The following is a 57,671-nucleotide window of genomic DNA, read 5'->3' as shown; positions in this document are numbered from 1 at the left end:
ATGTGGATGAATTCCGCAGGCGTCTAAATGAACAGGCAGAACTGACAGAAGCGGATTTCATACGGAAAGTCTGGATTGACGTGCCGATGCCATTAGAATACATAAATGAACCTTTGATTGAAGAACTGGATATTTTAGAACCCTTTGGCCAGGGCAATGAAAAGCCTCTGTTTGCTCAAAAAGGCCTTTATATCCGGAGTGTGCGGGTTCTGGGCAAAAACAGGAACGCCGTGAAATTTTCTCTGGCTACGGAACGGGGGCTGCCAATGGATGCATTGCTGTTTGCTGACGGGGACTCCTTTCTGGAGGAACTGGGAGAAAACCGGATTCTGGATGTTATCTATTATCCCGCCGTGAATGAATATAATGGAAATAAGACATTGCAGATTGTGATAAAGAATTATAAGATTCCGGAAGGGAACTGACGGGAGCAAAAATGTGAAAGGACAAGGTGGAGGAAGAGAAAACCTTGACATTCTGAGGAAGAATGTTTTATAATCAACCACAACGGAAAAGTGGAAATATTCAAAAGGAAAAGTGAGGGAATGGACATGGTAAATGAAGTAATGAAGTTTATCACCGGCTATGACAGGGAAGTAGGAGATGCCATTGAGAAGGAGTGCGCACGCCAGAGGAGGAATCTGGAGCTGATCGCATCAGAGAATATTGTTTCCGAACCGGTTATGATGGCGATGGGAACCGTGCTTACCAATAAGTATGCGGAGGGGTATCCGGGAAAGCGCTATTATGGCGGCTGTGAGGATGTGGACATTGTTGAGACAATTGCCATAGAACGGGCGAAAAAAATATTTGGCTGCGATTATGCCAATGTTCAGCCCCACTCCGGAGCTCAGGCCAATATGGCAGTCTTTCTTGCCATGCTGCAGCCGGGCGATACGGTTATGGGGATGAACTTAAATCATGGCGGTCATTTGACCCATGGAAGTCCTGTGAACTTTTCCGGTTTGTATTTTAATATTATTCCTTATGGCGTCAATGATGAAGGATTCCTTGACTATGATGAGATGGAAAGGCTTGCTGTCCGGCATAAGCCGAAATTGATCGTTGCCGGTGCCAGTGCATATGGAAGGACCATTGATTTTAAGAGATTCCGTGAGGCAGCGGATAAGGCGGGTGCCTATCTCATGGTGGATATGGCCCACATTGCCGGTCTTGTTGCGGCAGGACTTCATCAAAGCCCGATCCCTTATGCGGATGTAGTGACCACAACTACCCACAAGACCCTGCGCGGGCCAAGAGGCGGGATGATTTTAGCCAATCAGGAAGCGGCGGACAAGTTCAATTTCAATAAAGCCATTTTCCCGGGAACACAGGGTGGTCCTCTGGAACATGTGATCGCAGGGAAAGCCGTCTGCTTTGGGGAGGCTTTAAAGCCTGAGTTTAAGATCTATCAGGAGCAGGTAGTGAAAAACGCAAAGGCTCTGGCTGCTGCCCTTGTGAAACAGGGATTTCATATCCTGACAGGCGGTACGGATAACCATCTCATGCTGATCGATTTAAGGGGCATGGAGGTAACCGGTAAGGAGCTGCAGAACCGCTGCGATGAGGTTTATATCACCTTAAATAAGAATGCGGTGCCAAATGACCCCAGAAGCCCGTTTGTTACCTCCGGTGTCCGTATCGGAACTCCGGCCGTTACCTCAAGAGGCTTAAAGGAAGAGGATATGGAAAAGATTGCGGAGTGCATCTGGCTGGCGGCTACGGACTTTGAGAATAAAGCCGATTATATCAGGAGCGAAGTGACAAAGATCTGCGATAAATACCCGCTTTACGAATAAAAAAGATAAGCTGCTGTATGGATTATCCTGCAGCGGCTTTTTATAAAAATACTGCGCGGCATCGGTCCGCGCAGTATTTTTGGAGGAAATTACAGTGGCTGGCTGTTTATGCTTCGTTTTCAAAGGATTCGCAGTCGGTACACTCTTTCGTAGTTGGATTGCTTTCGTGAGTTCCAACCTTAATTTTATCCAGGGTGCAGTAGTCCTCGACCTTGGCATGGAAAACGCAGTTATCGATGGAACATTCAATGCTTTCGTTTTTGTCGCTTTCTGACATAAAAACCCTCCTTCATTAATTATTACATCTATTATTTTGGACGAAAACGATTAAATTATAATGCCAATTTTTTCTTTAAAAATGAGCGTGTAATATACTGAAAAAAAGGAGTGAAAAAGATGAAGCAAAAAATAATGATCACCGGGGCGGACGGCTTTCTTGGGGCGAGAATTGCCGCATATTATGAAAAGCAATATGATGTGATCCGGGCCGGCCACAGCTCTTTGGATATAACGGATGAAGGGGCTGCGGCAGAATTCCTGAAGGGCATCAATCCTTTTGCAGTGATTCATTGTGCCGCCATATCCAATACCGGCATATGTGAGGAAAATCCGGGTCTTTCAGAGGCTGTGAATTTGAAGGGATCTGTAAATCTGGCCAAAGCGTGCAGAGAAAATGGCAGCAGGTTCCTTTTTATGAGCTCTGACCAGATTTATGCCGGCAGGAAACAAAACAGGCCCAATAAGGAAACAGATCCGGTACCGCTCATCCATGTTTACGGGATGCACAAAAAACAGGCGGAGGATGAGATCTTAGAGATTTTACCGGATGGGATATGCCTGCGCCTCCCCTGGATGTATGATTTTCCGGTGAGGGGTTTAAAGAGCAACAGCAATCTCCTGGTCAGCCTGTTAAATGCCATGATCCGGAACCGTCCTTATAAGCTTCCTGTTTATGATTACCGGGGGATAACCTGGGTCCAGGAGGTGGTGAAAAATATAGAGCCTGCCATGGAGCTGCCCGGCGGAATTTATAATTTTGGCAGCGAAAGTGCTTTATCTTCTTATGAAATCGGAAGGCATGTCCTTAGGCTGCTGGATAAAAACGGGGATAGGGGGGAACTTGTGATTCCGGATGAGGCCAGATTCGCGGACAGCCCCAGAAATCTGACAATGGATATCGGAAAGCTGAAAGCGCAGGGACTGGATTTTCCGGAAACAGCAGCAGGATTTGAGAAATGCCTCAAAGACAGTCCGGAGTATGTCAATGCTCTGATTGGATAAACGGTTGTAGAATTTTGTCGAATTTGAGAAAAAAACACATAGAATCATTGTCAAAACCGGTGGGAGTATGGTATACTCTTTCCGGTTTTTAATATATATGGCTTTATTTATAAGAATAACTAATCAAAAGAAGCTGTTTTACTGATAGATACGGCCGAAAACCGGTTAAAAACAATGAGGGAAAGCTTGGGAGTCAGGAGGACGGTTCCAGTGGTTCGATTTAAAAATTATGTAAAAGCGGAAAGTCTGAAAGAGGCCTTTGAACTGAATCAGAAAAAGAGCAGTATCATAGGTGGAGGTATGATGTGGTTAAAGGTGCAGAACCGGGTGAGGATGACACTTGTGGATTTATCCGGTCTGGGTCTTGATGAAATTGAGGAAACAGAAGAAGCGTTTTCCATAGGTGCCATGTGTACCCTTCGCCAGCTGGAAAAGCATGAGGGGCTGAACGCATATTTTAACGGCATTTTTAAGGAATGCACCCGTTCCATTGTGGGAGTCCAGTTCCGCAACGGAGCTACGGTAGGAGGAAGCGTATTCGGCCGGTTTGGATTTTCCGATATTCTTACCTGCCTTCTGGCGCTGGACACCTGTGTGGAGCTGTACCGGGGAGGTATGGTTTCCCTGGAGGAATTCTGCCGGATGAAGTGTGACAGGGATATTCTGGTGCGGATCCGGATCAAAAAGGATGGAAGGCGGGCGGCTTATGCCTCCCAGCGCATGTCTAAGACGGACTTCCCTGTGATCGCCTGCTGCGTGGCGAAAAAAGAGGGACATATTTATGTTTCAGTGGGGGCGAGACCTGGGAAAGCAGAGCTCGTTGTCCTGGAAGATAGAAAAGACCGTTTAAACGAAGCGTTTGCCCAATCGGCCTCAGAACATTTCCGCTATGGCACCAATATGAGGGGGAGTGCGGATTACCGGAAGCATTTGGCAGAAATATATATCAGAAGGCTCTTAAAAATACTGGATAAGGAGGGACGTTAAATGGAAATTGAATTCACACTGAACGGGAAATTGACCTATGCAAAAATCGCTGATGATACCACCTTATTCCAGCTTCTCCGAATGAAGGGCTGTTACAGCGTAAAGTGCGGCTGTGAAACGGAAAACTGCGGGCTTTGTACGGTTCTGGTCGATGGGAAGGCAAGACTTTCCTGTTCCCTTTTGGCAGCCAGGGTGAATGACTGTGAGGTGATCACTCTGGAAGGTGCGGAAAAGAAAGCGGAGGAGTTTGGAATGTATCTGGCCGGAGAAGGCGCGGAGCAGTGCGGTTTCTGCAGTCCCGGACTTATCATGAATGTACTGGCTATGGAAAAGGAAGAAAAGAACCTTGATGATGAAGAGATAAAGGAGTATCTGGCCGGGAATCTGTGCCGCTGCAGCGGTTACATGGGCCAGATGCGTGCGGTAAGAAAATATTTAAGCAGAGGAGCAGCACAGGAATGAACGATAAAATGCGTAACGTCAATACCTCTGTGAAAAAAAAGGATGCCAGGGCCCTGGTAACCGGAAAGCCTGTATATACCGATGATCTGGCCCCCAGGGACTGTCTGATCGTAAAAGTGCTCAGAAGCCCTCATGCCCACGCATGGATCAGGGAGATACATACCGAAAAAGCAGAAAAAGTGGATGGGATCGCCTGTATCCTGACCTATAAAGATGTGCCGGATAAGCGTTTTACCATGGCAGGCCAGTCTTACCCGGAGCCCAGTCCCTATGACAGGCTGATCCTGGATCAGAGAATGCGGTTTATGGGAGATGCGGCAGCCATTGTAGCCGGAGAAACGGAGGAGGCGGTGGATCGTGCCATGCGTCTCATTCAAGTGGAATATGAGGTTCTTGAGCCGGTACTGGATTTTAAACAGGCAAAGGACAATCCGGTGCTGATTCATCCGGAAGAAAACTGGAAGAGCCTCTGTCCGGTCGGAGCGGACAATAAACGGAATTTGTGCGCTTCCGGCGGGGAAGTACATGGAGATGTGGATTCTGTCTTAAAGCAGTGTGATTATGTGGTGGAACAGGTTTACCATACAAAAGCGAACCAGCAGGCCATGATGGAAACGTTCCGTGCCTATTCTTATCTGGATACCTATGGACGTTTGAATATGGTGGCTTCCACTCAGGTAACCTTTCACGTGAGAAGGATCCTGGCTCATGCCCTGGACATACCCAAATCCATGATCCGTGTTATAAAGCCCAGGATCGGCGGCGGCTTTGGAGCAAAGCAGACGGTGGTTGCCGAAGTGTATCCGGCGGTCGTGACAATGAAAACCGGAAGGCCGGCCAAAATGATTTTCAGCCGGTATGAATCCCAGATCGCTTCTTCCCCCCGCCATGAGATGGAAGTCCATGTCCGGGTCGGAGCAAATAAGGATGGAATCCTGCAGGCGATCGATGTATATACCTTATCAAATACAGGTGCCTATGGGGAACACGGACCTACGACGGTAGGGCTGTCCGGGCACAAATCCATTCCTCTTTACCGGACGCCGAAGGCCTTCCGTTTTGCCTATGATGTGGTTTATACCAACCGGATGTCTTCCGGAGCCTACCGTGGATACGGGGCAACCCAGGGAATCTTTGCGGTGGAATCTGCGGTGAATGAACTGGCGGAAAAAATGGGAATGGATTCCGTGAAAATTCGGGAATTAAACATGGTAAAAGAAGGGGACGTTATGCCTGCTTACTATGGGGAGACGTTAAAGAGCTGTGCACTGGACCGGTGTATGGCCCGTGCCGGGGAGATGATCCGATGGGATGAGAAATATCCGAGAGTGGATATGGGAAATGGAAAGGTCCGGGGTGTGGGTGTTGCCATGGCCATGCAGGGATCTGCCATCTCCGGCGTAGATGTGGCATCTGTGGAGCTTCGTCTCAACGATGACGGTTTCTATACCCTTTTGATCGGCGCTTCTGACATGGGAACGGGCTGTGACACCACGCTGGCCCAGGTGGCGGCTGACTGTCTGGAATGTGATATGGATCAGATCGTGGTCCATGGTACGGATACGGACGTATCTCCCTATGATTCCGGTTCCTATGCCTCCAGCACCATGTATCTGACCGGGATGGCCGTGGTGAAGGCCTGCAAGGAGATGCGGGAAAAGATCCTGAATAAAGGGGCCCAGTATCTTTCCTGTGAAAAAGAGTCCCTGGAATTTGACGGGAAAAGGGTTTACCAGCGGTCAGGAGAGCTGGAAATGTCCTTAAAGGATATAGGGAACAGGGTTATGTGCTTTAACGAAGAAATGCTGTCCGCAGGTGCCTCTCATACCTCTCCCGTTTCTCCGCCGCCGTTTATGGTCGGTATGGCTGAGGTGGAAGTCGATAAGGAAACCGGTGAGGTGGAACTTTTGGATTATGTGGCAGTTGTGGACTGCGGAACCACCATTAATCCCAACCTTGCAAGGATCCAGACGGAGGGCGGCATTGCCCAGGGAATCGGCATGGCGATGTATGAGGAAATCACCTATTCCCGGAAGGGGCAGATGCTGCAGAATTCATTTATGCAGTACAAGCTGCCTACCAGACTGGATGTAGGGGATATCCGGGTGGAATTTGAAAGCAGCTATGAACCGACCGGGCCCTTTGGAGCAAAATCTATTGGTGAGATCGTGATCAATACGCCCTCGCCGGCCATTGCAGATGCGGTGGCAAATGCGGTGGGAGCAAGGATAAGGGAACTTCCGGTCACAGCAGAAAAGGTGTACCGGGGGATGAAGCGGTAACGCGCCCGTTACTGTGAAAAAAGGGGCGGCAGCATGGTATGACCAGTGCTGCCGTCCCTTTCATATGATTTAATTTGTGAATATGGTTTTGTTTTATGGTTTTTTATTTATATGGTTTTATTTGATTTTTTCATATCCGGAATCTTCGATGGTTCCGTCGCTGTTGGTTCTGTAGTATTTATCATCTCCATCTTTAACGTTTGATTTGTTTTTTGCAAGTTTTCCGGATGTGCCGACTAAGTATTCTTTGCCGTTATATTCGACTACCTTGTATTTCTCATCCCTGTCAGCCTTTAACATTCTGCCCTGTACATAGATGCTGCTATCATAGATGCCATTGTAGCCGGCTCCCTTGCTGCTGCCGGACTTGCGGAAGTTGAAGGTATATTTTTCCCCGTCGATATCAATGGTGGTTTTGCCGGTTGCCATGGCACCTTCTTTTGGAGAGTTTCCGAAGCAGTAAACCTGGCAGGCTTCATCTGCTTCCGGGAAATCGTCTTCTGTTTTGATCTTTTTATAGGATTCCAGCTTTTTGTTGTCGTCGAAGGTCATCTTATAAATGCCATGGAGCATTTCGCCCTTGTCGTTGAACGCATATCTTAGACCGTTAATGGATTTGATCTGGCTGGTAACCACTTTCCCGTTTCCGGTGGCATAGAACCAGTATTCCTTGTCATCCTCGTAAGCATCCTGGTCGATATCCTCACTTGGAACGGTTTTAAACCAGCCTTTTGCCAGCCAGCACTGGGTTGGAAGATTGTAGTATTTCGCCTGGCTTGCCGATGAAGTCGAGGAAACAGTATCCGATTCGTACCATTCGTATTCAGCCGCACCGTTTTCATTGAAGTGGTACTTCCCCCCGTTGATGGTCTTATTGGCATCCTTGATCTTCTTGCCGTTGGAGCCGAAGTAGAACCAGTAGGTTCCGTCAAAGTTGTACTCATCATTTTCATCATCTTCTACATCGATACGCCGCCATTCGTTATTCGCCCGGGCACCGTCAGCGGAATTGCCGCAGTAGTAGATTCCGTCTTTCCATGCTTCCTCGCCGGTCACACGTTCTGAATCCTCATTCACCCAGCCGGACAGCAGCCTTCCTTCCGAGTCAAAGGCATAGTTGTGATAATCACCGTTGGCTACCCGGATGGACTTAAAGGATGTCTTGCCGGAAGAAGGAGCCTTGTATGCTTTGCCGTTGCTTCCAAAATAATACCAGTAAGTGTCCGGTGAATCCTCATCTTCATAATCCGAAGGGATTTCCCTCCATTCGTTGGTTACCATGGCGCCAACAGAATTAACATAATAATAACTGCCGTCTGATTCGATTACTCTGCTGGCTGCCGTATGCCCGTCGGAATCGAGGTAAAACCAGCTATCGCCGGATTTACGCCAGGCATCTGTCGCAAAATAGCCGTTGGAATCGTAGTAAACCCAGGTGTTATTTTCCTGGACCCACCCCTGTGCTGCAAAGGATGTCATGGAAGCACCTATTGTAAAAAGCGCAGCAGCGCAGGGAATCAGCCATTTCTTTTTCCTTAGTCTCATAATTCCTCTCCTTTCAAATGGTTGCTCTATCAGCGTTCTGCTGATGCCTTGACTTTAAACTATGGAGTGGGTCCAGGGTCAAGGAAAGTTAAGAAGGCGTAAGAATGCGTAAGAAATGAAGGCTGATTTAATAAAATCGTAATATTTCTTTAATTTCCTGATGGATGAACAATACCATCTTCATCCATGGAGATACCCGGAGACAAGTCCTCCATAAAACGGATGGCTTTTATTTTTTCCGCAGGAGAAGTTACCAGGTTTGTGCGGCAGTCCTTCTGAAGGGCAGGAATGAACTGCAGCTTTTCCAGACCGTTTACGGAGATGGTGGCTTCCATCAGGCCGGTAGCCAGAGTCCTGCTGTTGAACCAGAAATTTCCCAGGCTGTATACAATGGGGACGTTATGGTAATACTCAATTCCCTGAAGGACATGAGGATGACAGCCGATGACCAGTCCGGCTCCGTGGTCTATAAACCGGCGGGCCAGTTTCCGTTGGTCTTCCTCAAAGTAATTGGTACCTTCGGTTCCCCAATGTACGAATACCACCACGAAATCGCTGTTTGCTTTTGCGGTATCAATGGCAGCCAGGTAGACGTCCGGGTCATCGGTCCTTAAAACCCCGGGGCTTGTATCGGTGGCACCCTTTGTATAAACGGTGGCCCGTTCGATCTGCGTGGCGGAAACATAGGCGATTTTCATTCCTCCTGCAATAAAGTAGACGGCAGCCTTTGCTTCGTTTAAATCCCGGCCTGCGCCCACATAGGGCATATCTGCGCCGGACAAGGTGTCCAGGGTATCTGAGAATGCTTCGGGACCGTAGTCGTAAACATGGTTATTGGCGGCAGAAACGATATCCACGGAAAGTTCCTTTAGATTTTCCACCATAGAGGGGTCTGCCCGGAAAGCAAAAGGTTTCCCTGGCAGGGGAGCACCGCGCCTGCTGTAGGAAAATTCATTGTTGATCATCATGATGTCTGCGGCTGCCATGCGCTCTCTTATCTCCGGCATAATGCACTGGTTTAAGCCGCCCCGGGAATCATAGGCCGCCATATTGGCATAACCGTCTGCAAAGCTTATGTCCCCTGCAAAGGAAAGGCTGACCCGGCCCGGATCCGCGGATTCTTTGAAGTAAATGTGATGGGCTTTTGCGGTTTCAGGGGAATCCAGAAGGCCGGAGAACCGGTCTTTTAATACGGATAGGGAGTTGCCGGTTAAATCATACCAGAGCGTGTCCTCATAGGAACCGGATTGCAGGGCAGCATTCAGACCGTCAGTTAAATCTCTGCCATATTGGGATCCGGCCCAGATTAAAAAGTCCTCTTTTATGTCTGCCGGCAGCTTGTCCGCAATAGGGCCCGTATTATTATTTAAGACTTCATCTGCTGCGGAAGGAGTTGCCTTTGATTCTGCCGCAGCGGAAAAAGACGGGGGCTGGGAGACTGCCGTCCTGGAGCAGCCCATGAGAAGTGGGATGATAAGGGCCAGAATGAGGTTTGTTTTGTGGTTCATATGTTCCTCCTGATTTTATCTGTATGATTCCATCTTACCAGAACAGAGGGCAGAATGAAATAGAAAAAAGAGATGGGAAGCCCGATCTCTTATGCAAATATAATACCATAAAAACGACTTTTTTTCAAGGCTTGTAATTTCATCATTTCAGGCGTAAACTTGGTATTTATCAAAAGAAAGGAAGGTTTATGATGGAGGATGGGAAGTGGCTTGAAGCTGCAAACGACAGCCGGCAGCTCGCAAATGTAAGGGAAGCCAATGGCTATACGGAGAAGTTTGGTCTGACACTTACGGATGTAGAGGCAGCACTGCTCTTAAAGGAAAGAAAGGAAGTCTTAAAGAATCAGGAACGGGTGGAATTCGGAGAAGGCATTCTGCCGAAACTGATTTATGCATTCTGTGATTCTCCGTATATTTATCAGGATAATTATGTGGAGACGTTAGGAAGGCTTCAGGATATTTTTTATTTTTATAAAAATGAATCGTTGGATGAAATTACGGACGATGAGCTCATTGATTTTATGAAAGACCAGTTTGACGGACCATGCCAGGGGTCCCTGGATTATCTGGAAGATACCGGTTTGGAAACGTTTGCAAGAAGGGCGCGCTTCGGGTTGGGCCTGTATGAGGAAGAGGATGAGGATGAAGGATAGGGCAGAAGAGCTTCTGCCGATTGTTGCAGAATTGGCGGATAAATATACAGGGAAGGAGAGCACTTCCATAACTTATGAAAAAGCAAGACAGCTTATGGAGGCCGTTCTGTATTGCATCCATGAGTACGAAGAATATCTGGCTGAAGGGCAGGAGCTTCTTTCCCCGGATGGCCATCCGGATGCGAAAGCGGTCTATGGTCTGGGATATGAAATCGTACTTAGAAAAGTGAAAGAAACCCAGATCCTGTATAATAAAATAATACCGGATTTTAAATATTATGAAAACCGGTGTTATTACGAAACGTTTGTTAAGGGCATTCCTTCTTTTTTTCTGTATTATGATCCGCGTTTTCAACCACAGAATCACATTCTTACGCTGGATTACCCGGTTCTGTATCCAATTGATCCATTATGCGGAATTGATGCCGTCGGCGCCTTCGTTAAGTGTATCAGCCTGGAACAGGTTTTCCTTGGAAAATTGCCGGATGAGTATGTCCGGCATGTGCTTCGGGCCTATTCACCGGATTATGATGAGCTGTTTATAAATCTTGCCGCAGTTGTGCTGCGGAATATTCTGGGCTGCCGGATGGCTGGAAAGGGGGTCCGTACACAGGGATATACATGTAAGGAGCTGGAACAGTTGGCAGATTATGTAAGCCGGAAATCCGCAGCCTCATTGGAACAAAATATGAGGGGATTGGTTGATGAGCTTGTAATATCCGGATATGGTGGGGAGGAAGAATTGAGTGAGTATTTAAAGGCCGATCTGCATAATTACAGCTTTGAGCTGAAAAATGCAGTTGAAAACCAGCGCCTGGATTCCATTCTCGCCATATAGAATGATAAGCGGGGAGGGAATGTCTCCCTCCCCGTCAGTAAAACGTCTTTTCTTTTTAGAAATTGAATTCCTCTTCCCACTTAAAATCAGCGGATTCTTCCAGGCTTTTTGGCCAATGGCTGCACCATGCAGGAACGCGAGGATTTGAAACCCGGTCAAGGCTCGGAGTGTATGGTTTCAGATCAAGGACCGGGCTGTTGTCATCTGCATCAATATAGGCAAGGGTGACCGTTCCCTCTTCCCGGTTGATCCTGATCACCTCTGAAACCGATAAGGCAATGGGATTTGGCCTTTCCGGAGAGCGGGTGGCAAACGTTCCCATAACAGCGGGAGCGTGTTTATAGGGGGATCGTTCCTCCAGTGAGCTGCGGGAGGATTCGTTGTCACAGCCGTCGAACCACCAGAATACGTCAAGATGGCTGAAGCCTTCCAAAGACTGCAGTGCCGGAATATAGGTTTTATCAAGTTTTATTGTTTTCAGGCCATCGCAGGTAATAACTTTGCCAATGGGTCTTAATGATAATTCTTTCATGAAAATTGCTCCTTTTATTTTTTATTCCGGTACCGTTATCTCCATTGTAGCAGGTGTTTTTTATACTTCAATCCCTTTTTTAAAATTTTTCAAGATGGATATTTATACAATTTATCTGTATGAATATTCTGATTCTGCTGTCTCTGGTTCCGGAATTCACTTGGCTGGATTCCGGTATAGCTTTTAAAAACCCGGCTGAAATAAAATCCGTCCTTATATCCCACCAGTTCTCCGACCATCTGGATTTCCATGTCCGGGCTGTTTAAAAGAAGCCGTTTCGCCTCATTCATCCGTAATTTCGCCAGATACTTTGAAGGTGTTTCCCCGGCATATTTTTTAAATATTTTTCCCAGATACTCCGGCGTAAAGCCAAACTTTTCTCCAAGCTCCTGAAAGGAAATCTCCTGCTGGAAGTTTTCCTGGAGATAGGTCTCCAGCAGTTCGCAGATGGACCTCTGGTCCAGCCTGCTGTTACTGGAGCGGTATGAGTCCAGATCGTCAGATTCTGATTCCATGGTAATCAGAGTTTTATGTAAGGTTTCGGAGAGAGACTTTAAAGTCACCGGCTTCAGCAGATAATCCATAACCCCGTACCGCAGGGCTGACTGCGCATAAGAAAAATCGCTGTAACCGCTTAAAATAATGGTTCTGGTGCCGGGATGGTTTTTCTGAAGATACCGGGCGAGCTCCAGGCCGTCGCACTGGGGCATGCGGATGTCCGTAATAACCAGATCAGGGAAGTGTTCTTCGACCACAAGGATGGCATCCTTCCCGTTAGAAGCCTCACCGGCCAATGACAAAGGCAGGTTCAATGAGGTGATCTTCTTTATCAGATTCCGCCGGATCAGGCTTTCATCTTCCACCGCGATATATTTATAATTTGGGATGCTGCTCATAATATTCCTCCCTTGAACGGTATATAGGACCGCCTACCGTAAAAATTGTTTTCTGAGGCTGGGAATTATCAATCCGGAACACGGCCTGATCTCCGTATAGAAGCTTAAGCCGCAGATAGACATTTTTCAGCCCCAGGCCGCCGATCTGCATCAATTTTAATTCTTCATTTATATCCAGATTCCGGTACAGGCTTAAAAGTTCTTCTTTCTTTTCATCACTTAAAGCTCCTCCGTTATCTTCAATTCTGATTATCCAGGCTGCCCCTTCTATGGAAGATGAGATGTGAAGCTTCCAGGGAGGCGGTATCTGAAAGGCATATTTAAATGCATTTTCCACAATCGGCTGTGTTACAAGTTTGGGAATGTAACACTGTTTCGTTTCCTCGGCTATTTCCAGGGTATATTCCAGCTCGTCACTGAAACGAAGCTGCATGCACTCTAAGTATCTTTGGGAGTAAAAAATTTCTTCTTCCATAGGAACATACATTTCCCCGGAAGCGGATATATAGCGGAAGTAGTCACAAAGGGCATGGCACATATGGCTGATGTCTTCGTTCATCTTTTCTTCCGCCATTACGCTCATATTTGTCAGGCAGTTATAGAGAAAATGCGGATTGATCAGAGATTGTGTGGCCTGCAGTTTTGCACGGGTCTCTTCGGTCCGGGAGAGCAGGGCCTCCTGGGTGGTGGAACGCAGTTTTTCATACATGGTGCGGATGGATTCGCAGAGCAGGGAAAGCTCTTTGATATTGCTGTCCGCGGATGTTAAATTCACCTTTGTTTCATCCAGGACCCGGTTAATGGTGATTTTGCCGGTAGCCGCCGTCAGCTTCTGCAGGGGTATGGTCAGCCTTCTGGATATGTAAAAGCAGATGAGCAGGGTAAACAGGATGGACAGGCTCCCTGTGAGAAAAAAAATCAGCCGGAAGCTTTGGAGCTGCCCGTAGACAGCTATCCTTGGTTTTGCCAGTATAACAGTCCAGTCATAGGCGGGGATGGTTTGCCGGACAATTAAATATTGTTCCCCGTCACCGGCTTTTAACATTCTGGCTGTCTGCTCCGGAAGTCCGGCACTCATGACTGCGGAAGAAAAATCAGTATTCGCTGCCGGCCTGTTATAAGGATAAACCAGTTCCTGTCTGGAATTATAGATATAAACGGCGCTGTCCGGATTCTGGCTCTCCAGCTGGGAGGCCAGAGAAAAGATTTTCCCACAGTCGAAAACGACCTCTGCGATGCCTTCCGGTTGGCCGGAGGAATCTAAAAAAAGGCGGACGAGAGAGATGAATTTCCGGGACCGCTGGTTATCTCCTTTGGCAGGGAGGTCTTTGTTAACAAACGGAACGGTGATATATTTATGACCGTTTAAGGCCATGGTTTCTTCATACCACTCCTTTTCCTCCAAATTTACCTTAGTGGTCCGCTGGGCGTAGCCGGATTCCACACAGGAACCGTCCAGGGTATACAGATTGATGGCAGCCGCGCTTTGATAGGCTCCGATGATGGCCGTGATGATGTCGTGTATGGCTTCTATATGATCGCGGGAGGCCACCAGCTCCCCGGCTGTGATGTCTCTTTTCCGGTATATATCAGAAAACTCCTTAAAATTGGTCTTGACGGCATTGGAATAAACCAGATTCATGGAAATGGTAGAGATATTATCCAGTTGGATTTCTACAGAGTTTTTTACAGAAGCACACATATTTTCCAAATCCTTTGCGGCCTCCTCCAAGGTATTTTTCTGATAATGACGGTAGGTGAAAAAAAAGAAAATGCCCAGAAGACATAGGATAAAAAAACCGTAAATTACGAAAAGGTACATGTGTTGGGAATAACGTTTTGCCATTTTTTTCATGAATTGAACGCCTCCTTTGCAGTGATATTATATAAAATAGTTCAAAAAAATGCAATTGTAAGTTCTAAATTGTCTATTTTTTACGGGAGACAGTTGTGATATTATGTGATTATAACAAAGGAAACATATTTTATCGATAAAATAGAAGCAGTTTGAATGAAACAATGAGCCAAAAAGGAGAAAAAGCCATGAAAAAGAATATAAAAAAGATAATCGGCCTGACCCTGGCAGCAGCTATGGCTGTGGGGATGACAGCAGGCTGCAGCACTGATAAGAGTGCGGCAGGAAATGACGCAAAGAAAAGTGTGACGCTGACCTTTGGCAGCCATCAGAGCGGACTTCCGACTTCCGGCATCGTACAGGAGATTGCAAAGGACTTCGAGGCAGAGACAGGGATTAAAATAGATTTCCAGATTTCACCGGATGCCCAATGGAGGGATTTGATCAAAGTAAAGATGGATTCCGGGGAAGCGCCTGATATCATCTGTGTGGACACTCCGATCGGTCTGGCTTCCAGCCTTCATATGGATCAGTATTGTGTTGAGTTAACAGACCAGGAATGGGTAAACCGTATCGAAGAAACCACACGTGCAGCCGTAAGCGTGGAAGATAAGGTTTATGGAATCACCTTCCCGGGGGCGAAGATGTATTTCTATCTATATAACAAGGATATTTTTAAATCCTTAGGGCTTTCGGTTCCAACTACATACAGTGAATTTAAAGATGTCTGCCAGAAAATCAAAGATGCCGGCTACACACCGGTTTACGAAGCTACGACCAATGGCTGGCATCAGGTACTTCCATTATTTGAAACAGGCGGCCTATGGCTGGAGCAGGACCCGGACATGTATGAGAAGTTAAATGCCAATGAAATCGGTTTAGATGAGATTCCTTCTCTTCTGACCATCATTAGTCAGCTGGATGAATGCGCGAAAGCCGGATATTTCGGAGATGATTATTTAAGTAATGCATGGGAAAATGTGAAAGAAGCTATGGCGACAGAGCGCTGTGCCATGACCATCGCGGAACTGGGAATGCGCGGGCAGATCGAAAAGGAATTCCCGGACTTTAAGGCAACAGAAAAATTGGGGGCTTTTGTTATGCCCTGGGGAGACAATCAGGTTATCGGCGTAAACCCTGCAAGCAACGCTTATTTTATCAACAAAGACAGTAAACATGCGGAAGAAGCAAAGCTGTTTTTTGAGTTCCTGGCAAGGCCGGAAAACTTACAGAAGAGGCTGGATGGACAGCCGGAATTAAGCGCCCTCTGCTGGCCGGAAATCACAAGCAAATACACGGAAGAGGACCAGGCATTTCTGGATTCCTTAAAAAAAGCAAACGTTGTGCAGACATCCGTAAATTATATCGACAGCCAGTGGATGGATGTGGGAAAAGACTTAGAGGCCATGTATACGGGAGCTTCCACGCCGGAAGATGTGCTGCAGACCATGATAGACAGACGCAATGAGCAGGCGAAGCTGCAGAAGGATCCGGGCTGGGCGGAGTAAGGAGGTAATTCATGAATAGAAAGAAATTATATCCCTGGTATTTTGCCGGCGGGGCCGCCTTCCTTTTTTGTGTTCTGTGTTTCATTCCGGGTATTTTAGGAATTGCCTATTCCTTTACAGACTGGAATAATTTCAGCGATGAAATCAATTTCGTCGGACTTGCCAATTATAAAGCGATTTTTCAGGGTAATTCGGAATATTTAAAATACATAGGCAATACTGTTTTGTTCACCGTTGTTACAACTGTCATGAAAACCGTTGCCGGTCTGGCTCTGGCGCTTCTGCTGACTCAGAATTTCATCCGGTTTAAGAATTTTCACCGCATGATTATCTTTTCTCCCCAGGTGATGTCTTACCTGGTCGTAGGTCTTGTATTCAGAAGCATGCTGCATCCGACAACCGGATTTTTAAATAATTTTTTACGGACCATGGGATTGGGTGGGCTTGCCAAGAACTGGCTGACGGATCTGAGCCTTGTGTTTCCTTCGGTCATGACCGTAGATACGTGGAAGGGCATGGGATATATCATGGTGGTGGTGATCGCAGGGCTGTTATCCGTCCCGCCGGAATATTATGAGGCAGCCAGCATTGACGGAGCCGGTTTTTTCCAGAAATTCAAGGCCATCACATTGCCCCTGTTAAAACCTGTGCTGGTCAATGTAACCATACTGAACGTGACCTATGGGCTAAGGGTATTCGATATGATTTATTCCCTGACCAACGGCGGCCCGGGCAATGCGACAGGTGTGATCAATACGGCTGTTTACAAGGAGTTTTCCAAGGGCAATCTGGCTATGGGCACCACATTATCCAGCATCCTGTTTTTCGTCGTTCTGGCGTTGCTGTACTTCATTATCAAATCCATGGAAAATAAGGAGGTGGAAGCGTAATGGGAAAGACAGGTAAAACCATTGGCTGCATCATCGGCAATGCAGTGGCCGTGTTTGTCAGCCTGATCGTCATCATTCCTCTGGTCGTACTATTTCTGAATTCTTTTAAGACTGCCGGAGAGGCGAACCGGATGACATTAACTCTGCCGACAGAATGGAGGTTTGAAAACTATGCAAAGGTAATTGAACAGGGAAAGCTGTTCACTTCATTCTTAAACGGACTTTTATACGCCGCCTGCAGTGTCAGCATCGTAGTGATTGCGGTGTCGGCGGCAGCCTTTGTAATTTCAAGAAACCAGAAGGGCGTCAACCGTTTCCTTTACTACTTCATCATCTCCGGCATCGCCATGCCGATCAATAATGTGGCGCTTATGAAGGTCATGCAGGCATTTCATCTGGTTAATACCAGGTTCGGGATCATCCTTCTTTATGCGGCCATCAATATTCCCCTGAGTCTGTTTTTGTCTTTTGGATTTATCGGAACGATTCCCAGAGAAATTGATGAAGCGGCGGTAATTGATGGCTGCAGCTCCCATCAGCTGTTTGTAAGGGTAATCGCACCCCTGTTAAAGCCGATTGCATCAACCTTGTTTGTTCTTAATTTCATGGCGGTGTGGAACGATTTTACCATGCCGCTGTATTACTTAAATAATTCCGGAAAATGGCCTATGACTCTGGCGGTTTACAACTTCTTCGGGGCATTTGAATATTCCTGGAATCTGGTAGCGGCGGATATCATACTGACCCTGGCTCCGGTGCTTCTGGTATTTATCATCGGACAAAAATATATCGTAGGCGGCGTATCCGCGGGTTCCGTAAAGGGATGACAGACAGGAGGAAAAGAAGATGGAACTGTATCAGATCAAAGAACTGGTGAAGAAAATGACATTGGAAGAAAAAATCGGCATGATTCATGGACAGGGGATTTTCCATACCAGGGGGGTGGAGCGGTTTGGAATACCGCCTTTGTGGATGTCCGACGGTCCTATGGGGGTGAGGAAGGAGCTTCAGGATGACAACTGGAATCCCAAAGGGACCACCGATGATTTCGTGTCTTATCTTCCCAGTAATCTGGCGCTGGCTTCTACCTGGAACAGAGAATGTGCCGGAAAGGCGGGACGGGTTCTGGGAGAAGAGGCCAGGGGACGGGGAAAGGATGTCATACTGGCACCTGGGATTAACATCATCCGAACGCCGTTGTGCGGGAGAAATTTTGAGTATATGAGTGAGGATCCTTATCTGATTTCAGAGATGGCTGTTCCGTTGATTCAGGGAATTCAGGAGCAGGATACGGCAGCCTGCGTCAAGCATTTTGCACTGAATAACCAGGAGACAGGAAGGCTTGATGTGGACGTGGAAGTGGATGAACGGGCTTTGCGGGAAATTTATCTTCCCGGTTTTGAGGCAGCGGTAAAAAAGGGAAAGGTCAGGACACTGATGGGGGCTTATAACCGCTACCTGGGAGAGCATTGCTGTCATAACAAAAAACTGCTGTGTGAGATTTTAAGGGATGAATGGGAATTTGGCGGCGTGGTCATTTCTGACTGGGGAGGAGTCCATGATACTGTACAGGCGGCGGAGCATGGCCTGGACATCGAGATGTCCGTGACCAACTGCTTTGACGAGTATTATATGGCAGATCCTCTTCTTCATAAGGTCAGGAAGGGGGAGATAGCGGAAGCATATATTGATGAGAAGGTGAGGAATATTCTGGTGCTGATGAACCGGCTTCATATGCTGGACGGAGAGCGGAAGGCAGGAACCTATAACAGCCGCCGGAGCCAGGAAACCATACTGGAATGCGCAAGAGAAGCTGTAGTTTTGCTTAAAAATGATGAAAAGCGCCTTCCTCTCGATTTAACCGGAAAGAAGCGTCTTTCCGTCATCGGGGAAAATGCGGTGAAAGTCCATTCTAACGGAGGAGGAAGTGCGGCCATTAAAGCGCTTTATGAGATTTCTCCTCTGATGGGACTTAAGATGGAGCTTGGAGGCAGTGTTTCTATCGATTACGCGCCAGGTTATACCAGCCAGGCAGACAAAACAGAGGAAAAGGAAAACTGGCAGTCCACCAGCCTGGAAGACAGAATTTACAAAAAGGCATTCAGGGAAGAGACAGACGGCGGAATGGAATCGGAGAGGAATGCCTTGATTCAGGAAGCGGTGGAATTGGCAGGAAACAGCGAAGACGTTCTGCTATTCTGCGGACTGAATCATGAGTTTGACTTAGAGGGCTGTGACCGCAGGGATATGAAGCTTCCTTATGGGCAGGAGAAGCTGGTTAAAGCGGTGCTGGATGCCAATGAAAATACGGTTATCGTGGTAATAGCCGGTTCTCCGGTGGATATGGAAGCATTTGCAGACCGGGCAAAGGCTATTGTCTACAGCAGTTACAACGGAATGGAGGGCGGCCATGCCATGGCGGAGGTTCTGTTGGGAAAGGTGAATCCATCGGGAAAGCTGCCATTTACTGTGCCAAAATCGCTGGAAGACTGTCCGGCCCATGCTCTTGGGGAATTTCCCGGAGGAGACAGGGTCCGGTATAAGGAAGGGGTGTTTGTAGGATACCGGCATTATGAGACGGTAAGGAAAGAGGTTCGTTACAGCTTTGGCCATGGATTATCTTATACCGCTTTTGCCTATGATCGTCTGGAGGTGGCTCCGGAAGAAGGAGGCTGGAATGTAAGCGTGAGGGTTACGAATGCGGGAAGCTGTGCCGGAGCGGAGACCGTTCAGGTGTATGTAAAGGCGGAAGGCAGGAAAATCAAACGGCCGGTAAAGGAACTGCGGGCTTTTGACAAGGCGTTTCTGGAACCGGGGGAACGAAAAACTCTGAATTTTTATCTGGATAGAAAAGCATTTTCCTGTTATGATGAGGAACGCTCCGCTTTTTACGTGCCGGAAGATAAGTATGAAATCTGCGTTGGAAGCTCGGTAAAGGATATCCGGATTTCCGAAGAGGTTTCTGTCAGAGCGGGGAGAATATAAGGGCGCATCTTTATAAAAAATGGCAGGTATAGGAGGAGAAATGATATGAAGTTTACCAGTGGATACTGGAGGATACGTGAGGAAATAATCCCGCTTTATGCGGTAGAATACGCGGACAGCCGCATAAGCGGCAGCGAACTGACGGTGTATGTTCCTGCAAAACACATCGTAACAAGAGGAGACTGTTTAAACTTGGGGATGCTGACCGTGCGTCTGTCAAGTCCCATGGCTGATGTCATCAAAGTCTCTGTCAGCCATTTTGAAGGAACTCCCTTAAAGGGACCCTTTGCAGAAATTGCCGATGTGGATCCTGAGGTCGCAATAGAAGAGACAGAGGGAGAAATCATTTACCGGACCGGAAATACGAAAGCCGTAGTCGATAAGAGGCCAAACGCCTGGGGAATCCGTTTTTATGACGGTGACAGGGAACTGACGAATACGGGATTCCGCAACATGGCTCACATGACGAACCGGGATTCCGGGCGCAGCTATATGACAGAGCAGCTGGCATTGGATGTGGATGAATATGTGTATGGATTAGGGGAGCGTTTCACTCCGTTTGTTAAAAACGGCCAGGTGGTGGAGATCTGGAATGAGGACGGCGGAACAGCCAGTGAAATCGCGTACAAAAATATACCTTTTTATATTACCAATAAAGGCTACGGCATTCTGCTTGGCAATGAAGGAGATGCTGCTTATGAAATTGCCAGCGAAAAGGTGGAACGGGTCCAGTTTTCTGTAGAAGGGGAACGCCTTGATTATTATGTAATCAATGGCAGCACTCCCAAGGGAACGATCCGGAAGTATACGGAGCTGACAGGAAAACCGGCATTGCCTCCGGCATGGTCCTTCGGGCTTTGGCTGACCACATCCTTTACGACTGATTATGATGAAGCAACCACATCCGGCATTATCCAGGGAATGGAGGACCGGGATATTCCTCTGCATGTGTTCCATTTTGACTGCTACTGGATGAAGGCTTATGAGTGGTGCAATTTTACCTGGGACCCGAAAACATTCCCGGATCCGGAGGGAATGCTGAAGCGTTACCATGACAGGGGTTTAAAAATCTGTGTATGGATCAATCCTTATATCGGGCAGAAATCACCGCTTTTTGCCGAGGGCATGAAGTATGGATATCTGGTGAAAAAAGCGGGCGACGGTGTATGGCAGACGGACCTTTGGCAGGCGGGAATGGGCCTGGTGGATTTCACCAATCCGGAAGCAGTTACCTGGTATCAGGAAAAGCTGAAAAAGCTTCTGGATATGGGAGTAGATTGCTTTAAAACGGATTTCGGTGAAAGAATACCGGTAAAAGATATCACATATTTTGATGGCTCTGATCCGGTGAAAATGCATAATTACTATACACAGCTCTATAATCAGGCCGTGTTTGAGCTTTTGGAGAGGGAACGCGGAGCAGGGGAAGCGGTATTGTTTGCCCGCTCCGCAACCGTAGGCGGACAGAAATTTCCCGTACACTGGGGCGGAGACTGTTCCGCAAATTATCCGTCCATGGCGGAGACGCTGCGCAGCGGCTTGTCCCTTTCCTGCGCAGGCTTTGGATTCTGGAGCCATGATATCAGCGGCTTTGAAAGCACCGCTCCTGCAGATGTATATAAGAGATGGTGCCAGTTCGGCCTCATGAGTTCCCACAGCCGTCTCCATGGCTCTTCCTCTTACCGCGTGCCGTGGCTGTTTGATGATGAGGCGTGTGATGTATTACGGAAATTTGTGAAGCTGAAATGCGGGCTGATGCCTTATCTTTACCGCCAGGCCGTTCTGTCCCATGAGGAAGGCATCCCGATGATGCGCCCCATGTTTGTGGAATTTCCGGAAGACCGGGCGTGCGAGCCGCTGGATAAGCAGTATATGATGGGGGATTCCCTGTTGGTGGCACCGGTATTTAAGGAAAGCGGGGAAGTGGAATATTATCTGCCGGAGGGCAAATGGTATAATATTTTAACCAGCCGGGTGATTGAAGGCGGAAGATGGCAAAAGGAACATCATGATTACTTTACCATGCCGCTTCTGGTACGGCCGAATTCTATTCTGGCAGTCGGAAACTGTGACACCAGACCGGATTATGATTATAGTGACGGCGTAACCCTGTATCTGTCTGTGTTCGAGGATGGGGCAGCGGGTGAGACAGCTGTTACGGATTTGAATGGAACTGTCGTTATGACGGCGGAGGCCAGAAGAGATGGCGGTACCATTGTCCTCCATGTGGAAGGGAAGAATGGGAACTGGGCTTATCAGGTGCTTGGGAATGAAGAGGTTAAGATAGTTGTTCAATAAAAATAAATAGAAAAGGTATTGCAGAAAAATGGCTGTGGCATGATGCCACAGCCTTCCTTTGTAAGGGTAAGGAACTCACCAATGTGAGGGCCTGTTCAGTATAGCATCTGAAATACAGCATAAGCTTCTGGACTTACTACGGTTTCTATAAACCTTTCAAATTCTTCTCTGGTGAAATAAATTTTATAATTTTTAAAATACGGGATAAGATTGTTGAAAATAACTAGAAAATTTTAATAAATACTAATTGTGTATCATATCATTACATAGTATACTGATACTATGTAATGTCAAGGTTTTTAATATTAGTGTATAACTACAAGAAATTAAAAATTATAAGGAAAAAGGTTGAAAATATAACTTATAAGTTGTATACTTTCATTACCAGTAGGAAATACTACTTATGGACGAAAAGATAGTTAATTTACACAAGATTCTTTATCCGGAAGAATATGCAACAGTCTATGTATTCACTTATCCAACTTTTAATAAAGAATTGAGGGATTTAATTGAAAATAGTGGATACATAAAGGAATTTAAAACTAAATACCATAAAAGTCTAAGATTTTTAGAACAATTGAAGAAAAGTTGTATAATGCAACCCAAATTATTCGAACAACTTGTAAATACAGATGGTATATATTCTATTATTCTCCATGGTCAAAAAAACATTCGCATTTTGTTTAGCTTTTATGAATCTGATAAAAAGGAGATTGCTGTTTTATACAATTGCTTTGAAGAGAAAAGGACAAAAGACTATGAATCTGAAATAAGGTTAGCTAAAGTAAGGAGAAAAGAGTTATTTGGTATTTAGATGAAGGAGGAGTTGATTACAATGGAAAATCAAAAAATGCTTTTGAATGCAAATTCGTTTTTTGAAAAAGAGACAGATGAATTTAAGAAAGAAATGGAAATTAATAATTTGTTGGTAGATATTGCTTGCGAATTTATAAAATACAGAGCTGAAAATGAAATGACTCAAAAAGATTTGGCTCAAAAATTAAATATGACGCAAGCAATGGTTTCAAAATTGGAAAGTGGTGACTATAATCCTACTGTTAAGATGCTATTTGAAATAGCTCAGAAATTATCTTGGAATTTTAAAATTGAATTAAATAGTATGGCCAGAAAATATAATTACTGCTATGAAGGCAATCAGAAATTAACTCAGAACAAAGAATATTGTTATGATATGGGGTTAGCATCATGAAAAATATTATTTCTCCATTTCAAATGAAAAGGAATCATGTTGTGAATTTTAATTTTGAGCAAATTGATAATATTATAGAATATGATTCAACAAATGTTAAGATTGGTGTTGATTTCAATATTTCTAACATATCAGAATCAAATAAACAGCTGGAAGCACGTATTGATTTAATGATTTTATTGACTGGAGTTACTGATAGTAATGAAAAACTTTTTGATATAAATTTAGATATGATGGGGATTTTTGAAGCAAATAAGGATGAAATAGATGAAAAAAAATTTAATAACATGCTGAGAGTAAATGGTATTAGTACACTTATGCAGCTTAGCAGAGCGTATGTAACTGCTGCCACAGCGTTGTCCGGCTTTGTTGAACCGATAAATTTCCCTATGATAAATGTGTTCGAACTTATTAGAATGAAGGAAGAATCTGAAAGTAAAGAAGCAGGAGTTGTAAAATAGCTTACTAGAGGATATATTTTACAAAAAAGCCGACCACAATTTTTGGTACTAAAGCGGGTAATACAAATTTTAAGCAAGTTTTCCTGGGCTTACAGAGCGTCCTAAGAATAGTTGTTTCTATCGTTCAGTAATTAAGAATCAGAGCCGGGCCTTTTATTATAGGGGGTTCGGCTCTTTCTGTATCCCATACAGTCAAGACCACTTGTAAAATGAAGTTGTCAAGTTAATGTATACATCTAAAAACACCTTAAGGAAACACTCATCAATTTACATAGAAATGTAATTGAGTATTTATTATCTCGAATTCGCGAGATGCCTTTTAGATTTTAATCAATTTTCGCCATTATCTGGATATTTGTGAATCATTCCATTAGGAATTGTCATAAATATCACATCCTTTTAAAATAATTATAATACAAAAAATAGACAAGGCGGTTCTCTTCCTTGTCTACTTTCATTTACAACTTCATAAAACGGGTGTTCTTGGCTTGTAAACTCACGGATGCCGCTCCGATAGACAGGTCAGGGATCTGATACCTGTCAGAATGCAGATATTTCTTCTTCCTTCCTCAGATTTTTCTGCGCGGTTGAAAGCATCAGCTTAATGCGGTTTAACTGGTTTACTTCACTTGCGCCGGGATCGTAGTCCACGGCAATGATATTGGAGTCCGGATAGGCTTTGCGCAGCTCCTTGATGACGCCTTTTCCAACAATGTGGTTGGGGAGGCAGCCAAAGGGCTGGGTACAGACAATATTATTGGTGCCGCTGTGGATCAGTTCCAGCATCTCACCGGTTAAAAACCATCCTTCCCCGGTCTGATTTCCGATGGATACAAAGTCTTTTGCCATCTCCGCCAGATTTCCGATATGGGATGGGGCCGTGAAGTTCTTACTCTTTAAGAGTTCTTTCTTTGCCGTTTTCCGGAAATATTCCAACAGTGAAATTCCAATATTGGACAGGGCAGCAGTTGTTTTCTTACCGCCCAGATTCCTGGCTTTAAAATTATTGTTGTAGAAGCAGTAGAGCAGGAAATCCATTAAATCAGGCATAACTGCTTCCGCGCCTTCTGCTTCCAGCAGCTCCACGATATGGTTGTTGGCAAGAGGAGAAAATTTAACCAGAATCTCTCCTACAATACCTACCCTGGGCTTTTTGACTGGGTTTCTCGGCAGATTGTCAAAATCCTTTATGATTCCCTTTAAGTTACGGGAAAAAGTTATCATGTCCGGTGATTTCCTGGACAAGGATTCGATGCAGCGCATTTTCCATTTCTCATGCAGAGAGTTGGCGGAGCCCGGTATCTTCTCATAGGGGCGGGACGCATATAAAACCCGCATAAAGACGTCGCCGTATACCACTGCCTGCATGGCTTTTGTTAACAGGGGCAGAGTGATGGTAAAGCCGGGATTTGTCTCCATGTTGTTTGCATTGACGGAGATGACCGGGACCTGGCCCATGCCGGACCGCTCCAGAGCCCGCCTGATGAATCCGATGTAATTGGAAGCACGGCAGCCGCCTCCGGTCTGGCTCATGAATACCGCAGTGCGGTCCAGATCGTATTTACCGGACAAAAGGGCATCCATGATCTGGCCGACCACGATGAGAGACGGATAACAGGCGTCGTTATTTACATATTTTAATCCGGTATCAATGGCGGAGCGGTTATCGTTTTGAAGGACTTCCACCCGGTAGCCGAAGGAACGGATCGCAGGTTCAATTAAATCAAAATGAATGGGTGACATCTGCGGACAGAGAATCGTGTAATCTTTTTTCATCTCTTTGGTAAACATAACCCTGTGGTAAGCGCTGGAGACCACCTTCTGCTCGTAATGGCGCTTATCGCGTACCCGCAGTGCCGCAATTAAGGAGCGGATCCGGATTCTGGCGGCTCCTAAGTTATTGACCTCATCAATCTTTAAGACGGTATAAATCTTGCCGGAGCCGGTTAAGATTTCATTAACCTGGTCCGTGGTAACAGCATCCAGACCGCAGCCAAAGGAGTTGAGCTGGATTAAGTCCAGACGGTTCTCCTTTTTTACGAGACTGGCGGCCCGGTAAAGCCTGGTGTGGTACATCCACTGGTCGGTAACCACAAGAGGACGTTCAATCTCAGCCAGATGGGAAACGGAATCCTCTGTAAGCACAGCGAATCCATAGGAGGTGATAAGTTCCGGGATGCCGTGGTTGATTTCCGGGTCCACATGATAGGGGCGGCCTGCCAGTACAATTCCCCGGCGGTCGTTATCCTTCAGCCATTTTAAGGTTTCCTCGCCCTTTTTCTCCATATCGGCCCGGGAAGCCATAAGCTCTTTAAAGCCCTTCCCGGCAGCAGCAGCAACTTCGGACGCCGGAATATGGAATTCTTTTGTAAATACCTCCACTAAGCGTCTGGTCAGTATTTCTTCATTGGTAAAAGCCATGAACGGGTTTAAGAAGCGGATATTCTCCGTCTTAAGTCCTTCTACGTTGTTCTTGATGTTCTCTGCGTAGGAGGTGACAATGGGGCAGTTGAAATGGTTTCCTGCATCCGGGGTCTCATTCCGCTCATAGGGAATACAGGGATAAAAAATGGTCTTGATTCCCTGCTTAATCAGCCATTCAATATGGCCGTGGGCGATTTTCGCCGGGTAGCACTCCGATTCACTTGGTATGGATTCAATGCCAAGTTCATATATCTTTCTGGTGGACTGAGGGGACAGCACGGTGCGGAATTTTAATTCTTTAAAGAAAACGGCCCAGAAGGGGTAGTTTTCATACATGTTCAAAACCCGCGGAATGCCGATGGTCCCCCGCTCCGCAAGATCCGGGCTCAGCGGCTCGTAATCGAACATGCGGCGGTTTTTATAATCAAAAAGGTTTGGTATTTCCCGTTTTGCTTTTTCCTTGCCAAGACCGCGTTCACAGCGGTTTCCTGTGATGAACTGACGGCCTCCGTCAAAGCGGTTGACGGTCAGTACACAGTTGTTGGTACAGCCCTTGCACCGGGTCATGGAAGTTTCGTAATGCAGGCTTAAGATCTTGTTTAAGCTTAACATGGTGGTTGTTCTGGACTCTTCATAGCGTTCTCTTGCGATCAGAGCGGCGCCGAAGGCTCCCATGATGCCTGCAATATCCGGACGGACCGCTTCACAGCCCGAAATCTTTTCAAAGCTTCTTAAAACAGCGTTGTTATAGAACGTACCGCCCTGTACCACCACATGATGGCCTAAATCGGAAGCGTTTGTGATTTTGATCACCTTAAACAGAGCATTCTTAATGACAGAATAAGCAAGTCCTGCGGAAATATCGGATACCTCGGCTCCTTCCTTCTGGGCCTGCTTGACGTTGGAATTCATGAATACCGTACATCTGGTCCCTAGGTCGGTCGGGTTCTTTGCAAATAAAGCTTCTTCTGCAAAATCCTCCACCTTATAGTTTAAGGAATTGGCAAAGGTTTCGATGAAAGAACCGCAGCCGGAGGAACAGGCTTCATTTAACTGAACGCTGTCCACGGTTCCGTTCTTGATGCGGATGCATTTCATATCCTGTCCGCCGATGTCCAGGATGCAGTCAACATCCGGTTCGAAAAAGGCGGCTGCGTAGTAGTGGGAGATGGTCTCCACTTCTCCTTCATCAAGCAGAAACGCCGACTTTAAGAGGGCTTCTCCGTATCCGGTGGAACAGGACCATACGATCTCGCTGTCCGCCGGCAGCTGTTCCTTAATTTCGCTCATGGCGCGGATCGCTGTTGCAAGGGGGCTTCCGTTGTTGCTGCTGTAAAATTTGTATAACAGGGTGCCGTCTTCGCCTACGAGTGCCACCTTTGTGGTGGTGGAGCCGGCATCGATCCCTAAAAAGCATTTCCCATGGTAGGAGGATAAATCGCCTTTTTTTACGCAGTGGCTGCTGTGTCGGTTTATGAATGCATCGAAATCAGCCTGGTCCGCGAACAGGGGTTCCATGCGTTTTACTTCGAATTCCATCCGGATGCCGGAGGACAAGCGGTTTATCATATCCTCCAGGGATGTATTCCCTTCCTGTGTTTCTTCTGCATTCATGGCTGCACCGATGGCCGCAAACAGATGGGAATGCTCCGGGGCGATGATCTCATCCCCGGATAAATGCAGGGTGCGGATAAAGGCTTTCCGGAGTTCCGGGAGGAAGTGAAGGGGGCCGCCTAAGAAGGCCACATGGCCTCTGATCGGCTTTCCGCATGCCAGGCCGCTGATGGTCTGATTTACCACTGCCTGGAAAATGGAGGCCGCAAGATCTTCCCTGGTTGCCCCTTCATTGATCAATGGCTGGATATCTGTCTTTGCGAATACTCCGCAACGGGCGGCGATCGGATAAATGGCCTTGTAATTGGCAGCATATTCATTTAAACCGGTGGCATCGGTCTGTAATAGAGCTGCCATCTGATCGATAAATGAACCGGTTCCTCCGGCACAGATCCCGTTCATGCGCTGGTCGATGCCGCCGGTGAAGTAAATAATTTTTGCATCTTCGCCGCCAAGTTCGATTGCCACGTCGGTCTGCGGGGCATAATCCTTAAGAGAGGTAGCTACCGATACGACCTCCTGGACAAAGGGGACCTTTAAATGCTTAGACAGGGTCAGTCCGCCGGAGCCTGTAATGGCAGGGCGTAAATCCATAGGACCCAGTTTATCGTAGGCCTTCTTTAAAAGATTGGTCAGTGTCTCTTGTATGTTTGCAAAATGCCGTTCATAATCAGCGGACAAAATGTCATGATTGCCGTTTAAAATAGCAATTTTAACGGTAGTGGAACCGATATCGATTCCAAGTGTGTTGTATGTATTCATATGTGCGGGGTTAACCCCTGCCTCCTTTTGTGTAAAAGTAAGTTGCTGGCTCACCGGACATCAGTTTAACATAAAATAAGAAATAATACAATTGCAATCATGTGCTAAAAAACTGTTAAAACTAGTAAAATTTGTTTAAGTTCACGAAATGCGGTTTCATTTCGTTTGACAAAAATGGTCCGGGAATCTATAATGTATAAGTCAAAGTCCGCCAAAGTATGCATAAAGATTTTCTGTGGAAGGGGGAAAAGCTATGATTCAGATTTATAAGACAGAAGACGGCCTGATTCACCAGAAGGATGAGCTTTCTCCGGGTTCCTGGATAGCGCTTACAAACCCCACTGCTACAGAGATTCTGGAAATCGCCAATACCTATAACATCGATCCGGATGACCTAAGAGCTCCGCTTGATGAGGAAGAGCGTTCCCGTATCCAGACAGAGGACCATTATACGCTAATCCTGGTAGACGTTCCCACCATAGAGGAACGGGGCGGCAAGGACTGGTATGTGACCATTCCCATGGGCATCATAACCACGGATGAGGCCATTATCACGGTCTGCCTGGAAGATACAACGGTTCTCAATGCTTTTATGGATGGCAGGGTCCGGGATTTCCATACTTACATGAAAACCCGTTTTATTTTGCAGATTCTGTATAAGAATGCATCACTTTACCTGCAGTATTTAAGGGTCATCGACAAAAAGAGCGGAGTGGTCGAGGAGAAGCTTCATAAATCCACCAAGAACCGGGAGCTTATCGAGCTTCTGGAGCTGGAGAAGAGTCTCGTGTACTTTACGACCTCCCTGCGTTCCAATGAGATGGTGCTTGAAAAGCTCATGCGGAATGAAAAGATCAAGAAGTATCCGGAGGATACGGAGCTTTTGGAAGACGTCATTGTCGAGAACAAGCAGGCCATCGAGATGGCTAATATTTACAGCGGCATTTTAAGCGGGACCATGGATGCATTTGCTTCTGTTATTTCCAACAACTTGAACATTGTAATGAAGTTTCTGGCGACCATTACCATTGTTATGTCCATACCTACCATGGTGGCCAGCTTCTACGGAATGAATGTAAATTCCAGTGGGATGCCTTTTGCGGACAGTCCTTATGGGTTTGCCATTGTTTTGGGGCTGACGCTGGTCCTGACACTGATTGTAGCGTGGATTTTTTCCAAGAAGGATTTTTTCTAGTCACATATCGAATTTGGAAAACACCTGCGGGTATCCCTTTATGCCCAAAGAGCATGGGCAGGAAATAGGAAACACCCTGCGGGTATCCCTTTATGCCCAAAAAGCATGGGCAGAAAATAGGAAAAGGATGAAAGCATGAAATTTTTTTATAATCTGGAACGCAAATTCAGAAAATATGCGATTCCGAATCTGATGTACTATATCATTGGCATGTACGGTGTGGGGCTCTTAATGGAGATGTTCGCGCCGGGATTTTACTGGCAGTATCTGTCTCTTGATGCCGGGATGATTTTAAGAGGGCAGGTATGGAGGATCGCTACCTTCATGATTTATCCCCCGGGCAGCGGAATTTTCATGAGTCTGATCAGCATGTATTTATATTATATGCTGGGAGTGAATTTAGAGAGGATCTGGGGAGCGTTCCGTTTTAATGTATACTTCTTTATGGGAGTGATCGGTCATATAGCAGCCGCACTGGTTGTCTACCTTTTCATGGGAAGAACAGTCTATCTGACAACGGAATTCCTTAACTATTCCCTGTTCTTTGCATTTGCCGCTACGTTTCCGGATCTGGAATTCCTTTTGTTTTTTGTGATTCCGATCAAGGCCAAATGGCTTGCGATGTTTAATGGGGTTTACTTTCTTTATGAATTTGTCAGAGGCAACATGGCGACCAGAGTCACCATATTTATGTCGTTATTCAATTTTATTCTCTTTTTCCTTCTGACCCGTAATTTGAGCCGTTTTAATCCGAAGGAGATCAAGAGAAAGCAGAATTTTCACAAACAGATGAAGATGATGCCCCAGGGAGGGACTCACCACCGGTGTGCCGTATGCGGACGGACCGAAAAGGACTCCCCAAACCTGGAATTCCGTTATTGTTCAAAATGCGAAGGCAGTTATGAGTACTGTTCCGAGCATTTGTATACACATAAACACGTTACATCGGGCAGCCCCACAACCGGTGATACGACTAATTAGCTACGGAGGATGATCATGAAAAGAACCAAGATTATTTGCACCATGGGACCGAATACGAATGACCGCGCACTGATGAAAGCACTTGCTCAAAATGGCATGGACATAGCCAGATTCAACTTCTCACACGGCGATTATGAAGAGCAGAAGATGCGCCTTGATTTATTAAAGAGCATCCGCGAGGAGCTGGGCCTTCCGGTTGCAGCGCTTCTTGATACGAAAGGACCGGAAATCCGTACCGGACTTTTAAAGGATGGCAAAAAGGTGACTCTGAAGGAAAAAGAGACCTATACCCTGACAACAGAGGATATCGTCGGTGATGAAACAAGAGGCCACATTAACTATGACGGCCTGAACCAGGATGTAAAAGCCGGAAACCGGATCCTCATTGACGACGGTCTGATCGAACTGGAGGTTACTGCGGTCAAGGGAAAGGAAATCGTCTGCAGGATTATCAACGGCGGTGAACTGGGAGAAAGAAAGGGCGTTAACGTACCAAACGTGAAAGTAAAGCTTCCGGCGCTGACTGAGAAGGATAAGAAAGACATTCAGTTCGGCATTGAACAGGGCTTTGATTTCATTGCCGCTTCCTTTGTCCGCACGGCTGCAGCGATTTATGAGATCAAGGATATCCTGGCTGCCAATGGCTCCAATATGAGCGTAATCGCTAAAATAGAAAATGCGGAAGGCATAGAGAATCTGGATGATATCATTGAAGCCAGTGACGGTATCATGGTTGCCCGCGGTGATATGGGAGTCGAGATCCCGGCCCAGGAGGTTCCGTTTATCCAGAAACGGATCATTGAAAAATGCAATGAAGCCTGCAAGCCGGTTATTACGGCGACCCAGATGCTGGATTCCATGATCCGCAATCCACGCCCCACCAGAGCTGAGGTAACGGACGTTGCAAATGCCGTTTACGACGGAACCGACGCGGTCATGCTTTCCGGTGAAACTGCTATGGGCAGGTATCCGGTTGAGGCGCTTTCCATGATGGCCTCCATCGTAGAGGAGACAGAAAAGCACTTAGATTACAGTGCATACCGTCAGCGTAAGGTTTCCGCTGTCAATATCCACAACGTATCCAATGCGGTGTGCTATTCTTCCGTAGCGACTGCCCATGATCTGGGAGCGAAAGTCATTGTGGCGCCAAGCATCACAGGATTCACAACAAGGCTGTTATCAAAATGGAGACCGGAAAGCCTGATCATCGGTTTATCCCCAAGCTCTTCCGCACTCCGTCAGATGCAGCTGTACTGGGGCGTAAAGCCGTTCCATGCAAAGCGTGCGGAATCGACGGACGTATTGATCTATTCCTCCTTGGAACTGTTAAAGGCAAAAGGGATCGTACAGGAAGACGATACGGTGGTAGTTACTGCAGGTGTGGTAAGCCCGGTAAGGAAGCATGAACCGGCAGCTCATACAAATATCATGCGTGTGGTGACCGTAGACTGACAGGTTTTCCCGTTTATCTGAATATTTATACAAAAAAGTGTAGACAAAAGAGTCTATCCCCGGTACAATGAAGCTTACCAGCAGACGTGCCGGAGACAGGCTCTTTCTGTACATTGCAGCGTTACGAGAGGAGAGGAAGGCTTTGGAGAAAAGACCATTTGTTACCAAGGAAAAATTAGATGAAATAGTGAAAGAATATCCAACGCCCTTTCATTTATACGATGAGAAGGGGATCAGGGAGAATGCGGGACGGTTAAAAGAAGCATTTTCCTGGAATAAAGGTTACCGGGAGTATTTTGCGGTAAAAGCGACGCCCAATCCGTTCATCCTGAATATATTAAAGGATTATGGCTGCGGAGTGGACTGTTCATCCATGACGGAACTGATGATGTCCGATGCCCTTGGCTTTTCCGGTTCCGATATCATGTTTTCTTCCAACGATACACCTGCCGGGGAATTCCAGTATGCAGACCGGACCGGTGCCATCATCAATCTGGATGATATAACACACATTGATTTCCTGGAGAAGGCCATCGGACATATACCGGAGACCATCAGCTGCCGTTATAATCCGGGCGGCGTGTTTAAAATCAGCAATGACATCATGGATAATCCGGGGGATTCCAAATATGGCATGACCCGGCCGCAGATTTTTGAGGCCTTTCGGAAATTAAAGAGCAAGGGGGCTAAAAAGTTCGGCATTCATGCATTTTTAGCCAGCAATACGGTAACCAATGAATATTATCCTCTGCTTGCCAAGGTGCTTTTTGAGCTTGCGGTGGAACTGGAAAAAGAGACAGGGGCTGACGTTGCGTTTATCAATCTGTCAGGAGGCATCGGAATTCCTTACCGACCCGGCCAGGAGCCCAATGATATTATGGCCATCGGCGAAGGCGTGAGAAAGGTTTATGAGGAAGTCCTGGTGCCTGCAGGCATGGGCGATGTGGCAATCTACACAGAGCTTGGACGTTTCATGCTGGGACCTTACGGCGGACTGGTCACGAAGGCGATCCATGAGAAACACACCCATAAGGAGTATATTGGAGTGGATGCCTGTGCTGTAAATCTGATGCGGCCGGCTATGTATGGAGCATACCATCATATTACGGTCATGGGCAAAGAGGATGAGGTTTGCAGCAGTAAGTATGATGTGGTAGGCTCTCTCTGTGAGAATAACGACAAATTCGCCATTGACCGTATGCTGCCTGAGATTTCCATGGGGGATCTGCTTTTCATTCATGATACGGGCGCTCATGGCTATGCCATGGGATATAATTATAATGGAAAGTTAAAGTCTGCGGAACTGCTGTTAAAAGAAGACGGATCGGTTCAGATGATCCGCAGGGCCGAGACTCCGGGAGATTATTTCGCTACATTTGATTTCTGCGATGTGTTAAAAGATATAAAATATTAATTTTTTCATAGGAAAAGCTTAAAAGATAAGGGAGCTGCCTTCTGGAAATCAGGAAGACGGCTCTCTTATCTTTTAATAGAAAAATCCCTGTGCCACATGACACAGGGGGGATTTTTCTTAGGATTTTCGGATTTCAAAAAGGGTGAAAGGATAATTGCTATATTGTGCATTTCTTATGTCATTAGTATAACACAACGACTCATAAAAAGTTTGTATATTGTTTGAATAGATTCTGAAGATTTTCTTAAGATCATTTTCAGACATGAAAGTTTTCAAAGAGAATGGTACGTGCCGGCAAAGTGGCATCGGATTGATGGTTTTGCATGATAGAGATATCCTTCGGTATTTTTCTTTCCATTATAGGTACGGTTTCCCGGAAAGTAAATGGCATTTCAATGAAAAAATCTTCTTTTGCAAATTAACTGGGAAAAGAAACCATGGGAGCCAAAACGGAATATCCTAATAAAAAAGGAATCAGGTAATGGACTGTGAATCATGTAAGAGAGGAAATACACTGTGATGCGGCCTATCGCATGGGCATTACAGGACGCGGAGTTGGAGTTGCAGTGCTTGATACGGGAATTTATCTTCATGAGGATTTTGAACATAGAGTAGCGGCTTTTGTAGATATCGTGCATCGCAGGCGGGACCCCTATGACGACAACGGTCATGGGACCCATATTTCAGGAATTATAGGGGGGAGCGGCAATGCCTCCGATGGACTGTATATGGGAGTTGCTCCTGAGTGCCATATCATCATGCTTAAGGTTCTGGACAAAAAAGGGAACGGCTATGCTTCGGATGTGCTGGCCGGACTCAAATGGATCCGTGACAACAGAGAAAGGTACGGGATCCGGATTGTGAACATTTCCGTTGGTTCCTTTTCGAAAAAAGGAATGACAGAAAATTCCGTTTTGGTACGGGGGGTAAACGCTGCCTGGGATGACGGGCTTGTAGTCTGTGTGGCCGCAGGCAATATGGGACCGGGGATGAATACGATCACAACGCCCGGGATCAGCCGGAAGGTCATCACCGTTGGGTGCTCCGATGATTATAAAGAGGTCAATGTTTTGGGGAACCGGATGATCGATTATTCAGGAAGAGGGCCTACGGGTGCCTGTATCTGCAAACCTGAGATCATCGCTCCGGGCGCCGGGATCGTGAGCTGCGCCAACGAAGCCGGGCAATATTTTACCAAAAGCGGAACCTCCATGTCAACGCCCCTGGTTTCAGGGGCGATTGCACTTCTGCTGGAAAAATATCCCTATATGAGCAACCGGGATGTGAAGCTGATGCTAAGGGAGCGGGCAGTGGATCTTGGATTTCCCATGAACCAGCAGGGCTGGGGAATGCTCGATGTGGAAAGGCTGCTGCTGTAAGAAGTGCGGTGAGATTATTATTGGACCGTTGCAGGGGGAGTGGTGCAACGGTCCGGCTACTGCGAAAGAACCGGAGTATTTTTTGGAGGAAATGCTTGCGCTGGTATTCTGCTTATGTTATAGTAAACTTACAGTCAGGAGGCGTTTCGCCTTCCTTTCCATTCAATTTTCAGGCGTTTCGCCGGGATTTCCGTATAAAAAGAATTATTTTTGCCGGACAGGCAGGGAGTGTGATGCTTATTGGACTCAGAACTATAAAATTCCGGTTGACATTTGGCTGGAAGTATACTATGATTATAAATAGAAAAAGAACATTTGTTCGTCTTGGAGGATAATATGAATAAAGATGATAAACTGAAGGCGCTTGATGCCGCCCTTACCCAGATAGAGAAAGCGTATGGAAAGGGCTCTGTCATGAAGCTGGGCGACAATGGAACGAATATGAATGTGGAAACCATACCCACAGGGGCTTTGAGCCTTGATATCGCACTTGGGCTGGGCGGAATCCCCAAGGGAAGGGTTGTGGAAATTTACGGTCCTGAGTCCAGCGGTAAGACTACCGTTGCCCTTCATATGATCGCAGAGGTTCAGAGAAGAGGCGGAATCGCAGGATTCATTGATGCGGAGCATGCCCTTGATCCTGTTTACGCCAAGAATATTGGAGTGGATATTGACAACCTGTACATATCCCAGCCGGATAACGGGGAACAGGCGCTGGAGATCACGGAGACCATGGTCCGTTCCGGAGCGGTGGATATCGTAATCGTGGACTCGGTTGCCGCTCTTGTGCCTAAGGCAGAGATCGAAGGGGATATGGGCGATTCCCATGTTGGCCTTCAGGCCCGTCTTATGTCCCAGGCCCTTAGAAAGCTGACGGCTGTTATCAGCAAGTCCAACTGTATTGTTCTCTTTATCAACCAGCTTCGTGAGAAGGTTGGAGTGATGTTCGGAAGTCCTGAGACCACCACAGGCGGACGCGCCCTTAAGTTCTATGCTTCTGTCCGCATGGATATCCGTAAGATCGAGACCCTGAAGCAGGGCGGAGATATGGTGGGAAACCGGGTTCGTGTGAAGGTAGTGAAGAACAAGATTGCGCCGCCGTTTAAAGAGGCTGAGTTTGATATTATGTTCGGAAGGGGTATTTCCAGGGAAGGAGATATTCTGGATCTGGCTGTGAAAGAGAATATTGTAGAAAAGAGCGGGGCATGGTTTGCTTATAATAATGCAAAGATCGGACAGGGCCGTGAGAATGCCAAGATCTATCTTCAGGACAATCAGGCTATTTGCCTGGAGATCGAGAACAAGGTCCGCGTCAAATATGGACTGCATGCAGAAGGCAGCACAGCACAGGAGAGCACCGATGCAGCCGGAGCAAAGGAGAGCAAGAGAATTAAGGCAGAAGAAAGCAAGGCTGAGACCCCGGAGGCGTAAGCCCCGGTAAGACTTGGCCGGCGGACTTGTAAAAGGCAGCAATGTCAGATGAAATAAGGGGCATATATGATCGTTATGGAAATCGTGCCCGTCGATAAACGCAGGAGTAAAGTCATTCTGGATGAGGACTTTACTCTTGTCCTTTATAGAGGGGAGATAAGAAGATTCGGCATAGAGGAAGGAAAGATGCTTTCCCAGGATACCTACCGGGAGATTCTGAATGATGTTCTGTTTCAGAGGGCCAGAGAGAGGGTACTCTTCCTTTTGAAGTCTTCCGATAAGACAGAACTGGAGCTGAGACGGAAATTAGAGGCTGGAGGCTATCCTCCGGAAGCCGTTGATTACGCCATCGGTTTTTTAAAGGAGCACTGTTTTATCAATGATGAGAATTATGGGCGCAGGTATGCGGAATATCATTCGGAGCGGAAGAGCGAAAGACAGATCCGGTACGAACTGCAGAAAAAAGGCCTGGACAAAGAGATGATCCGGGAGATACTGGAAGAACAGCCTGTGGATGAGGAAGCCCAGATACGGGCTTATGTGAGAAAGAAGCGCTTAAAGCCGGAAGAAATGGACGTCAGGGAGCGCAGTAAAGTGATGGCTGCACTGGGGAGAAAGGGCTTTTCTTACGATGTGGTAAGCCGTGTTTTGGGCAGAATTTATGATGATGACTGACAATAAGGAAAATGTGTATAAGTATACCGGAAACAGGGGCGAAATACTTGACATAATGTATAAAACAGTTTAAAATTGTAGTGTTGTATTGTTGTACAATGAAAATCAAATAAGGAGGTGCTCCTGTGTCAGTATCAGTATTCACGGCTGCATTGATTGCAATTGTCGCGTCAGTAGTAGTTGCTTTTATTGCCTGGTCTGCTGCCATCGCGTATCGTAAGAATACCTACGAAAGTAAAATTGGCTCTGCAGAAGAAAAATCCCGGGAAATAATAGATGAAGCATTAAAGACCGCTGAGACAAAGAAGCGTGAAGCTCTCCTTGAGGCAAAAGAAGAGTCTTTAAAGACTAAGAACGAACTGGAGAAGGAAACCAGGGAAAGAAGAGCTGAGCTTCAACGTTATGAAAGACGAGTACTAAGCAAGGAAGAAAACTTGGACAAGAAGTCTGAGGCTATGGAAAAACGAGAAGCAGGTCTGGCTGCTCGAGAGGACGCCCTGAATAAGAGAAATGCCGAAGTGGAATCTCTCTATGAAAAAGGCATACAGGAACTGGAGAAAATTTCCGGACTTACCTCCGAACAGGCAAAAGAATATCTTTTAAAATCTGTTGAAGATGATGTAAAACATGACACTGCGAAATTAATTAAGGAACTTGACAACAAAGCAAAAGAAGAAGCCGATAAAAAGGCAAAGGAATATGTGGTAACAGCCATTCAGAGATGTGCTGCGGACCACGTAGCAGAAACTACGGTTTCTGTTGTACAGCTTCCTAACGATGAGATGAAAGGCAGAATCATTGGCAGGGAAGGTCGTAACATCCGTACGTTAGAGACCCTTACGGGCGTAGAACTCATTATTGATGATACCCCGGAGGCAGTTGTATTATCCGGATTTGATCCGGTTCGTAGAGAAGTAGCCAGAATCGCGTTAGAACGCCTTATTGTGGATGGACGGATTCATCCGGCCAGAATTGAGGAGATGGTGGAAAAGGCGCAAAAAGAAGTAGAGACCAATATGCGGGAAGAAGGAGAAGCCGCTGCTCTTGAAGTGGGCATTCACGGACTTCATCCGGAACTCATCAGACTGCTTGGCAAGTTGAAATACAGAACAAGCTACGGACAGAATGCTTTGAAGCATTCCATCGAGGTGGCCCAGTTATCCGGGCTGTTAGCCGGAGAGATCGGCCTTGATATCCGTATGGCCAAGCGTGCCGGTTTATTACATGACATCGGGAAAGCCGTTGACCATGAGATGGAAGGTTCTCATATTCAGCTGGGTGTGGAGTTGTGTAAGAAGTATAAGGAATCCGCAATCGTGCTGAACACCGTGGAATCCCATCATGGAGACGTTGAACCACAGAGCCTTATTGCCTGTATCGTTCAGGCAGCGGATACTGTTTCTGCAGCAAGACCTGGCGCCAGAAGGGAGACTCTGGAGACATATACAAACAGATTAAAACAGTTAGAAGATATTACCAACTCCTTTAAAGGAGTGGACAAGTCCTTTGCCATTCAGGCAGGACGTGAAGTTCGGATTATGGTAGTTCCGGAACAGATCAACGATGATGATATGATACTTTTGGCTCGTGATATTTCTAAGAAGATTGAAGAGTCCTTAGAGTATCCGGGACAGATTAAGGTCAACGTGATCCGGGAGTCCAGAGTTACAGATTACGCGAAGTAAAACAATGCCCTAAAACCGTATAATTATCTGAATGCGGCTTTTAGGGCATGTTTCATGTCAGGAGGATTGATAAGTGAAAGGTCGATTGAAAATACTGATAAGCTGCCTGTTGATCAGTCAGCTGTTTCTCATGACCGTATATGCAAAGCCGGACTGGCCGTCTGATACCGGTATCCAGGCGGAAGCCGGTATTGTCATGGACGCGGATTCCGGGGCTGTCATATTCGGACAAAACATACATGCCGCTTATCCGCCGGCCAGTATAACAAAGATTTTAACTGCCCTGATTGTATTGGAGAACAGTAAGCTTGATGATATGGTGACATTTTCCAAGGATTCAGTATACAACGTAGAGGAGGGCAGCGGAAATAAATTAAATGTAACAGATGGAGATAAGCTCTCCGTGGAGGACTGTCTCTATTCTCTGATTCTGCATTCCTGCAACCAGGCAGCCAACGCTTTAGCGGAGCATGTGGCAGGAAGCAGAGAGGAATTTGTCCGCATGATGAATGATAAGATAGCGGAGCTTGGCTGTACGGAGAGCCATTTTGACAACCCTTCCGGACTGAATGGGGATACTCAGTATGTAACTGCCTATGATATGGCGTTGATAGCAAAGGCAGCCTACAGCAATGAAAAGCTGGTGGAGATCAGTTCGGCAGTAAGCCATGATATCCCTCCAACCGCCAACAATCCGGAGGGTCTTACCATTTACAATGAGCACAGGCTGGTAAAGACAACGGATCAAAAGAGTGAGTTTTATTGCCCTTCCGCAGTGGCCGGAAAAACCGGATATCTCATTAAGGCCGGAAACACTCTTGTTACTTATGGGGAGCAGGATGGAAGAAGATTGGTTTCTGTTATTTTGAAAGGAAGCCCCAGGCAGTATTTTATCGACGGGAAAACCCTTCTGGAATTTGGTTTCAGCAGTTTTGAGAATCTCCCTGTTACAGGGAACGAAACCAGCTATACTTCAGGAGAAAGCCCGGTGGAGGTAAGCGGAACGAGCTACAAACCCTCTGATTTGGAATTGGAGCCGGACTGCACCATTACCCTTCCCAAGGGGGCCAGGTTTCCAGAAGCGGATAAGTCCCTGGTAACAGAGCTTCCGTCAGGGAGTCCCAAAGGAGCAGTTGCCCTCATTGAGTATACCTACAATGACAGAAAGGTCGGTCAGGCTTATCTGCTGGCAAAGGGAAGCACAACGCCGGCCGGGGAAGGATCAGAGTCAGGAACGGCAGAGGCTGAACCCACGGGGACAAAAACGGATTCAAATACCAATCAGACAGATGCATCAGGGAAAAAGGGCATTCACGGAACATATGTATTGGCAGGAATTGCAGCTCTCCTTGTCCTGGCAGGCGTTTTAACCGGATTCTTTGCATATAGGAAAAAGAAAGAGTCCAGAGAAATCGCACTTCGCAGAGAAGAAAGAAGACGGCGTCTAAAAGCAGAAGGTGACGAGGAAGCTTTTGACCGGATATTAAAGGAACGCCGTAAGACAAAAAATAAATAACAGGAAATGAAAAAGACCAGCTGGGGTAGCTGGTCTTTTTTCGGAGAAGGTATTTCGTTTCTTATGGGGTGTAGCAAAAACTATATAATGTATTGGGGGGGGGTTACAATTAATAATATACCCCATATTGATGAAAAAGTGTCAACAAACATTCCGGAATTTGAAAATGAAAATTGTGCATTTTCTCTTTTTTTAACAAGCTGATTGTGGAAAAAACATAGAAATTCAGAAAAATGCGGGTTTTCCTTGTGCTTTATCTCTCTCGTGCCTTTGAGGGATCTTTTTTTATAAAAACCCCTTTCTTATGGTATAATAAATAAAAACAACTTGTGCAATGGTGCGTACAAGTTATAAATTGGTAGTAAGAGGATGATTGGATCACTCTCAAGGAAAAAGCAGGAGGTAGAAACGTATGAGATTTTTTGTAGACACGGCGAACATTGAGGAAATCAGGAAGGCTAATGACATGGGAATTATCTGCGGCGTTACCACCAATCCTTCCCTGATTGCAAAGGAAGGCAGGGATTTCAAACAGGTAATTGCAGAGATTGCCTCCATCGTAGATGGACCGGTGAGCGGAGAGGTGAAGGCCACGACTGTGGATGCGGAAGGGATGATCGAAGAAGGCCGCCAGATTGCCGCCATTCACCCGAATATGGTCGTTAAGATCCCCATGACAACAGAAGGATTAAAGGCGGTAAAGGTTCTGGCAAAGGAAGGGATAAAAACCAATGTCACGCTGGTATTTTCTTCTGCCCAGGCTCTTTTGGCAGCCAGAGCCGGTGCAGCCTATGTTTCCCCTTTCTTAGGAAGGCTTGACGATATTTCCATGCCCGGGATTGACTTAATTGAAGATATCACAGAGATATTTACCATTCATGATATCAAGACGGAGATCATCGCAGCCAGCATCCGCAATCCGATCCATGTAATCGACTGTGCAAAAGCGGGAGCGGACATCGCAACGGTACCGTATCAGGTATTGGTACAGATGACGAAGCATCCCCTGACTGACCAGGGGATTGTGAAGTTCCAGGACGATTACCGAAAGGTATTTGGAGAATAAAAATTTGATTCGTGACAGAAAGGTTGGGCAATACAAATGGCATTCAACAAAGTAAAAATGGTAATTGACAAGGAATACCGCATTGCGGAAATCGATGAAAGAATCTACGGTTCTTTTATCGAGCATCTGGGCCGGGCCGTATACGACGGCATTTACTGCCCTGAACATTCCACTGCCGATGAAGACGGCTTCCGCGGTGATGTAAAGGAACTGATCCGGGAGCTGAATGTTCCCATTATCCGGTATCCGGGCGGTAACTTTGTATCAAGCTTCAACTGGGAAGACAGTGTAGGGCCATTGGAGGACCGTCCCAGACGCCTGGAACTGGCATGGCGCAGCATTGAGGAAAATAAGGTCGGTTTAAATGAATTTACCAAATGGACCAGAAGTGCGGGCTCCGATGTAATGATGGCCGTAAACCTGGGAACCAGAGGGATCGCTGACGCGTGCAATCTTCTGGAATACTGCAATCACCCGGGCAATACCAAATACAGTGATCTAAGAATCCGCCACGGCTATAAGGAGCCCCATAACATCAAGACCTGGTGCCTGGGCAATGAGATGGATGGTCCATGGCAGATCGGACATAAGACCATGGAGGAGTACGGACGTCTGGCAGAAGAAACCGCAAGGGCCATGAAGATCATTGATCCTGACATTGAACTGGTTTCCTGCGGAAGCTCATCCTTAACCATGCCGACCTTCCCGGACTGGGAAGCAGTGACCCTGCAGCATACCTATGATTATGTAGATTACATATCAATGCATCAATACTATGGAAATCAAAAAGGAGACAGCCAGGATTTCCTTGCCTGCTCGGATGATATGGATCGGTTTATCCGAACCGTAATCGCTACCTGCGATTATGTAAAGGCCAAAAAGCGGGGCAAAAAGGATATTAAGATCAGCTTTGATGAGTGGAATGTATGGTATCATTCCAATGCGGCGGATGATGACATCACCAAAAACCATCCGTGGCAGGTTGCACCGCCGATGCTGGAGGATATCTATAACTTTGAGGATGCTCTTTTAGTGGGCCTTATGCTGATCACTCTGATGAAGCATGCGGACCGGGTGAAGATGGCATGTCTGGCCCAGCTTGTAAATGTAATCGCGCCCATCATGACGGAAGCCGGCGGCGGAGCAGCATGGAAGCAGACCATTTTCTATCCCTTCCTGCACGCCTCTAAGTATGGACGCGGAACGGCGCTTCTTCCGGTTATCGGCACGCCGAAGTTCGACACGTCTTCTCATGAAGATGTAACAGCGGTAGAAGCGGTTTCCGTATACAATGAAGCTCAGGATGAGGTGACCATTTTTGCAGTGAACCGCAGCATAAATGACGATGCGGAAATGACCACAGATGTGAGAAGCTTTGAGGGATACCGTGTCCTGGAGCACATCGTGCTGGAAAGCGATGATCTGCTGGCAGTAAACGGACCTCTTAACGAAAAGGTAGCCCCGAGACAGACCGGCCAGTCTGTATTAGACGGCGGTACGATGACCAGTACCCTGCACAAAGCGTCATGGAATGTGATCCGTCTTGGGAAAGAATGATATTGGATAAATGAATGAGAAGGGGGAAATTAAAATGATAAATAAAGCGTATCAATTCTGGTTTGCAACCGGTTCCCAGGATCTTTACGGTGAGGAATGCTTAAAACATGTAGCAGAGCATTCCGGAATCATCACGGAAAGGCTGAATTCCTGCGGACTTCTTCCTTATGAGGTGATTTTAAAGCCGGTACTGATCGATAATGCTTCCATCCGCAGCCTGTTCAATCAGGCTAATGCCGATGAGAACTGTGCCGGAGTGATCACCTGGATGCATACCTTTTCTCCTGCCAAGTCCTGGATTTTAGGACTTCAGGAGTACAGAAAGCCTTTGCTCCACTTACACACCCAGTTTAACCGGGAAATTCCTTACGATACCATTGACATGGATTTCATGAATGAGAACCAGTCCGCCCACGGCGACCGGGAATTCGGCCATATGGTCACCAGAATGGGAATGGAGAGAAAGGTCATTGCAGGCTTCTGGGATGACGAACCGGTCCAGAGCCGGATCGGTTCCTGGATGAGGACTGCGGTGGGCATCATGGAAAGCAGCCATATCCGTGTGGTCCGGGTTGCGGACAACATGAGAAATGTAGCGGTCACTGAGGGTGACAAGGTAGAGGCGCAGATGAAGTTTGGCTGGGAGATCGATGCCTATCCGGTCAATGAAATCGCAGATTATGTGAAGGACGTGGCAGCAGGCGATGTTTCCGCCCTGGTGGATGAGTATTACAGCCGGTATGAAATTCTCCTGGAGGGGAGGGATCCTCAGGAATTCAAGGCCCATGTGGCGGTCCAGGCACAGATGGAATTGGGCTTTGAACGGTTCTTAAAGGACAAAAATTACCAGGCCATTGTGACCCATTTCGGTGATCTGGGCTCCTTAAAGCAGCTTCCCGGCCTGGCCATTCAGCGCCTGATGGAAAAAGGCTATGGCTTTGGCGGTGAGGGAGACTGGAAAACAGCCGCTATGGTACGCCTTATGAAGATCATGACCGAAGGTGTCAGGGACGCGAAGGGCACATCTTTTATGGAAGATTACACCTATAACCTGGTTCCGGGAAAAGAAGGGATCCTGCAGGCCCATATGTTAGAGGTATGTCCAACCATTGCGGATGGAAAAATCGGTATCAAGGTGAACCCGTTGTCCATGGGGCAGCGGGAGGATCCGGCCCGTCTTGTATTCACGGCAAAGGAAGGGAAAGGCATCGCCACCTCACTGATCGATCTTGGCAGCCGTTTCCGCCTGATCATCAATACCGTAAACTGCAAAAAGACGGAAAAGCCAATGCCAAAGCTTCCGGTAGCCACCGCATTCTGGACGCCGGAGCCGGACCTGTCCACCGGAGCGGAAAGCTGGATATTAGCCGGAGGCGCCCATCATACGGCCTTTACCTACGATCTGACGGCAGAACAGATGGGAGACTGGGCTGAGGCTATGGGCATTGAAGCAGTCTATATTGATGAAAAGACAAACATAAGAGATTTAAAAAATGAACTGAAATGGAATTCCATGGTATTCCGTTAAATGTGTAGCGGGGGTTGCCCCTTTACCCAAAGGGGCGGCCCATTTTAACCAAATCAAGCAGCGAAGCGGATTGCGAATATCCGCTTGACAAAGGAGGGGTTTCATAATGAAGGAAAATACCATAGCGGCGGCCATCCGGGAAGGGAAAACCGCTCTTGGAATTGAGCTTGGGTCCACCAGGATCAAGGCGGTATTGGTGGATGAGGAACATAATCCCATAGCTTCCGGCAGCCATGACTGGGAAAACCGGTATGTGGATGGAATCTGGACCTATTCCATTCCGGATATCTGGGAAGGAGTACAGGACAGTTACCGGAAAATGGCAGAAGATGTAAAAATGCGGTACGGAGAGACTCTGACAACCATCGGTGCCATCTGTTTTTCCGCCATGATGCACGGATATATGGCATTTGACAAGGAAGGAGATATTCTGGTCCCCTTCCGCACCTGGAGAAATACCATGACAGAGGAGGCCTCGGAGAAGCTGACCCGGCTGTTTTCCTATCACATTCCCCAGAGATGGAGCATTGCCCATTTATACCAGGCGATCCTTAACAAGGAAGAGCATGTGTCCCGGATTGACTACCTCATTACCCTGGAAGGCTATGTCCACTGGAAGCTGACCGGAAAACGGGTGCTTGGTATCGGGGATTGCGCAGGCATGTTCCCGGTTGACAGCAGTACAAAAGATTTTTATGAGCGGATGACTGTTCAGTTTGATGAGCTGATTGCATCCGAGGGATTGCCCTGGAAGCTTCGGGATATCCTTCCAACGGTGCTGACGGCAGGGGAGGCGGCAGGTACCCTGACAGGGGAGGGAGCAGCACTTCTTGATGTCAGCGGGAATTTAAAGCCTGGAATCCCGCTTTGCCCGCCGGAGGGAGATGCAGGAACCGGAATGACAGCCACCAACAGCGTGGCAAGAAGGACCGGTAATGTGTCTGCCGGAACCAGTGTGTTTGCAATGGTGGTGCTGGAAAAAGAACTTTCCAGGGTTTATCCGGAAATAGATCTTGTCACAACTCCCGCCGGAGATTCGGTTGCCATGGTCCACTGTAACAACTGCACCTCAGACTTAAATGCCTGGGTTTCCCTGTTTGAAGAATTTGCCGGGGCCATGGGCATGAAGACCGATAAAAATTCCCTGTTTTCCGCACTCTACCAGAAAGCTCTGGAGGGCGATAAGGATTGCGGAGGCCTGCTTTCCTACGGATATCTGTCCGGGGAGCATATAACTCATTTTGAAGAGGGAAGGCCCCTGTTTGTCCGTACACCGGAAAGCCGTTTCAATCTGGCGAATTTTATGAGGGTCCATCTTTATACGGCTCTGGGAGCTTTAAAGACCGGAATGGATATCCTGTTTGAGGAAGACGTCAGGCTGGATGTGCTTTTGGGGCATGGAGGTCTCTTTAAGACAAAAGGCGTGGGCCAGCGGATCATGGCTGCAGCAATGGGCGTTCCGGTTTCCGTCATGGAGACAGCGGGAGAAGGCGGGGCCTGGGGGGCTGCACTGTTAGCCTCTTACATGATATGGAAACAGGACGGAGAAGCTCTGGATCATTATCTGGCAGAAAAAGTATTTAAGGCTGAAGCAGGAACCAGGATGGAGCCGGACCCGGAGGATGAAATAGGTTTTGCAGCTTTTATGGAGCGGTACAGGACCGGGCTTTCCATCGAGCGTGCTGCGGTGGACAGTCTGAATTGTTGATGGAAGTACCTTTATGCCCTAAACACCTGGGCAATAAAGAGGAAACACCCTACGGGTATACCTTTATGCCCGAAAAGCATGGGCAATAAAAAGGAAAGGATGCGTATGATATGCTGGAAGAACTGAAAAGAAACGTATATGAAGCCAATATGGAGCTGCCGAAGAGAGGGCTCATTACTTATACATGGGGAAATGTCAGCGGCATTGACCGGGAAAAGGGCCTGTTTGTTATCAAACCCAGCGGGGTGGATTATGAAAGGCTAAGGCCTGAGGATATGGTCGTGATGGATTTAGACGGCAATCAGGTGGAAGGGGAATTAAATCCTTCCTCCGACACAGCCACCCATCTGGAGCTTTATAAGGCATTTAAAGAAATAGGAGGAATCGTTCATACCCATTCTCCAATGGCCACATCCTGGGCCCAGGCCGGCAGGGGTCTGCCCTGTTATGGCACCACCCATGCGGATTATTTCTATGGGGAGATCCCCTGCGCCAGAAATCTCACGGCGGAAGAGATTGAAGACGGATATGAGAAGAACACAGGCCTTGTGATCATCGAGACCTTTAAGGAAATAAATCCCATGCATGTTCCGGCAGTATTATGCAAGAACCACGGACCTTTTACCTGGGGAACCGATGCGGCAAATGCAGTTCACAATGCCGTAGTGCTGGAGGAAATCGCAAGGATGAATCTCATGACCGAGCTGCTTAATCCGTCGGTTATGCCTGCGCCCCAGTGCCTGCAGGATAAGCATTTTATGCGCAAACATGGGCCGAATGCATATTACGGCCAGAATAAATCGTAAGGAGTCCCATATGGCGGAGGACAGCGGAAAAACAAAGTATTATGTGTTAATGGAAGAACTGAAACGGGATATTGTTTCCGGACAGCGGAAGCCGGGAGACCGTCTGCCTTCGGAAAATGAATTGTCGGCCGCCTTCCATGTAAGCCGCCATACGGTGAGAAAAGCGCTGTCCATCCTGGAACAGGAGGGGTTCATCCAGGCGGAACATGGCCGGGGGACCTTTGTTTCCAGAAAAGCCGGAGGGAAAAAAGGGTCAGGCAACATCGCAGTGATCACCACCTATTTGTCTGACTATATTTTCCCACGGCTGATCCAGGGGATCGACAGCGTGCTCACTGCCGGCGGGTACAGCATCATACTTAAAAATACGGGGAACAGCAGACGGAAGGAAAGCAAATGTCTGGAAGAGATCCTTGAGAAGGACATTGACGGGCTCATTATTGAGCCAAGCAAAAGTGAGATCATGTGCGGCCACAAGGGACTTTATGACAAGCTGGATTTTTACCAGATTCCCTATGTGTTTATTCAGGGGTATTATGTCCAGATGAAGAATAAGCCCCATATCCGGATGGATGACTGCATGGGCGGATATCTGGTCACCAGGCATTTGATCGGGTTAGGCCATAAGCACATTCTGGGAATATTCAAAGCTGACGACAGCCAGGGGAAAGACCGCCATAAGGGCTATGTGAAGGCCCTCCAGGAGGCTGGGTTTCCTTATGATCCGGATATGGTGATCTGGTTCCATACGGAAGACCGGACTGTGAAGCCATCAGGCATATTAAAGCTGATGCTTGAGGAAGGGGTTCCCATAGACGGAATCGTCTGCTACAACGACCAGATTGCATTCGAGGCCATAAAAGCCGTTGAAAAAAGCGGGTTTTCGGTACCGGAGGACATTTCCGTTACGGGCTATGACAATTCCTTTATAGCAGAGAACGGGCTGGTGAAGTTAACCACCATTGCCCACCCCCAGGAGCGGCTGGGGGCTATGGCAGCAGAACTTCTTCTGGAAAAGATAAATGGCGTGGCCGATGAAGAAAGCAGAGTGGAGCGGATCTTAAAACCGGAACTGGTAGTCCGGGAGTCCTGCAGGGACCGCCGGAAAAAAGATTAATCCGGACGGAGCCTGCCTGGCTCACCTTGCGGCTTTCCGGTATTCTGCCGGTGAAATTCCGGTTTGCTTTTTGAATATTCTGCTGAAGTACAGAGGATTGTCGTAACCGACGATATTGCCGATCTCCCCGACTCCATAGTCCGTGCTTTCCAAAAGCTCTCTGGCTTTTTTGACCCGTATGGAGGTCAGATACTTACGGGGCGGCATTCCCACATACTGCTTAAAGCTTCGGATGAACCAGCAGGTGCTCATGTGGAGCTCTCTGGCATAATGGTCGATTTCGATATCCCTGGAGAAATTTTCATGAAAGTAATGGACCGCCTTCTCCATGACTTTCTGTATCTCTGTTTTTGGAAAGCCGCCTTCCTCCTTTAAACGCTTGAGAAGCAGGAAAAGCTGTCTTAAATACAGAATGGCCAGTTCTTCCGAGCAGGGGCGGAAAATTTGCAGTTCCCGGATAATGGAAAGGAATAATTCCTGGTATCTGGAAGAAACACCGGTGTATAAAAAAGGGCTTTCTCCAAAACCTGCCTGTGTTAAAAGGCCGGCCGCTTCTTCTCCTGTAAAATGCAGCCAGTATACTTCCGGTTTGTCTTCCAGATAATAGGAGTACTGCTGATATTGAAGAGGTTCATAAAGCACCATGTTCCCGGCTGGAACCTCTGTGGCGGTACCATGGAAGGTAAACCATGCCTTCCCGGATGCAATGTAGAGGATCTGGTAATCAGGCCTTCCTGCCGGCCGGATGGTGGACATGACAGGCCGGGAAACCAGACGGTATACGCCGCAGCAGTTGGCCCTTAAGGGAATGCTTAAGTCTTCCAGTTCCTCATCTGTTAAATTCATATAACCCGTATTGGTGTACATATCCTGCATCTCCTTTCCCGTTTTTTCTATTGTATCATTTTGTGTATGGCTTGTCTATTTAGATAATTCCTTTTATTTATGCGCTTTTAAAAGGGATTATTTTATCGTTTGACTGCATTTTGACTGTATCATAATAATTCTCCAATTTATCAATTTCCACATCTGCATAACCAAAATGTGTATATGCCAAGCGTATTCCGGCTGTCAGAATGTCCAAGAAGATGCTGCACCTGCTTAATATCTACTCCGGCTTTATATAGGTCACTTGCGTAGGAAAAGTGTAACATGTGAAGACAGGCATCATGAAGGATATGGCGGGCATGAATATTATCTTTTTCATAGGGATTGTGAAGCAAATAGATCGTATTTGATTGAGAAGCTTAAGGAGATTCAGAAAAAGAAATAGTCTACACAAAAGGGAGGAGCCGGCAAGATGTGGAATCCTGCCGGCTGTTATGAAAAAAAGTTTTATATAAAAGACTACTGCCTCTTTACAGTTATTACTATACCAGGAAACTGTGACGGGAGTTTGATGGAACTGTGAACAGTTTGTGAAAGAAAAATGTACGTCGAGAACTTAATATTGATAGTTGGTAGGTAGGATGGTATTCTATTTATAAAGTTGTTTAAATTAGGCAGAGGGAACGATTTTATGAAAGTTGTATTTATAATTGGAAATGCATCTGTTGGAAAAATGACTGTTGGACAGGAATTGATGAAAATTACAGATTTACGTTTGTTCCATAACCATATGACAATTGAGCCGGTAATTGAAATCTTTGGTTCCTACAAAGGGAAAGTGGTTTCTCGTTTAAGAGAAGTGATTTTTGAAGAATTTGCTGCATCAAATAATTACGGACTTATTTTTACTTATATGTGGGCGTTTGACCAGCAGTCTGATTGGGATTATATTGAGCACGTCAAAGATATATTCAGACCATACGAAACTGAATTTTACTATGTTGAACTTGTCGCTTCAAGAGAAATACGTTTGGAAAGAAATGTAACTGAAAATAGATTATACAACAAGGCATCAAAACGTGATATTAATATTTCTAATCAAAGATTGATAGATGATGACGAAAAATACCGTTTGGTAAGTAATGACGGCGAAATACCATTTGATAATTACATTAAGATTGACAATTCATATATTTCACCTGATATTGTTGCTCAAAAGATAAAAACATTATTTAAGTTATAGCGTGAAGCTACAAAACTGAATATAAAAAAATTACCAACTTTCAGCATTAAACTGGTAGTTTTTTTATTGTCAGAAAAAGAGAGGGGTTGTGATTGTGAGCTGTATGGAAAATATTTAAAGGGCTGGCGGAAATTACAGATTCCAGCCAGGGCACAGGACAGCCTTCCCAGGGTGGAAACCTTGTGGCTGAACTTTGAGCCGGAGTTGAGTTCTGGCCATTGAATTTAAGATTTTGTGTTGGTCTTGTTGTTTAGAATTTAGGATAATTAAATATGGGAACAGATACTATGCTTTCTCTATTCACAAAAATTTCCACCTCATCATGAGCAGAGTCTTTTAGTTGAACACTTGATGACCATGGCCATAAAACATCAGGACAAATTTCATCACTGGAAGAAAATTCAATAAACACCTGTGCTTTACCAGGATCTCTAAAATAGACTATATTTCCAGGATAAGTACAGCAAATTCTAGCCTTATCACACGGCCGTGGTAAATCAGCTGAGATTAAAACACTGACAGTATCATAAATACGATAAGCAAGGACAGATTTTATATACATAATTTTACCTCTTTATAAAAAATACCTTTCTTTTATATTATATTAGTTTTTATGAAGTGTTACATAAATCTGAGAGGTAAAAACGAGGAAATAAAGTAAATGTTGTCAATTTAGAGAAACAGGAAAAGGAATTAGCTGTAGAAATCGAAAAAGCAAGAGAGGTAGGAAAGAGTGAAGCTTGAATAAGTCAAAATTTAGACATTTAGACAAATTACGATCTGCGATCTATGGTTTAGCTGTCGGAGATGCTTTAGGCGTTCCTGCAGGGTTTATGGATCGTGGCAGTTTATTATCCCATTGGCATTTTGTGATTGTACAAAAGAAGAAATTCAAAATGTGTCAAGGCTTACACATGCTCATAATATTTCAGTTACAGCCTGCGAGGTATACGTTCAGATAGCACAAAGACTACTGGACGGTGAAATAATAAAAGATATCCTTGGTTCTAAGCCCAAAAGTACGAATTTATGGAGGGGTATGAAAATAACAATATCATTTTGTGCATATTTTGTCTAATCGGAGATATGGATTTTCTGCCCTTTCATCTTATAATAAGGGTAGGAAAAAAAGGAGGAGTAAACCATGATCGTACCCAGACATTATGAAAATCCGCATCTGCTTCATGAAAATACCATGCCAAACAGAGCTTATTATATTCCGGCATCTCAGGAATGCTTTGACCTTGCAGAGCACAGGGAACATTCCGACCGGTTCCAGCTTTTAAACGGGAACTGGAAATTCCGCTATTTTGACAGCATTTATGATGTGAAAGAAGAGTTTTTCTTAGAAGGTTATGATACCGGCAGCTTTGGGGAGATACCGGTTCCGGGCTGTTTCCAGAATTACGGCTATGACAGGCACCAGTACACCAATACCCGTTATCCCTTCCCCATGGACCCGCCTTACGTTCCCGCGGAGAACCCATGCGGAGCTTATATCCGTCAATTTATTTATGAAAGGGATGAAAACGCTCCCAGGGCTTACTTAAACTTTGAAGGAGTGGATTCCTGCTTCTATGTGTGGCTGAACGGAAGCTATGTGGGATACAGCCAGGTATCTCATTCTACGAGCGAGTTTGATGTGACAGGTCTGATCCGGGATGGATTAAATACCCTGGCCGTCCTTGTTTTGAAGTGGTGTGACGGAAGCTATTTGGAGGATCAGGATAAATTCCGCATGACCGGTATTTTTCGTGATGTGTATGTATTAAAAAGGCCGGAGGAAGGTGTATTTGATTACTTCCTCACAACCGTCCGGGAAGGAAACCGGGCTCATATTCAGGCAGCAGTCACCTTTATGGGAAAAGAGGTGGAATTAAAGGTGCTGGTCTACGATGCCGAAGGTAATCTGGCCGCCAGCCAGGAAGGATTCCCACGGGATGGAAAATTCCTTTTAACCATAGAAAATCCCGTGCTTTGGAATGCTGAGCAGCCTTACCTTTATACCGTCGTTCTGGAAAGCCGGCATGAGGTGATCACAGACCGTCTGGGAATCCGGGAGATCTCCGTACGGGATGGCGTGGTTTATTTCAATGGGGAAAAGATTAAGTTCCATGGCGTGAACCGTCACGACAGCGATCCGGTCACTGGTTTTACCATCAGCGTGGAACAGATGAAAAAGGATTTAAGGCTCATGAAGGAGCATAATGTCAATGCCATCCGTACCAGCCATTACCCAAATGCGCCCCAGTTCTACCAGCTGTGCGACCAGTACGGCTTTTATGTCATAGATGAGGCGGACAATGAAAGCCATGGCACCAACAGTATCTATATGGAAAGCCGCGACACCGAAATCTGCCGGGACCGCTGGAACCGGGCCATAGCAGATAATCCGGAATTTACCCCGGCAACGGTCGACCGGGTGAAGCGTCTTGTAGAACGGGATAAGAACCGTTCATCCGTTGTGATCTGGTCCATGGGAAATGAATGCGCCTATGGCTGTACCTTTGAGGCCGCTCTTGCCTGGACCAAAGCCTTTGATCCCTCCAGGCTGACCCATTACGAGGGAGCCCGCTACCGCACCCGGAACAAGACCTATGATTTTTCCAATCTGGATTTATACAGCCGCATGTATCCAAGCCTGGAAGAAATCCATGAATATGTGGAAAGAAAAACCGGAAAGCCATTTATCCTGTGTGAATACAGCCATGCCATGGGGAATGGCCCGGGAGACTTAGAAGACTATTTCCAGTTGTTTGATCAGTATGAGGGAGTCTGCGGCGGCTTTGTCTGGGAATGGTGCGACCATGCCATTTACCAGGGAAGAAATCAAGACGGAAAGCCCATGTACCTCTATGGCGGCGACCATGGAGAATATCCCCATGACAGCAATTTCTGCGTGGATGGACTGGTATATCCCGACCGGAGGCCTCATACCGGGCTTTTGGAGTTTAAAAATGTAAACCGTCCGGTGAGGATGGTTTCCTTTGACCAGAAAAAGAAGGAGCTGGTGCTGCGCAATTATATGGATTTTATGAACCTGAAGGATTACGCAGTAACCGCTTACGAAGTGACCTGTGACGGGGAAGTCATCAAAAAGGAAATCCTTGAGGAGGCTTCCATGCCTGATATCCGGCCTCATGGCAAAGGAAGGGTAACTTTGGATTTTGAAGTACCGGCAGCAGGAAAATGCTATCTGAGGGTATGCTATTTATTAAAGAAGGATACTGCTTTATTAAAGACCGGAAGCTTCCTGGGTTTTGATGAGATTCTTCTTAAAAATGAGGATATGAGAAATCAGACTGCGGCTTTTGTTCTTAAACCGCAGGAATCCGGAGAGGGCGCAGACTCTTCCCTTGATGTCAATGAGGATAACCGTTTCCTGTTTATAAGAGGGGAAAACTTTACCTATACTTACAATAAGCTAACCGGGTGCTTTCAGGAAATGTCCTTCCATAACGGTACCATCCTTGAGCGGCCAATGGAATATAACATCTGGAGGGCGCCTGTAGATAACGACAGGAAAATAAAGATAAACTGGTTGTCCGCTCATTATGACAGGGCAGCTTCCAGAGCGTATGAAACCTCTTTTGAGATAAAGGATGGCAGGGTAGAAATAGAGACCGTTCTGTCAGTGACTGCGGTTGCGGTTCAGAGAATTTTAAATATCAGGGCTTTGTGGACCGTAGGGCAGACCGGAACCGTTGATGGGAAGCTGGAGGTGAAAAAAGACCCGGAATTCCCTGAGCTTCCGCGGTTTGGTCTCAGGCTTTTCCTTCCAAAGGAAATGGATGAAGTTACCTATTATGGACTGGGCCCGATAGAAAACTATAAGGATAAATACAGAGCATGCTATCACGGCCTGTTTTCCGCCGGCGTGAGGGAAATGCATGAGGATTATTTAAGGCCCCAGGAGAACGGAAGCCGAAGCGACTGTGATTTTGTAACCGTAAAAGGAGTAAGAACATCTCTGACTGCGGCAGCAGAGAAAACCTTTTCGTTTCAGGCATCGCTCTATACACAGGAGGAACTGACAAAAAAGGCTCATAACTATGAACTGGTGCCATCCGGTTTAACGGTCCTTTGTCTGGATTACCGTCAGAACGGGCTGGGCTCAGAAAGCTGCGGGCCGGAACTTCGGAAGGAGTATATGTTTGACGAAGAGGAATTTACTTTTGAGGTGAGGCTGGTTCCTGGGAAAAGCTGATTTTTGCACTGATTTAGAGAAAAGTATCATATTGTGATAATGGGTTGTTGAAAAACAGTTTTTGGTTTGGACTGCACTATCTGACTATATAGGAAGAATGATAAGCAAGGAACGCTCCTTAACTCATGACCTTTCGATATTGTTCTGATCGTGCAGTTTTTTTATGGGAAACTACTAAAGCAGCCACACTCTTATATATTTAAAAGGCAAAAAAAATCCCAATACCTTATTGGGGTTTGGGAAGTTGATAGTTGTAGACACTTTTTTATATTAAAATATCTGCCATACCTCTGGATTCTGGTTCACAGAGGGTATAGCAAGTATCCTAAGTTCTCATAATAACAGGAATTATTGACACATTCTATAAAAAATTGTATCATAAAAATATCAATTATGTCAAAGGTATTAAGGAGAGATTATAAATGCCTAGAGTTAAAAATGCATTATTGCTGACTGAAAGAGAAATGGATGTTATGCGAATATTATGGGATAGTAAGAAGCCGCTGGTAGCGTCAGAGATTGCTAAAACGGGTGTATCATTAAGCAACAATACGGTTCAGTCGGTTCTTAGAAAGCTTTTAACCAAAAAATATATTGAGGTTGCAGATATTGTTTATAGCGGTACTGTTTTAACACGTAGTTATAAGCCGGCTGTATCGAAAGGGGATTTGCTTGTTGAACAATTTGTTAATCAATTTAAAAAAAATGAAGACAGCATTCCAATACCTAGTTTAGTTAGTACTCTTTTAAAGCACGAAAAGAACGAAAAAGAAACGATAGAAAAACTTGAGATCCTGCTTAAGGAAAGAAAGAAAATCATTAACCAAGAGGAATAATTTGGATGTTTTTATCATCAGCTTCATTAATCACTGTAGTAGTATTATTCAATCTGTCTGTTATAGTATTATGGTTTTATTTAAAAAGTCATAAGAGAATTATACAAATAAGTATAAATACTTTGTTGCTAGGAATTTTGTTAGTTCTCTTGCGATTATTAGTACCAATGGAGTTTGTATTCCAGAAAACAGTTGGAGAAAGGTATTTATTTCCTGGATTATTTTTGGTTCTTTATACCCCTATTCTGGAATTTATTACTCCTAGTATTTATGTATACTACGTTTTTTTGTTTATTTGGGGGATAGGAAGCGTAGTTTTGGCTATAAGGGCGGCAGTAGGTTATATGAAATTCAGATGTTTAATTAACCAAGAGCCCCATCTGAATGGTAAGAAAATCTTAAAAATTCTAAAAAGCATAGAGGAGCTAAATGGGAAATTAACTAAATTTAAAATAATTAGGACGGGTATAGTGTCTGTTCCGATGTTCTTTGGTTTATTTACTCCGAGAATTATATTGCCAGAAGTGGAGTTGTCAGGTGAAGAATTATGCTACATATTAAGGCACGAAGTTACCCATTATTATAAGCATGACCTGTGGATTAAATTACTTGTTGAATTAATTAGTATTATATATTGGTGGAATCCATTGGTTTATATACTGAAACAAGAAATAGATAAAATTCTGGAGATAAGGGTAGATATGATTGTTACAAAAACATTTAATGAGGCAGAAAAAATCAATTATTTAGAATGCCTTTTAAAAATTGCCAAAGAAACTGCTCCTTCTCAAATAAGCGGTTTCTCTCTGGCTTTTGATAGCAGAACTGTTTCTGTCCTTTCACAACGTTTTCATATAATTTTAGATGGTAGGAGTCATAAAAAGTCCGGAATTAAAAATTCACTGTTATTTATATTTATGATTTTTATTTTAATCTTTAGTTTATTTGTGGTTATCGAACCATACTCAATTGCTCTTGAAGATCAGCAAAATACGTTGGAACTGACAGCTGAAACTGCATTTCTAGTAGTAAATCCTGACGAGGGATATGATATATATGTTAACGATACATATTTCGCTACTGCAACAGAAATTAGAGATTCTTATTCTAATTTGTCGATTTATAATAACTTAGAGGAGGCTTTATTCAATGAAAGTAAAAAGTAAGAGGATTATGTTATTATTAGCTGTTTTCACAATCAATACATTCATGTTAACCATTGATGCTTCAGCCCAGTCCAATCAAGAGAAAACGCTTCCAATTGCTATAAGTTCTCTCCAAAATAGTGTTCTAGATGTAGCTTATCCAAATGCTAATATTATTGGCTGGCGTTATAAATCGAAAGAAGGGAAATTGTATAGACGCCAATATAATTATTCCAGAAAAAAATGGATTGGCGAATGGGAACTATGCTAAAAATCTAATTTATTGGAGATTGAAATAATGACGGGAAATTTTCTACCAACAATTGAGATCTTAAGCCAGTATATGCTATAGGCACAATGCTGGCTTTTTTTGGGCTTTAACCTGTTGAGCATGGGTGAGTTTCTCTTTAAGAGGCTTGTTCTTCATTTAACAACATTAAAAAATTTTGAAATAGAATACTAGTTAATGGAGCAATAATATTTTTCTGCCTTGTGAAAATATACTGTAAATCTTAGTGAATTTTGAGAAATTTTACTAATTGCTAAATGAGCACGAATACAATATAATAAATAATGACATGTTATTTAAAATAAAAACTCTGCAAACGGAAATGGCGCTTTAGAAATTCTGCTGAGTTTTTTGATTTCGTGCGAAAATTTTATTAATTACCTGAAAAAGATCGGTATTATTAGTGAAGGGGGAAGAAACAATGAAGTTTTAAAAAATTTTTGGTATTATTATTTCAGTTTGTATGATTATTGGAGGTAGTTTAACCTCTATCGCTGCAGAACAAACAGGAGTTAACCCAAATGCAGTGGGAACAACTATTACCCATAATTGGAGTTTCAAGGTAGACCGTACGTATGAAGAAACATCCGGAAGCTGGATTCATATTTACACTGGTTCACCCGCTGCACGAAATGGGGAGTATGATTCAGTAGCCTTCTCAACCTCGTATTCTCATACATTTACCGGTACAATAGGCGGTGAATTAAAAGGAGCCATCCAAGCACAATTAGGATACTCTTTTGGAAAGTCTGTAGAGTTCGGTATAACCAAGAATAGTGGTTCTTTAAAAAAGGGTGAATACGTGAAAGCTTATTATCAGAAA

Annotated in this window: 48 protein-coding genes (2 of these 48 cut by a window edge); 38 read left to right on the top strand and 10 right to left on the bottom strand. The window is 45.8% G+C overall.

The window, feature by feature from the left end; all coding sequences use genetic code 11:
• Together recJ and glyA are read left to right on the top strand one after the other, a co-directional pair.
• On the top strand, positions 1-425 hold the end of the coding sequence (gene recJ / locus BQ9856_RS17665; protein WP_077612212.1) for a single-stranded-DNA-specific exonuclease RecJ. 1,294 nt of this gene lie to the left of the window's left edge; only the last 425 of its 1,719 coding nucleotides appear in the window; the start codon falls outside the window, past its left edge; its stop codon occupies positions 423-425.
• Positions 426-551: 126 nt separating this feature from the next.
• Positions 552-1,799: a serine hydroxymethyltransferase gene (glyA, locus tag BQ9856_RS17660; RefSeq protein WP_077613432.1), complete on the top strand. Its 1,248-nt coding sequence runs from the start codon at positions 552-554 to the stop codon at positions 1,797-1,799.
• Between the two features lie 106 nt (positions 1,800-1,905).
• Here the strand turns inward: glyA and BQ9856_RS17655 are convergent, their stop codons facing one another.
• On the bottom strand, positions 1,906-2,076 hold the full coding sequence (locus BQ9856_RS17655) for a DUF1540 domain-containing protein (protein WP_077612211.1): 171 nt from the start codon (positions 2,074-2,076) through the stop codon (positions 1,906-1,908).
• 119 nt (positions 2,077-2,195) lie between these two features.
• Here BQ9856_RS17655 and BQ9856_RS17650 point away from each other — a divergent pair, with 119 nt between their 5' ends.
• The 4 genes from BQ9856_RS17650 to BQ9856_RS17635 all read left to right on the top strand — a co-directional run bounded on the left by BQ9856_RS17650 (position 2,196) and on the right by BQ9856_RS17635 (position 6,811).
• Positions 2,196-3,080 (top strand): SDR family oxidoreductase, encoded by an 885-nt coding sequence (locus BQ9856_RS17650; RefSeq protein WP_077612210.1) that lies wholly within the window; start codon positions 2,196-2,198, stop codon positions 3,078-3,080.
• A gap of 210 nt (positions 3,081-3,290) precedes the next feature.
• Positions 3,291-4,067 (top strand): FAD binding domain-containing protein, encoded by a 777-nt coding sequence (locus BQ9856_RS17645; protein WP_077612209.1) that lies wholly within the window; start codon positions 3,291-3,293, stop codon positions 4,065-4,067.
• Positions 4,068-4,529: a (2Fe-2S)-binding protein gene (locus BQ9856_RS17640; protein WP_077612208.1), complete on the top strand. Its 462-nt coding sequence runs from the start codon at positions 4,068-4,070 to the stop codon at positions 4,527-4,529.
• 8 nt (positions 4,530-4,537) lie between these two features.
• A complete protein-coding gene (locus BQ9856_RS17635; protein ID WP_077613431.1) occupies positions 4,538-6,811 on the top strand; it encodes a xanthine dehydrogenase family protein molybdopterin-binding subunit in 2,274 nt (757 codons plus the stop codon).
• Between the two features lie 117 nt (positions 6,812-6,928).
• On the opposite strand, the gene BQ9856_RS17630 is transcribed toward BQ9856_RS17635, so the two are convergent.
• Together BQ9856_RS17630 and BQ9856_RS17625 are read right to left on the bottom strand one after the other, a co-directional pair.
• On the bottom strand, positions 6,929-8,356 hold the full coding sequence (locus BQ9856_RS17630) for a cell wall-binding protein (RefSeq protein WP_077612207.1): 1,428 nt from the start codon (positions 8,354-8,356) through the stop codon (positions 6,929-6,931).
• Between the two features lie 149 nt (positions 8,357-8,505).
• Positions 8,506-9,864: a CapA family protein gene (locus BQ9856_RS17625; RefSeq protein WP_077612206.1), complete on the bottom strand. Its 1,359-nt coding sequence runs from the start codon at positions 9,862-9,864 to the stop codon at positions 8,506-8,508.
• Positions 9,865-10,052: 188 nt separating this feature from the next.
• Here BQ9856_RS17625 and BQ9856_RS17620 point away from each other — a divergent pair, with 188 nt between their 5' ends.
• Both BQ9856_RS17620 and BQ9856_RS17615 read left to right on the top strand, forming a co-directional pair.
• Positions 10,053-10,517, top strand: coding sequence for a DUF6323 family protein (locus BQ9856_RS17620; protein ID WP_235839244.1), 465 nt, complete (start codon positions 10,053-10,055; stop codon positions 10,515-10,517).
• Complete coding sequence (locus BQ9856_RS17615) at positions 10,507-11,355, top strand: DUF6179 domain-containing protein (RefSeq protein ID WP_077612204.1); 849 nt, start codon at positions 10,507-10,509, stop codon at positions 11,353-11,355. The genes BQ9856_RS17620 and BQ9856_RS17615 overlap by 11 nt, the downstream gene beginning before the upstream one ends.
• Before the next feature lie 55 nt (positions 11,356-11,410).
• Here BQ9856_RS17615 and BQ9856_RS17610 read toward each other — a convergent pair whose 3' ends face one another.
• The 3 genes from BQ9856_RS17610 to BQ9856_RS17600 form a co-directional block, all read right to left on the bottom strand.
• Positions 11,411-11,887, bottom strand: coding sequence for an SAM-dependent methyltransferase (locus tag BQ9856_RS17610; RefSeq protein ID WP_077612203.1), 477 nt, complete (start codon positions 11,885-11,887; stop codon positions 11,411-11,413).
• Positions 11,888-11,976: 89 nt separating this feature from the next.
• Entirely contained in the window at positions 11,977-12,783 is an 807-nt protein-coding gene (locus tag BQ9856_RS17605) for a response regulator transcription factor (RefSeq protein WP_077612202.1), read from the bottom strand.
• On the bottom strand, positions 12,761-14,638 hold the full coding sequence (locus BQ9856_RS17600) for a cache domain-containing sensor histidine kinase (protein WP_235839243.1): 1,878 nt from the start codon (positions 14,636-14,638) through the stop codon (positions 12,761-12,763). Before BQ9856_RS17600 ends, BQ9856_RS17605 begins: the two co-directional genes overlap by 23 nt.
• Positions 14,639-14,826: 188 nt before the next feature.
• On the opposite strand from BQ9856_RS17600, the gene BQ9856_RS17595 reads away from it, so the two are divergent.
• From BQ9856_RS17595 to BQ9856_RS17560, 8 genes are all read left to right on the top strand, one after another.
• Positions 14,827-16,146, top strand: a complete 1,320-nt coding sequence (locus tag BQ9856_RS17595; protein ID WP_077612201.1) for an ABC transporter substrate-binding protein — start codon at positions 14,827-14,829, stop codon at positions 16,144-16,146.
• Between the two features lie 11 nt (positions 16,147-16,157).
• Complete coding sequence (locus tag BQ9856_RS17590; protein WP_077612200.1) at positions 16,158-17,036, top strand: carbohydrate ABC transporter permease; 879 nt, start codon at positions 16,158-16,160, stop codon at positions 17,034-17,036.
• Positions 17,036-17,863, top strand: a complete 828-nt coding sequence (locus tag BQ9856_RS17585) for a carbohydrate ABC transporter permease (RefSeq protein ID WP_077612199.1) — start codon at positions 17,036-17,038, stop codon at positions 17,861-17,863. Before BQ9856_RS17590 ends, BQ9856_RS17585 begins: the two co-directional genes overlap by 1 nt.
• Before the next feature lie 19 nt (positions 17,864-17,882).
• Entirely contained in the window at positions 17,883-20,021 is a 2,139-nt protein-coding gene (locus tag BQ9856_RS17580) for a beta-glucosidase family protein (RefSeq protein ID WP_077612198.1), read from the top strand.
• 45 nt (positions 20,022-20,066) lie between these two features.
• Positions 20,067-22,319: an alpha-xylosidase gene (gene yicI / locus BQ9856_RS17575; protein WP_077612197.1), complete on the top strand. Its 2,253-nt coding sequence runs from the start codon at positions 20,067-20,069 to the stop codon at positions 22,317-22,319.
• A gap of 403 nt (positions 22,320-22,722) precedes the next feature.
• Positions 22,723-23,133, top strand: a complete 411-nt coding sequence (locus BQ9856_RS17570) for a type II toxin-antitoxin system RelE/ParE family toxin (protein WP_077612196.1) — start codon at positions 22,723-22,725, stop codon at positions 23,131-23,133.
• A gap of 21 nt (positions 23,134-23,154) precedes the next feature.
• Positions 23,155-23,529 carry a helix-turn-helix transcriptional regulator gene (locus tag BQ9856_RS17565; RefSeq protein WP_077613429.1) on the top strand — a complete coding sequence of 125 codons (375 nt, stop codon included), beginning with the start codon at positions 23,155-23,157 and terminating at the stop codon, positions 23,527-23,529.
• Entirely contained in the window at positions 23,526-23,990 is a 465-nt protein-coding gene (locus tag BQ9856_RS17560) for a protein-export chaperone SecB (protein WP_077612195.1), read from the top strand. The genes BQ9856_RS17565 and BQ9856_RS17560 overlap by 4 nt, the downstream gene beginning before the upstream one ends.
• 540 nt (positions 23,991-24,530) lie before the next feature.
• Here BQ9856_RS17560 and BQ9856_RS17555 read toward each other — a convergent pair.
• Positions 24,531-28,790, bottom strand: coding sequence for a 2-hydroxyacyl-CoA dehydratase (locus BQ9856_RS17555; protein ID WP_077612194.1), 4,260 nt, complete (start codon positions 28,788-28,790; stop codon positions 24,531-24,533).
• A 253-nt stretch (positions 28,791-29,043) separates the two neighbouring features.
• Here BQ9856_RS17555 and BQ9856_RS17550 point away from each other — a divergent pair, with 253 nt between their 5' ends.
• The 16 genes from BQ9856_RS17550 (at position 29,044) to BQ9856_RS17470 (ending at position 48,300) form a co-directional block, all read left to right on the top strand.
• A complete protein-coding gene (locus BQ9856_RS17550; RefSeq protein WP_077612193.1) occupies positions 29,044-29,985 on the top strand; it encodes a magnesium transporter CorA family protein in 942 nt (313 codons plus the stop codon).
• A gap of 135 nt (positions 29,986-30,120) precedes the next feature.
• Positions 30,121-30,966: a hypothetical protein gene (locus BQ9856_RS17545; RefSeq protein ID WP_077612192.1), complete on the top strand. Its 846-nt coding sequence runs from the start codon at positions 30,121-30,123 to the stop codon at positions 30,964-30,966.
• A 15-nt stretch (positions 30,967-30,981) separates the two neighbouring features.
• Positions 30,982-32,418 (top strand): pyruvate kinase, encoded by a 1,437-nt coding sequence (gene pyk, locus BQ9856_RS17540; protein WP_077612191.1) that lies wholly within the window; start codon positions 30,982-30,984, stop codon positions 32,416-32,418.
• A gap of 142 nt (positions 32,419-32,560) precedes the next feature.
• The gene (locus tag BQ9856_RS17535) at positions 32,561-33,832 is read left to right on the top strand and encodes a diaminopimelate decarboxylase (RefSeq protein ID WP_077613428.1); all 1,272 of its coding nucleotides are present in this window, start codon (positions 32,561-32,563) and stop codon (positions 33,830-33,832) included.
• Positions 33,833-34,320: 488 nt separating this feature from the next.
• The gene (locus BQ9856_RS17530) at positions 34,321-35,211 is read left to right on the top strand and encodes a S8 family peptidase (protein ID WP_077612190.1); all 891 of its coding nucleotides are present in this window, start codon (positions 34,321-34,323) and stop codon (positions 35,209-35,211) included.
• On the top strand, positions 35,189-35,515 hold the full coding sequence (locus BQ9856_RS17525; protein ID WP_077612189.1) for a hypothetical protein: 327 nt from the start codon (positions 35,189-35,191) through the stop codon (positions 35,513-35,515). Before BQ9856_RS17530 ends, BQ9856_RS17525 begins: the two co-directional genes overlap by 23 nt.
• Positions 35,516-35,547: 32 nt before the next feature.
• The gene (gene recA, locus BQ9856_RS17520) at positions 35,548-36,642 is read left to right on the top strand and encodes a recombinase RecA (protein ID WP_077612188.1); all 1,095 of its coding nucleotides are present in this window, start codon (positions 35,548-35,550) and stop codon (positions 36,640-36,642) included.
• A gap of 66 nt (positions 36,643-36,708) precedes the next feature.
• A complete protein-coding gene (locus BQ9856_RS17515; RefSeq protein WP_077612187.1) occupies positions 36,709-37,317 on the top strand; it encodes a regulatory protein RecX in 609 nt (202 codons plus the stop codon).
• A gap of 125 nt (positions 37,318-37,442) precedes the next feature.
• Positions 37,443-39,002: a ribonuclease Y gene (gene rny, locus BQ9856_RS17510; RefSeq protein ID WP_077612186.1), complete on the top strand. Its 1,560-nt coding sequence runs from the start codon at positions 37,443-37,445 to the stop codon at positions 39,000-39,002.
• 73 nt (positions 39,003-39,075) lie between these two features.
• Entirely contained in the window at positions 39,076-40,518 is a 1,443-nt protein-coding gene (locus BQ9856_RS17505; protein ID WP_139348723.1) for a D-alanyl-D-alanine carboxypeptidase family protein, read from the top strand.
• Between the two features lie 412 nt (positions 40,519-40,930).
• The gene (fsa, locus tag BQ9856_RS17495) at positions 40,931-41,584 is read left to right on the top strand and encodes a fructose-6-phosphate aldolase (RefSeq protein WP_077612184.1); all 654 of its coding nucleotides are present in this window, start codon (positions 40,931-40,933) and stop codon (positions 41,582-41,584) included.
• Between the two features lie 36 nt (positions 41,585-41,620).
• On the top strand, positions 41,621-43,141 hold the full coding sequence (arfA, locus tag BQ9856_RS17490) for an arabinosylfuranosidase ArfA (protein WP_077612183.1): 1,521 nt from the start codon (positions 41,621-41,623) through the stop codon (positions 43,139-43,141).
• Positions 43,142-43,175: 34 nt separating this feature from the next.
• Positions 43,176-44,669, top strand: coding sequence for an L-arabinose isomerase (gene araA, locus BQ9856_RS17485; RefSeq protein WP_077612182.1), 1,494 nt, complete (start codon positions 43,176-43,178; stop codon positions 44,667-44,669).
• 106 nt (positions 44,670-44,775) lie between these two features.
• Positions 44,776-46,377, top strand: coding sequence for a xylulokinase (locus BQ9856_RS17480; RefSeq protein ID WP_077612181.1), 1,602 nt, complete (start codon positions 44,776-44,778; stop codon positions 46,375-46,377).
• Between the two features lie 110 nt (positions 46,378-46,487).
• Entirely contained in the window at positions 46,488-47,183 is a 696-nt protein-coding gene (locus BQ9856_RS17475) for an L-ribulose-5-phosphate 4-epimerase (protein ID WP_077612180.1), read from the top strand.
• 10 nt (positions 47,184-47,193) lie between these two features.
• Positions 47,194-48,300, top strand: coding sequence for a GntR family transcriptional regulator (locus tag BQ9856_RS17470; RefSeq protein WP_077612179.1), 1,107 nt, complete (start codon positions 47,194-47,196; stop codon positions 48,298-48,300).
• Between the two features lie 21 nt (positions 48,301-48,321).
• Here the strand turns inward: BQ9856_RS17470 and BQ9856_RS17465 are convergent, their stop codons facing one another.
• Both BQ9856_RS17465 and BQ9856_RS25770 read right to left on the bottom strand, forming a co-directional pair.
• Positions 48,322-49,167: a helix-turn-helix domain-containing protein gene (locus BQ9856_RS17465; protein WP_077612178.1), complete on the bottom strand. Its 846-nt coding sequence runs from the start codon at positions 49,165-49,167 to the stop codon at positions 48,322-48,324.
• A gap of 149 nt (positions 49,168-49,316) precedes the next feature.
• Complete coding sequence (locus tag BQ9856_RS25770; RefSeq protein ID WP_077613426.1) at positions 49,317-49,454, bottom strand: tyrosine-type recombinase/integrase; 138 nt, start codon at positions 49,452-49,454, stop codon at positions 49,317-49,319.
• 365 nt (positions 49,455-49,819) lie between these two features.
• Here BQ9856_RS25770 and BQ9856_RS17455 point away from each other — a divergent pair, with 365 nt between their 5' ends.
• Positions 49,820-50,371, top strand: coding sequence for an AAA family ATPase (locus tag BQ9856_RS17455; protein WP_077612177.1), 552 nt, complete (start codon positions 49,820-49,822; stop codon positions 50,369-50,371).
• Positions 50,372-50,621: 250 nt separating this feature from the next.
• Here BQ9856_RS17455 and BQ9856_RS17450 read toward each other — a convergent pair whose 3' ends face one another.
• Complete coding sequence (locus BQ9856_RS17450; RefSeq protein ID WP_077612176.1) at positions 50,622-50,933, bottom strand: hypothetical protein; 312 nt, start codon at positions 50,931-50,933, stop codon at positions 50,622-50,624.
• A 582-nt stretch (positions 50,934-51,515) separates the two neighbouring features.
• Here BQ9856_RS17450 and BQ9856_RS17440 point away from each other — a divergent pair.
• From BQ9856_RS17440 to BQ9856_RS17420, 5 genes are all read left to right on the top strand, one after another.
• Positions 51,516-54,578, top strand: coding sequence for a glycoside hydrolase family 2 TIM barrel-domain containing protein (locus tag BQ9856_RS17440; protein ID WP_077612174.1), 3,063 nt, complete (start codon positions 51,516-51,518; stop codon positions 54,576-54,578).
• 422 nt (positions 54,579-55,000) lie between these two features.
• Complete coding sequence (locus BQ9856_RS17435) at positions 55,001-55,414, top strand: BlaI/MecI/CopY family transcriptional regulator (protein ID WP_077612173.1); 414 nt, start codon at positions 55,001-55,003, stop codon at positions 55,412-55,414.
• A 5-nt stretch (positions 55,415-55,419) separates the two neighbouring features.
• Entirely contained in the window at positions 55,420-56,580 is a 1,161-nt protein-coding gene (locus BQ9856_RS17430; RefSeq protein ID WP_077612172.1) for a M56 family metallopeptidase, read from the top strand.
• Positions 56,564-56,830 carry a hypothetical protein gene (locus tag BQ9856_RS17425; protein WP_077612171.1) on the top strand — a complete coding sequence of 89 codons (267 nt, stop codon included), beginning with the start codon at positions 56,564-56,566 and terminating at the stop codon, positions 56,828-56,830. Before BQ9856_RS17430 ends, BQ9856_RS17425 begins: the two co-directional genes overlap by 17 nt.
• A 481-nt stretch (positions 56,831-57,311) precedes the next feature.
• Positions 57,312-57,671: the 5' portion of a hypothetical protein gene (locus BQ9856_RS17420; RefSeq protein WP_139348722.1), read on the top strand. The gene runs 261 nt beyond the window's last position; the window shows 360 of its 621 coding nt (coding positions 1-360); the start codon lies at positions 57,312-57,314; its stop codon lies off the right edge, out of view.

Origin of the sequence: Clostridium sp. Marseille-P2415 (assembly GCF_900155545.1) — a bacterium.
In the GTDB taxonomy this organism is placed as follows: Bacteria; Bacillota; Clostridia; order Lachnospirales; family Lachnospiraceae; genus Lacrimispora.
The sequence above is the reverse complement of the archived record's forward strand: the minus strand, read 5'-3'. Positions and strand labels throughout refer to the sequence as shown.

Excerpts from the sequence above, each read along its gene's own strand:
- BQ9856_RS17450 (WP_077612176.1), bottom strand. The coding sequence starts at position 50,933 with ATGTATATAAAATCTGTCCTTGCTTATCGTATTTATGATACTGTCAGT.
- arfA (WP_077612183.1), top strand. The coding sequence starts at position 41,621 with ATGGCATTCAACAAAGTAAAAATGGTAATTGACAAGGAATACCGCATT.
- BQ9856_RS17640 (WP_077612208.1), top strand. The coding sequence starts at position 4,068 with ATGGAAATTGAATTCACACTGAACGGGAAATTGACCTATGCAAAAATC.
- BQ9856_RS17465 (WP_077612178.1), bottom strand. The coding sequence starts at position 49,167 with ATGTACACCAATACGGGTTATATGAATTTAACAGATGAGGAACTGGAA.
- BQ9856_RS17440 (WP_077612174.1), top strand. The coding sequence starts at position 51,516 with ATGATCGTACCCAGACATTATGAAAATCCGCATCTGCTTCATGAAAAT.
- BQ9856_RS17475 (WP_077612180.1), top strand. The coding sequence starts at position 46,488 with ATGCTGGAAGAACTGAAAAGAAACGTATATGAAGCCAATATGGAGCTG.
- BQ9856_RS17615 (WP_077612204.1), top strand. The coding sequence starts at position 10,507 with ATGAAGGATAGGGCAGAAGAGCTTCTGCCGATTGTTGCAGAATTGGCG.
- BQ9856_RS17600 (WP_235839243.1), bottom strand. The coding sequence starts at position 14,638 with ATGAAAAAAATGGCAAAACGTTATTCCCAACACATGTACCTTTTCGTA.
- BQ9856_RS17525 (WP_077612189.1), top strand. The coding sequence starts at position 35,189 with ATGTGGAAAGGCTGCTGCTGTAAGAAGTGCGGTGAGATTATTATTGGA.
- recA (WP_077612188.1), top strand. The coding sequence starts at position 35,548 with ATGAATAAAGATGATAAACTGAAGGCGCTTGATGCCGCCCTTACCCAG.
- BQ9856_RS17425 (WP_077612171.1), top strand. The coding sequence starts at position 56,564 with ATGAAAGTAAAAAGTAAGAGGATTATGTTATTATTAGCTGTTTTCACA.
- BQ9856_RS17550 (WP_077612193.1), top strand. The coding sequence starts at position 29,044 with ATGATTCAGATTTATAAGACAGAAGACGGCCTGATTCACCAGAAGGAT.
- BQ9856_RS17635 (WP_077613431.1), top strand. The coding sequence starts at position 4,538 with ATGCGTAACGTCAATACCTCTGTGAAAAAAAAGGATGCCAGGGCCCTG.
- BQ9856_RS17435 (WP_077612173.1), top strand. The coding sequence starts at position 55,001 with ATGCCTAGAGTTAAAAATGCATTATTGCTGACTGAAAGAGAAATGGAT.
- BQ9856_RS17560 (WP_077612195.1), top strand. The coding sequence starts at position 23,526 with ATGAAAAATATTATTTCTCCATTTCAAATGAAAAGGAATCATGTTGTG.
- BQ9856_RS17630 (WP_077612207.1), bottom strand. The coding sequence starts at position 8,356 with ATGAGACTAAGGAAAAAGAAATGGCTGATTCCCTGCGCTGCTGCGCTT.
- BQ9856_RS17565 (WP_077613429.1), top strand. The coding sequence starts at position 23,155 with ATGGAAAATCAAAAAATGCTTTTGAATGCAAATTCGTTTTTTGAAAAA.
- BQ9856_RS17610 (WP_077612203.1), bottom strand. The coding sequence starts at position 11,887 with ATGAAAGAATTATCATTAAGACCCATTGGCAAAGTTATTACCTGCGAT.
- BQ9856_RS17655 (WP_077612211.1), bottom strand. The coding sequence starts at position 2,076 with ATGTCAGAAAGCGACAAAAACGAAAGCATTGAATGTTCCATCGATAAC.
- BQ9856_RS17620 (WP_235839244.1), top strand. The coding sequence starts at position 10,053 with ATGATGGAGGATGGGAAGTGGCTTGAAGCTGCAAACGACAGCCGGCAG.
- BQ9856_RS17595 (WP_077612201.1), top strand. The coding sequence starts at position 14,827 with ATGAAAAAGAATATAAAAAAGATAATCGGCCTGACCCTGGCAGCAGCT.
- BQ9856_RS17585 (WP_077612199.1), top strand. The coding sequence starts at position 17,036 with ATGGGAAAGACAGGTAAAACCATTGGCTGCATCATCGGCAATGCAGTG.
- BQ9856_RS17430 (WP_077612172.1), top strand. The coding sequence starts at position 55,420 with ATGTTTTTATCATCAGCTTCATTAATCACTGTAGTAGTATTATTCAAT.
- BQ9856_RS17570 (WP_077612196.1), top strand. The coding sequence starts at position 22,723 with ATGGACGAAAAGATAGTTAATTTACACAAGATTCTTTATCCGGAAGAA.
- BQ9856_RS17625 (WP_077612206.1), bottom strand. The coding sequence starts at position 9,864 with ATGAACCACAAAACAAACCTCATTCTGGCCCTTATCATCCCACTTCTC.
- BQ9856_RS17555 (WP_077612194.1), bottom strand. The coding sequence starts at position 28,790 with ATGAATACATACAACACACTTGGAATCGATATCGGTTCCACTACCGTT.
- araA (WP_077612182.1), top strand. The coding sequence starts at position 43,176 with ATGATAAATAAAGCGTATCAATTCTGGTTTGCAACCGGTTCCCAGGAT.
- BQ9856_RS17580 (WP_077612198.1), top strand. The coding sequence starts at position 17,883 with ATGGAACTGTATCAGATCAAAGAACTGGTGAAGAAAATGACATTGGAA.
- BQ9856_RS17480 (WP_077612181.1), top strand. The coding sequence starts at position 44,776 with ATGAAGGAAAATACCATAGCGGCGGCCATCCGGGAAGGGAAAACCGCT.
- fsa (WP_077612184.1), top strand. The coding sequence starts at position 40,931 with ATGAGATTTTTTGTAGACACGGCGAACATTGAGGAAATCAGGAAGGCT.
- glyA (WP_077613432.1), top strand. The coding sequence starts at position 552 with ATGGTAAATGAAGTAATGAAGTTTATCACCGGCTATGACAGGGAAGTA.
- BQ9856_RS25770 (WP_077613426.1), bottom strand. The coding sequence starts at position 49,454 with ATGTTACACTTTTCCTACGCAAGTGACCTATATAAAGCCGGAGTAGAT.
- BQ9856_RS17455 (WP_077612177.1), top strand. The coding sequence starts at position 49,820 with ATGAAAGTTGTATTTATAATTGGAAATGCATCTGTTGGAAAAATGACT.
- BQ9856_RS17590 (WP_077612200.1), top strand. The coding sequence starts at position 16,158 with ATGAATAGAAAGAAATTATATCCCTGGTATTTTGCCGGCGGGGCCGCC.
- pyk (WP_077612191.1), top strand. The coding sequence starts at position 30,982 with ATGAAAAGAACCAAGATTATTTGCACCATGGGACCGAATACGAATGAC.
- BQ9856_RS17545 (WP_077612192.1), top strand. The coding sequence starts at position 30,121 with ATGAAATTTTTTTATAATCTGGAACGCAAATTCAGAAAATATGCGATT.
- BQ9856_RS17515 (WP_077612187.1), top strand. The coding sequence starts at position 36,709 with ATGATCGTTATGGAAATCGTGCCCGTCGATAAACGCAGGAGTAAAGTC.
- BQ9856_RS17605 (WP_077612202.1), bottom strand. The coding sequence starts at position 12,783 with ATGAGCAGCATCCCAAATTATAAATATATCGCGGTGGAAGATGAAAGC.
- BQ9856_RS17470 (WP_077612179.1), top strand. The coding sequence starts at position 47,194 with ATGGCGGAGGACAGCGGAAAAACAAAGTATTATGTGTTAATGGAAGAA.
- yicI (WP_077612197.1), top strand. The coding sequence starts at position 20,067 with ATGAAGTTTACCAGTGGATACTGGAGGATACGTGAGGAAATAATCCCG.
- BQ9856_RS17650 (WP_077612210.1), top strand. The coding sequence starts at position 2,196 with ATGAAGCAAAAAATAATGATCACCGGGGCGGACGGCTTTCTTGGGGCG.